Genomic DNA, 57,671 nt, shown 5'->3' with positions numbered 1-57,671 from the left:
CTTTAGGATACTCCGCAATAAGAGACTTGTTAGCTCTTGCTACTAAATCCTGTAACTGCCCATTACTTCCAAAAGTAGAATTGATATAGTTTCTTACATCATCAATTTTAGCTTTCAGATCTAATGCATTCTTTGATGGAGTATTTTCATCTCCTTCTTTGAAGAAATATTCAGTAGTTGCTTCGTTGTTGTTAAGTGCGGCAAAGTTTTCACTTACATCAATATCTTTTCCGTCCTTATCTTTATCGTGAAACTCAGATTGTTTTTTCAACAAATTTTTAACATCCTGAGCAGAGTTTACCAAGGCATCAATTTTGGTTTTCAATACTTTGTACTGAGCCCAAGGCTGTGCATAGGTATCCGGAACTTGCTGAGCCTTAGCTTCCAACGTCCTTTCAAAGATCTTCTCGTTCTTTTTTTCTGTTAAAGTTCTGGTTTCATTCAATGCTCTGGTAGAGTCATAATATGATCTGATGATTTCTGCATCAATATTTAGGGCCATCATCGCGATGAACACCAAATACATCAGGTTGATCATCTTCTGACGAGGGGTCTGTTTTCCTTGTGCCATTCTCTTTTCTTTGTTTTTTGATTAAGTAGTTAAATTTAGAAATGGTTAGGAATTAAGACTTCATAGCAGTTAACATACCACCATAAACTCTATTTAAGTTATTAAGATTAGAAGTTAAACCTTGTAGCTCTTGATTGAATTTCTCAGATTGCTCTGCAGATTTCTGCATATCTGCTACATATTTGTTAGCAAATTCTGATTGTTTTTTACCACTTTCAAGTTGCATTGCATAAAGAGCGTTCATGCTTTCCATATGCTGAGCAGCTTTATTTAATTGGTCATTATATTTATGAGTAGAAGCAGATACGTCAACCGTTTGATTGATCTGATCAACAGAGTTTGAAAATTTATCAATTCCTGTTCTCAGTCTTTCAAATAATTGAACATCTAATCTAGCATCTTCAAGCATTTTGTCCAATTTGTTAGAAAGAGAATTTTCTAATTCTGCAAATTGAGCTGCAGCATTGTTATTTCTGGAAGATACATTAGAGTGTAATGGATTTGGGTTAGCATGCTTATCTAATAATTCAGGATAAACATTTTCCCAGGCATAAGACTCTTCAGATTTTGGAGGGTCAAATGCAAAAATGATAAAGATAATCGCCTCAGTAATAAGTCCCACGGTAAGAGCGATGTTACCGTTAATTGGTCCCAAGGTAATGTGAGTAATTTTAAGCCAAGCTCCAAGAATTACAATTGCAGCACCGAATGAATAAAAGAAATTCATCCAAGCATCTTTAGTCTTAAACATATTGAGTTAGTTTTTTTAATGTTAAATAAAATTGTTATTGAAAAATTGTCTGATTAATTTCTGTTAACTCTTCTTGGCTTAACAGCTGCTTCAGGAATATCCTGTACAGTTCTAAATCCGATATAGCTTCTTGCGGAATCTTTTCTTTCCCAATCTCTAGCACCTGTCATTAGTGCATATCCTATATCTTTCCAAGATCCACCTCTTACAGATTTCTTCGTATCTTTTTTATCCTTAGTAGAAGGATTTAATGTAGAAGTGAATCCAGCTGATGAATTGTTAAACGAAGATAATGTCCACTCAGAAACGTTTCCAGCCATATCAAATAACCCAAACCCATTTTTCTTAAATTTCTTAACTGGAGCTGTATATGTATAAGTACCTTTTTTCTCATCTTCCATGTAGTTACCTCTCTTCGGTTTGAAGTTGGCAAGGTAACATCCTCTGTCATCCATTAAATATGGACCACCCCAAGGGTAAGTAGCATTCTGCATTCCTCCTCTGGCAGCATATTCCCATTCTGTCTCTGTTGGAAGACGGAATTCTAATGGTCTTTGTTTTTTTCTTTTTAAACTTTCGTTGTAATCTGTTTTCAATTTAGATCTGAAGTTACAATAAGCCCTTGCCTGATCCCAGGTTACCCCAACAACAGGATAGTCTTTGTAAGCCTTGTGCCAGAAATACTGTTCAAACAATGGCTCATTGTAAGCAAAGTGGAAATCTTTTACCCAAACTGTAGTATCAGGATAGATCGCGATACTTTCGCTTTTCAGGTAATTAGCTCCTCTTTCGTTATCTGCAACTGCAGCGTCCATATCTCCCCAACGGTAAGTATACTTAAGCTTGCTTACATCTAAAATTCTTTCGTTTCCAATTCTGGAAGAAGAAGGCAGATACATAGATTCTAAAACTTCTGCGTATTCTACATCCGGATATTTCGTTGTGCTCCAGTGCAAAGGGATTTTCCAATCTAATCTTTTGCTGGCATCATAACTTCCGTCTTCCCGGCCACCCTGGCCTTCCATATATTCTTGATAAGGTGTTAAATTTTCTTCTTTTTTAGCAAGATATGCATAATCCCCTATGCTAGCTCCTTTACGTCCGCCTTCATCACCACCTTCTCCGGCAGCTTCAGCAAGTAAAGTTCTCGCGATAGAGTCTCTTACATAGTTGATAAATACTCTGTACTCCGAGTTGGTAGTTTCTGCTTCATCCATGAAGAAAGAAGAAACAGTAACTGTCTTCAATGCTGCTTTTTCAGGAGTATTTGTTGGATCCTGGTCTGCTAAACCAGCAACAAATGAACCTGCAGGAATAGCGACCATTCCGTATGGTCTTTCCGCAACAAATGATTTAGTTTTTTCTCTTGGTATCAATTCTCCTTTTGTTCCTGGCTTCCCTACAGAAGAGCTGCCACCACCTGAACAAGATACCGATGCTACCGACGCAGACAATAATAAAAGAAATATCCTTTTCATGTTAATTTTTATAATTAAGCCGTAAATATATAATTTTTTTAAGAAACTTTTAAGATTTTTTTTGAAATAACGGAAGAAATCTAAATTTATTTTATTTACAACAACTTTTTATTCCACGGTAACAGATTTTGCAAGGTTTCTCGGTTGATCTACGTTTGCCCCTCTATATACTGCAATATAATAAGCAAGCAGTTGCAGAGGTACGGAAGCAACGATAGGTGAGAAACATTCTGAAGTTTCAGGGATTTCAATAACATAATCTGCCATTTCACTCACCTGACGGTCTCCTTTATTAACTACAGCGATAATTTTTCCTTTTCTCGCTTTAATTTCCTGAACATTACTTACAATTTTATCATAGTGACCTTTTTTAGGCGCTATAATTACAATTGGCATATTTTCATCGATCAGGGCAATTGGACCGTGCTTCATTTCTGCAGCCGGGTATCCTTCTGCATGGATGTAAGATATTTCTTTTAATTTTAACGCTCCCTCAAGGGCAGCCGGATAATTGTATCCTCTTCCTAAATAAAGGAAGTTTGTAGCTTTCACAAAGTCTTTTGCAATATTTTGAGTCAGCTCGTGGGTCGTACTCAGCACATCTTCAATTTTCTTAGGAATAGCATCAAGCTCAGCAATTAAGCTCATAAATTCAGCGTTTCCTAAGTTTCCGTTGTGTTTTCCTAATTTAAATGCAATTAAAGTAAGGATAGTAAGCTGTGCTGTAAATGCTTTTGTAGAAGCCACCCCGATTTCAGGACCAGCATGCGTGTATGAACCTGCATCTGTAATTCTTGCAATTGAAGAATCTACAACATTACATATACCATATATAAATGCACCTTTTTCTTTTGCCAGTTTCAAAGCAGCCATCGTATCAGCTGTTTCTCCGGACTGAGAAATGGCAATCACCACATCTTTATCTGTAATGATTGGATTTCTGTATCTGAATTCTGATGCATATTCTACTTCAACAGGAATTCTTGCATATTCTTCAATCAGATATTCTCCGATAAGACCCGCATGCCAGGAAGTTCCACAGGCAATAATGATGATTCTGTTGGCATTTTTAAACCTTTCAACATGATCCCAGATTCCTGCCATTTTGATCACTCCTTCGTCTACAAGAAGTCTCCCTCTCATTGTATCGTGTACAGACTTAGGCTGTTCAAAGATTTCTTTAAGCATGAAATGCTCGTATCCACCTTTTTCGATCTGCTCCAGGCTCATTTTAAGCTCCTGAATTTCCGGCTCAATTTTAGAGTTCTCATTGATGGTTCTGATATCTACTCCATTTTCAAGAGAGATTGTTGCCATATGCCCTTCTTCAAGATAGATGGCTTCTTTTGTAAATTCTACGAAAGGAGAAGCATCAGATGCAATAAAATATTCCTTTTCCCCGATACCTATTGCCAGAGGAGAACCTAATCTTCCTACTACCAGTACGCCCGGATAATCTTCATGAAGTACAGTGATAGCATACGCTCCATATACTTCATTTAATGCATATCTTACTGCTGTAGGGAAATCCGTTTCAGGATTAAGATCCATAAAGTATTGAACAAGGTTTACCAACACCTCAGTATCTGTTTCTGATTTGAAAGTAAAGCCTTTCTCAGTAAGCATTGTTTTAATGGTATCATAGTTTTCGATAATACCATTATGTACAATAGCTATTTTTCCGTTGTTTGACAAGTGCGGATGGGAATTTCTATCACTTGGAACTCCGTGGGTTGCCCAACGCGTGTGCCCCATTCCAATTTTATATTTCCCTTTTAATTCTTTCGAAATATTCACCAAATCCTCAACCTTGCCTTTTGTTTTTTCTACTTCAAGCTTATTGTTTGAACCTTCTAAAACAATTCCGGCACTGTCATACCCTCTATATTCTAATCTTCTAAGACCATTAATTACAATTTCGTAAGCGTCTTGAAAACCTGTATATCCTACTATTCCGCACATATTAAATTTTGTCTAGTGTATTTTGTATTTATTGTATTTATTTTTTCGTACCATAAGTCACCATCAGCTGGATTCTCTTTGGATTGGTATTCGTTTTATCTATACCTGTAAGAATAATTCTGTTCATATCAAATGCTCTGGTTGTATTACGAACTCCTAAAAGGGTTCCTGTAGCATTTGCAGCAAATGTTCCGGCACTGATTATTAGTGGTTTATTCTTAATGAAGTTCCCATCACTGTCTTTTACATCTTCAACAAGATCCTTGATTGTTTTTGTTACTACAATGTCATAATAATCTTTATCCTTGTTGTAATTATACAACCCAAGTCCTGTTGACAAGTCTGAAGTATAAGCTAATTTTGAGAAATCAATAGTACCATTACTATTTAATGTATTGGTTAGAATTGAAAATCTACGATCTTCCGTTGAGTTCGTATTCTTCCAGCTTAAAGGATCCACATATACTCTTATCTTTGCACTTAAAATACCTGCTTTCTTTTCAACATAAATCTTCTTAAGGTCTGCAATGGTCTCATCCTTAATTTTCATTACTACAGAAGGACCACCCATTCCCTGAACATAAAGCTTTTCATCACCTTCAGAAGTATTAATTGCAGCCAATGCTTTTTCAACAGATGAGTTAATTCTGCTGTATTCATATAATCCGATATGAGCATTAGAACCTCCTAAATTGAAGACAAGATTTGTCTGTGGTCTTGTTGTTGTTCCATTATCTGTTTTATCATATTTGTAATACATGATAAGCTGCAGATCATTAGGAGAGAACTGATAAAGATATTTATCCGTTTCATCCACAGAAATTTTTATTCCTTTAAAATATCTGATAAAGTTAGAAGCATCCTGAAGTTCAGGCTTTCCTTTTTTATCAAGAATATGAGTCTGGAAAAAGTTTGTATTGCTCAATTTCATTCTGAAACCAAGATTCCCTGTAAACACAACTGAATTATCAGATTTCTTAGTAATAGATATAGAATTAATGTTACCGTCAAACACTCCTGATCCTAACAATTCACCCGTGCTTATTGTCTTATTGGAACGTTTAAAAGTATCATCATTTGAATCTAAGAACGTAGTAACTTCATGTACATTGATTTTCATTGATTTTGAAGCACCCCCTATTTTACCGTATTTACGAACAGGATAAGTTTTCTTCTCAATTGAAACAGCTGTAGCCACTCCATCTACCGGAAAATCACTTTTCTCAAATGTATTTGTTTTTAATGAATCGCTTTCAAAGAAATAAGTACTTGCAGTAGTATTGGCTGGTGGTCTTACTACAAGAACAACGGAGTCTACTTTTGGATTCGCTCCGTTAAAATCATAATTATCTACCGGCATTCTCAGCTGAGTAACATAAGATGCTCTCTGCATTCCAAACTGACTTTCAGTAAAAGCTCCAAGAACACCAACATATGAGGCTGCACCGGATTCATTCACTCCGCTGATTAATCTGGCAGCATCACTTCTGATTGAATCGTTATTGTTGTAATTGTATGCGATAACTGGATATGCAATTTCATTACCTTGTGCTGCATCATCATTGAACAACTGTTCACCAAGAGAATCTGGATCCGGTTCACAGTTATAAAGGATTGCACTTCCGAAAATCGCCAATAAAAGCATGGCGAAGGTCCTTTTAAGATTATGAGTCATTAAAAATGTGTTTTTAATAAAGTTGATTTATAGAATCTATGTCAAGATATTCCGACTTCTCGGCAGTAGTTTCGTTGAAAGCCTTATCCAGGTCTTCATCCAGAAACTCGTCACCTTTCACAACAGCGTTTACATAGTTCATACTTTCGATAACAAAGCTTTTAATTGTTGGGTTATCTAACGCTTTTAATCCTGAAATATTATCAAACTGCAGTTTTTCGTCGATCTTTTTATCCAAATCAGCATCCTTCTCATTGTAAAGAGAAAGTACAATTTTTGCATCTTTGAAATAAGTATCTGATTCGTAGTAAGTTTTAAGATAAATTGGAACAAAAGAAGCCATCCATCCGTTTAAATGAATTACATCTGGTACCCAGTTTAGCTTTTTAATGGTTTCAATAACTCCTCTGGCAAAGAAAATGGCTCTTTCGTCATTGTCGTCGAAAGGATTTCCTTCATCATCAAAATAGTATTGCTTTCTTTTGAAGTATTCTTCGTTGTCAATAAAGTAAACCTGAAGTCTTTCCCCCGGAAGAGACGCTACTTTAATGATCAGAGGCTGGTCCAGGTCATTGATAATAATATTCATTCCTGAAAGACGGATTACCTCATGAAGCTGGAATTTTCTCTCACTTATTTGTCCAAATCTTGGCATAAAAACTCTTACATCATTGCCTTCTTGGTGCATCTTAAGTGCCATTTTGTTTACCACTGCAGCCATATTTGTATCTTCCTGATATGGATACATCTCTGTAGTAATGTACAGTATTTTTTGATTCGGCATAAACTTTCTATCTAATTTTTGTAAAAATGCTTTAATGTGCAAAATTACAAAAAAACATCCAACATTATTTTAATTAACATTTTTTTACGAAAATTCCCTTTTCCAAATTATTAAAAGTGCATATTATTATGCGATATTTTTAGTATTTTTGAAATAGCATTAAAATAAACTATGGAAGTTATAAAAAACAGGAAAGTCCTTCAGGATTTTATTGAAAGACAGAAAGAAATGGGGAAAAGAATTGGCTTCGCACCTACGATGGGCGCTTTACATAAGGGCCATCTTTCTCTGTATGAAGAGGCAAGAAAAGAAAATGACCTTGTTATTTCTTCAATTTTTGTAAATCCAACCCAGTTCAATAATTCTGAAGATCTTGAAAAATACCCAAGAGATGTTAACAGGGATATTCTTATCCTTCAAACTTCAGGCCTTGTAGATGCTGTTTACATCCCTGAGGTAGCAGATATCTACCCTGAAAAAACCGAAAGCCAGCACTATGATTTTGATGGATTGGAAAATGAGATGGAAGGAAAATCCAGACCCGGACATTTTGACGGTGTAGGGACTGTTGTAGAAGAGCTTTTCAGACAAATACAGCCTGACAATGCTTATTTTGGAGAAAAAGACTTTCAGCAGCTTGCTATTATTAAAAAGATGGTGGATAAAAAGCATCTTCCCGTTAAGATATCAGGAGTTCCCATCTACAGAGCAGACAACGGATTGGCATTAAGCTCAAGAAACCAGAGACTACATGAAGACCGAAAAGAAGCTTCCAAAGTCATTTATGAGACTTTAAAAAAAGTAAACGATTGGTTCAGAACCGTTAGCATACCAGAAATAAAGGAAAGAGTCACGGACATTTTTGACAATCAGCAGGGAATGAAGCTGGAGTACTTCCTGATAGCCGATGAAAATACCCTACAGGAAACTGACTTCTTCTATAAAGACAGAAAATTCAGAGCATTCATTGTAGTAGTGGTAGATGGTGTGAGATTAATTGACAATATGCATTTAGATTAAGACAATAAGAACACCTATTTTTATAAGATAAAACTCTGATGATGTCAGAGTTTTTTTTAATTTATTACAGTAGAATATAAAAAATCAAAGGCCTCCTGAAGGAAGCCTTTGAAACACCAAATCACAAAATATTAATATGAAAAAAATTTACTTTTCAGTAAACTTGTGACCCGGCTGGGATTCGAACCCAGGACCCATACATTAAAAGTGTATTGCTCTACCAGCTGAGCTACCGAGTCGGCCACAATTAAAATGAAATAAATTTCAATATTAATTATAAATTTTTCTTTGCAGTGCCTGCGACTGGACTCGAACCAGCACATCCTTAGGAAACCACCCCCTCAAGATGGCGTGTCTACCAATTTCACCACGCAGGCAATAAAATTACAAAATCCAGTAATTTTTATTGCTTGTGACCCGGCTGGGATTCGAACCCAGGACCCATACATTAAAAGTGTATTGCTCTACCAGCTGAGCTACCGAGTCGGTCACTTACTCATCAAGTTTTCATTTAAGTAATGTCCCTTGTTTTAAGTGGTGCAAAGATATGACTTTTTTCTTTATCTCAAAACTTTTTCGCAAATTTGTTTAAAAAAAATTCATGGTAATTTCATTGATCGGATACATGGGAAGTGGCAAATCTCACATTTCCAAAATATTAAGCGAAAAAATCGATTTTAAACTGATTGATCTCGATAAAGAGATTTCCAGAAGAAATAAATTAACCATCCCGGAAATTTTTGAAAAGAAGGGTGAGATTTACTTTAGAAAGCTGGAAAGAGAGGCCCTGGAAGAGATATTGGCTTCGGAAGAAAATGTAGTTTTAAGTCTTGGCGGAGGAACTCCTGTTTATTACAATAATATGGAGATCATCAATCATAATTCCAAAAGTGTTTTTTTAAGAAGTTCGGTAGGAACATTGGTTGAAAGGCTTTCAAAACAGAAAGAAAAAAGACCGCTGATTGCCAATATATCCGATGAAGACCTCCCGGAATTCATCGCTAAACATTTATTTGAAAGAAATCAGTTTTACAGTAAAGCACAATTCACTGTAGGTACAGATTCCAGAGAACCGGAAGATATTGTCAACGAAATAATAGAAAAGCTCTATCTCTAGAGCTTTTCTATTTTATATTAATCTTCGTTTTCTTCCCCATTATCTGTCTCTCCAAAGAAATCATCCCAGTCTGTAAAGTCAGAATCAATATCGTTACCTACATAATCGTCCATTTCTCTTCTGTCTTTCTTCGTAGGTCTTCCCTCTCCTTTGTTTCTGTAATAGTCTTGTGACATCTTACGAAGTTTCAACAGTTCATATTGTTCTTTATCTGTCACGTCCTGAATATGAAGAGGCACCAGCTTGGCTCCTATCCTGCTTTTAGGAATCTGAATTACTTTTATTTTATAATCAATCTGATTCTTACGGATTTTAATAGTATCTCCTTCTTTTACCTCTTTAGATGACTTTACGGCAGACATTCCTATAGAAACTCTATTCTTCTTAATCTCCTCTGCTGCAATATTTCTCGTCTTATAAAAACGAATGCTCCATAAAAATTTATCTATTCTCATATTTTTTTATACTTTTGCCGTTATATTATTTGTAAAGTAATTAAAGTTTTTTGAAATGAAAAAAATATTTTTATATATCCTTGCAGGATCTTTGTGTTTTTCCGCCTGTAAAAAAGATGATACGCCAGACGTTTATGTAGAGCCGGAAGACATTGCAACACAAAACACATATGATGATCAAGCCATTAAGAAATTGATGGATGAGAATTATCTGGATGCACAGGGTAATATAAAAGCTTTCAGTTCTACGGATACTGCGGATGATAACGAAAAGAAACTATCTGAATTGTCGCCTGTAACGCTTCCTTCAGGAACAATCTATATTGTCAGAAGCGGAGCCCAGCCTCCTGCTAACCCCACTCCTGCTTATGAATCTACAATCAAAGACGATGATATTATCAAAATCATGGGAAGAGCTTACTCTTATCTGGCTGTTAATTCTGACGGAAACACTTCATTTACGTCAAAAGCTGCTTTTTTAAATACCATTGACGGAACTGGTATTCCTGTTATTGACCCTATGTTTTATTATACAAAGAGATCAATACTGGAGGCTGGTACAACTGATGCTGCAAAAAAAGCAAAATATTACCAGATTCCTGGTTTCAGAGAAGCTTTACAGAAGTTCAAAGCATTCAATAATCCTTCTAGTGAGGCTCCTTATAACTTGCAGGGAGTGATTATTGTTCCTTCAAGAGCTGCTTTTGCCAGAAACCCTCATTATCCGTACTTGAATACTTCTTACAGAAATAAATCTTTTGTATTCAACTTTCAGATTTATGGAAGAGAGAGCAGACCAGATGGTGAAAAACAAACATCCGAACAACAACAATAAAAGTAATCACATAATAAAAAAACACCGTCTCAATAGCGGTGTTTTTTTATGTAATATATTACGATCATCTTGCCTTCTGCTTCACATTTCCTAAGATATCCGGGAAATAAAGATCTGCAAGGTGGTCAAATTCATCTCCTCTCATAAACATGGTAGCATCTACTTCTTCGTAAGAACTTCTTCCTGCTGCGGCAATCAGCTCATTGCAGGTATGAAGCGTGTTTTTATGGAAATGATATACTCTTTCTGCCTTATCCGTCACATCAAGTCCTTTAATAAGCATTTTATCCTGGGTAGCAACTCCTGTAGGACAGTTGTTTGTATTACATCTCAATGCCTGAATACATCCCAGAGAGAACATAAACCCTCTTGCATTGTTACACATATCAGCTCCCATCGAAATTGCTCTCAGAATATCCAGACTGGTAAGAACTTTTCCGCTGGCAATCACTCTTAGTTTGTGTCTTACATTATAGTTATTAAGCGTTCTGTTCACAAATATCAAGGCCGGTTCCAATGGCATCCCTACTCCATCTGAGAATTCCGGCGGTGCAGCTCCTGTTCCTCCTTCCGCTCCGTCTATGGTAATAAAGTCCGGATAAATTTTCAAAACATTCATTTGAACGCAGATGTCTTCAAATTCTTTGGTATCCCCTATACAAAGCTTAAAACCTACAGGTTTCCCGCCTGAAAGTTCTCTCAGCTGCTGTACAAACCTCAGCAATCCGGCTGCATCAGAGAATGAGGTATGTGATGGTGGTGAAATAACAGTCATTCCAGGCGTTACGTGACGGATCGCTGCAATTTCCGGAGTATTTTTTACACCGGGAAGAACTCCTCCATGTCCTGGTTTTGCTCCCTGTGATAGTTTGATCTCAATCATTTTCACATTAGGAAGTGTAGCATATTTTTCAAAAAGCTGCGGATTAAACTTTCCTTCTTCGTCACGGCATCCAAAGTATCCTGTTCCGATCTGCCAGCATAAATCACCTCCTTCCATATGGTGTGGCGAAATTCCTCCTTCTCCTGTATTGTGATAAAAATTTCCTTTTTTGGCCCCTCTGTTCAGGGAGATCTGAGCTCTGTCACTCAATGCTCCGAAACTCATGGCTGAGATATTAAATAATGAGGCGTGGTAAGGCTGTGTACACTGTTCTCCTCCTACCCATACTCTCGGAAGCTCTTCTGACGGTGATTTTGCATAAATAGAATGCTTGATCCCTTCATATTTTCTGTGATTAACTTCCAGCTGTGTACCGAAAGCTACGGTATCACTTAAATTTTTCGCACGTCTGTATACTGCAGAACGCTGATTTCTTGGAAACGGTTTCCCATCTGTCTCCCTTTCAATAAAATATTGCTGCATTTCAGGTGAAATACTCTCGAAAAAATACCTGAAGTATCCCAATACAGGAAAGTTCCTCAAAATAGCATGTTTCGATTGGTAAGCATTGTATACACCTAATGCATAAATTGCGGATAACAGTGTTGGTATCCAATAATGCGCTCTGATCAGTATTGCTATAATCCATGTAGCAATTACTAATACAATTCCCCAAGATAAAAACTTATCTCTCATGAATGTAGTATTTAAAAGTTTAAAAATAAATTTAGTAGAATTTTAGCAAAGAGCCTACGCTTTTGCTAAAAAGTTTTGATAAGAGGACTGCACAGAAACCGTGCCATCTGACAGGATTTTTTCTAAATTCAGAAATTCGATTTGGTTTACGGATGCAGCATCAAAGTCTTTCTGGACTCTCACATAGTTTTCTGTGAAGCCAAACATTTTCCCGTCTTTATTTTCATGCTCCCAAAGAACAGGAAGCGATTTTCCAAGTTGTGTCTGATAAAATGCCATTTTCTTCTTTTCAGATAGAATTCTAAGCATTTTATTACGTTTTTTTCTTTCAGCTACCGGAACAACACCTTCCATTGCAGCGGCTTCCGTATTTTCTCTTTCAGAATAGGTAAATACGTGAAGGTAAGTGATAGGAAGCTCATTAAGGAAATTATAGGTTTCCATAAATATCTCCTCTGTTTCTCCCGGAAATCCTACAATAACGTCTACACCAATAGCCGCATCAGGCATTACCTCGCGGATCTTGTTGACTCTGTCATTGTACAGTTTTGTCAGGTAACGGCGTTTCATCTTTTTCAGGAGATCATCGCTTCCGGACTGTAACGGGATATGAAAATGCGGAACAAAGCTTTTACTTTTAGAAACCAGTTCAATACTTTCATCTTTCAAAAGGTTCGGTTCAATAGAAGATATACGGATTCTTTCAATTCCTTCTACTTTATCAAGTTCCGAAATAAGATCAAGGAAAGTATGTTCGTGTCTTTTATTTCCGAATTCCCCTTTACCATAATCACCGATATTCACCCCTGTAAGCACAATTTCTTTGATGTCTTTTGCGGCAATTTCTGTAGCGTTTCTGAGAACATTTTCAATAGTATCGGAACGTGAAATTCCTCTTGCTAACGGGATCGTACAGTATGTACATTTATAGTCACAACCATCCTGTACTTTCAGGAAAGCTCTGGTTCTGTCACCAATAGAATAACTTCCGATAAAGAAGTCTGTTTCTTCAATTTCACATGAGTGCACTACTCCTTCATTCTCAGATTTCTCCAAATCATCCAGGTAGCTCAGAATATTGAATTTTTCTTTTGCTCCTAAAACAAGATCAACTCCTTCAATTTGGGAAATCTCTTCAGGTTTCAATTGTGCATAACATCCAACAATAACTACCAGTCCTTCCGGATTGGCTTTCATAGCTCTTTTCACGTGCAGTTTACACTCACGGTCAGCATTTTCTGTCACGGAACATGTATTGATAACATACACGTTTGCTTTTTCATCAAAACTTACCTTATCATAACCTGCATCTGTTAATTGACGGGCAATAGTAGATGTTTCCGCAAAATTTAATTTGCAGCCAAGTGTATGAAACGCGGCAGTTCTATGAAAAGTAGACATTTGTTACTCCTGAATTTTATGGGTGCAAAGATAGTAATTTTAATAAGAATCCAAGATTGATTGAATCTATTGTTTATATTCGTCCCTTATTTCAGGGCTGTTTTGAAAGCAGACGGGTGATGAATTGGTGCCTGGCTCACCATTTAAAAACTTGTTTTTCATTTCTGTATTAAATTCCTGAGAACGGTTTCTGGCAATAGACAGTGTATTCCAATCTTCATTTTTTATCATTTTAGCGATATAAACAATCTGACCGATATGATAAGGATAGTGAGCCAGCTGGCGGAGAACAGCATCAATAACAGGGTGAGCTTCCCCTCTGATATAAGTAGTTGAATAAAGGTTGTCATCATTGATTTTTTCAAGGGCATCAAAAAAACATTCCCAGCCTTTTTCCCAAAAATCCAGCACTTGTTCTTTAGTAGTAAATGTATTGACAAACTCTCCATCACGGTTACGCCATGACTTCTCTCCATCTTCAGTAAGAAAATTGGTCCATCTTGAAAGCATATTTCCTGCAATGTGCTTCACAATAACGGCAATAGAATTACTCTCCTCATTATACTGCCAGAACATCTGTTCATCAGTAAGCTGGCCAAATGTTTTATCTCCCAGAGATTTATAATATTCAAAACGTTTTACAAACAGGTCTTTCATTTTTTTTATTTTGATACCTAATTTAAAAACTTTAAAAATAAAAACCACTTCAAACGAAGTGGTTTTATCTATGTATTATATTTATTGTTATTCTCTGTTTTTTACCAATACCCAACCTGTAAATTTGATTGCTGTATTATTTTTATCATTTTCATTCCATGTGATAGAATACCAGTAAGTTCCGGTAGGTACTCTTCTTCCGCCCTGCGTACCATCCCATCTATAACCATTTGATCTGTCAGCCTGGAAGATTTTGTTTCCGTAACGGTCAAAAATATTCATGATCAAGTTTTGTTTATTGCCTAATGCTGAATAATCAATCACATCATTCACTCCATCCGCGTTCGGGGTAATCACGTTAACTAAATTAGGTACAACGACTCCTATTTCTATAGGATCGCAATCGTAAGCGTCTTTTACGTAAACTTTATGATCTCCTCTTGAAAGATTATTAAATACATTAGAATCCTGCCAGATAATATTGTCTATTGAATATTTATACGCCGGATTTCCTCCTGTTACTGAAACTGTAATTGTATTATTTGAGATATCAATTCCGGAAACAACCGGCTGTTCAGAAGGAAGTACCTTTACTGTTTGGGTTGTAATACATTCTCCGGTTTTAAGTTTTACCCAATACACTCCAATTCCTGCTTTGATTGTTTGGGTAGTAGCTCCTGTGCTCCATTCGTAACTTTTGAATCCCGGACCAGCATCCAGCGTGGTCTGATCTTCTGCACAAATGGTTACATCTTTAAGAGTAGTAGAATATACCGGAGCAATAACAACTAAAGTAATTCTGGCTATTGTATAACATCCCTGGGCATTGGAAACTCTTACATATACAAATCCATTAGGGGCAATATAATTATTAGCATTCAGAATCTCATTCGTCTGATTAACAGCATCCGTCAATGAAGGATAGTATTTCTTGGTCGGATTGGTCTGACCTGTTACTGAAGCATTTACAAGATTGAAAGAGGCAGTGGATGGATTCGCCTCAATGAAACATGATCTTAATGTCGCTTCATTCACAACGACAACCGGATAAAATTTCAAAGTGATCTGTGCCACTGCAGTACAGCCAAATTCTGAGATGACCTTTACATAAACAATCCCTTCCGCGGATACAAATGCCATAGGAGTAGTGATCTCATTGATACCGGCATTGAGATCCGCCATCGTGTGATAGTATTTTTTAGTGACATTCGGGTTTCCAATAACATCTGCTGTAGTTAAATCAAATAAAGCTGTACCTGCATTATTATTGTTACATTCGGTTAATGTTACATTCTTAACTGTAATAGAACCGTTTTTGAATTTAAATGTTCCAACCTGCTTACACTTATTAAGCGGATTGGTAGCATTGGTTGGATCGGTATAATTGATACTGTAATAATAAACAGTGGTTGTATTTACCGTGATTGGAGCCGTAATAGGATTATTCCCTGTTAAAGCATCATTCTGGCTCAAATGATAACTTACATTAAAGTTTTGATTTCCATTAAGAATTCCCGCAGACAATGTAGAAAAATCAAACTGAGCCGTACTTGAACATATTACCACTTCTCTCGGATCGGCAGGATTGGCTGCAGGAATTCCAGGAGGAGTAAATGGCTGTGTCTGGATATTAGGGTCTGTAAACGGTGAAGCCAGTGTGGCAGTTCCGCCCCACGTCAAAGAAAACGGAGCCGTTGTAGAACTGGTGCTGCTTACCCAGTTATCAATAAACAAATAATACGTCTGCCCCGGCAAAACATCCATATATTTACAATAAGGAGTCAAAGAACCTCCGGCTGCACTTAGAAGAGTACTTGTCATATTTAATCCTGTAGCCGGGCCTGGCCCGATAACGGTTGCAGCATTACAACGTATGGGTGATCCCAAGCTTCCACAAGTTACATTAGGACCAAAAATGGCCCAGTCATAATCGGCATCCGGATTATTCGGAACCAGATCAAAAGTAAGGGTACCTCCGGTAGCAATCGTAATTTTATACCAAATAGAATTGTGTTCTCCGGTAAAATCTATACAACTTCCCGAGTTCACCAGTTCTTTTATATTACCATATCCTGTAGGGCTGTAAGTGATATTTGAGTTTCCGCAGACGGATAATGCAGTCGCACAATCTGCCTGAGAATAATAAGTATGAGAGATGCACAGAAGTATAAAAAGTAAAAGTTTTCTCATAGATTACATGTTTTTATGGTTTATTAGTTATACATCATATTGATATTCAACGCACACCAAATATACCCATATTTTAATTACAAACAATAAAATCTAGATAATTTTAAACTATTTCAAATTAAAACACGAAATAATTTAAAATAGTTTACACAAACACAACTTAAAGCACGAAATAGCTAAATACAACAAAAATCAAAAACTTTATTTTATACTGGTAATATTCCCACACAGGTTTTCGAGGTGAAATATTTTATGGAAAGGACTTTTCACTTCTTTCAAATGTTCCTTATCCTGAATAAAGGTATATCTTGACGCAATAGAATTCATATCTGAAACAATCACCAGCCAGCATTCATCTACCGAGGTATCATAATAAGGAAATTTTTCATTTTTCTTTTCAATGAGTTCCAGAATTTTCTCCGAGCAGAGTTCATCAAAAAGGCTCATACTGTATTCATGAGTAATAAAGACATTTCTTCGGTGAAAAGATTTTCTGATACTTTTTACACAACCCATGGGTTTGTTTTTTTTGATGCTTTTATAGATACTAATGATATTTTCCTGCTGTGCTTCAAGATGATCAAATTTGGTTTCCGAATGGAATTCTAAAAAATAAACACCACGATATTTCGTAGTGTCTTCCTGTTCTAATAATATTTCTGCCCGACGGAACATTTTATTCAAAGTGCTTTCCACTTTCTTCATTTCCAGATGATTGATTACTTCAGTCAGTTCTATTCCAATTTTTTTGTCGTTTAACTTTGCGATAAAGTCCGGGCTCTCGCAGGTAAGGTTTTCAAATTTCACTTCGGGGAAGTGATGCATAAAAGAATTGAGAAGCAGAATCTCGGATTTCTTTCTGTACTTTTCACGGTCATGAAGCGGAGATTCGTCTATGGTACGGTGATACTTCTCTATGGGCTTTTTTTTCAAATGCCTGTTCAGGTAATATAAACTCAGATTCTTTATCAGATCTTCCTCAGAAAACGTCTTTTTCATGTGTGATTTTTTTATTTATTTAAGAACACATGCAGCCCTGGGCTTTCATCGTTAAAAGTTTTTGATAATCAAAATTTTACACACTTAAAGATAAGTAAAAAAACAATTCAACACTTAGTTTTAAAATTAATTTATCTGTTAATTAATGTAAAGTTTATTTTCATAATTAATACCTTTGTCTTTTTCTAACACAAACGCACATTTATGGATTTTAGGAACTTCAGAATACCTTACAATATCAATCCTCAATACTCCAAAAAAACCGCCTATTTCTCGATGGAATTTGCTCTTGAGCAGGTACTTAAAATATATTCGGGAGGACTTGGCTTTCTGGCAGGATCTCATATGAGAAGCGCTTACAATCTTAAGCAGGACCTTATAGGAGTCGGTATTCTATGGAAGTTTGGTTATTATGACCAGGCAAGAAATCATGATCAGACTTTACAGCCTGTATGGACAAGGAAAATGTACAGCTTTCTGGAAGACACCGGAATAAAATTTCAAATCGAAATCCACAGTGCTCCGGTTTGGGTAAAAGTATGGTACCTTGATCCTGAAACTTTCAATACGGCACCCATGTTTTTCCTTTCCACAGATGTCCCGGAAAACGATCACGTTTCCAAAACAATCTGTCACAAATTATATGATGCCAATGAATCTACCAAACTTGCCCAATATATTTTATTAGGAAAAGGAGGAGCCAAACTATTGGACGAATTGAATATTGAAAGAGATGTTTACCATCTTAATGAAGCTCACGGACTTCCGGCAGCTTTTTACCTGTTGAAAAAATATAACGGAGACCTCAATAAAGTTAAGGAAAAGCTGGTTTTCACAACGCATACGCCTGAAGAAGCAGGAAATGAAAAACATAGTTTCAGATTATGTTATGATATGTCTTATTTCTCCGGCTACAGCATGGAAGAAGTAAAAAAGATTGAAGGTTCCAATGATGACCGCTTCAATCATTCCCTTTGTGCATTGAGGATGGCCAGAATTGCCAACGGCGTTTCCCAGCTTCATGGTGTGGTTTCCAGAGCCATGTGGAATAAATATTCTGACATCTGTGAGATTACCTCTATCACTAATGCACAGGAATTTAAATATTGGTCTGATAAACCTTTGTACAATGCCAAAGACGAAAATGATGCAACTGTTTTCGACTACCGTAAAAAGTATTTGAAGAAAAAGCTTTTCAGTATTGTTGCAGATCAAACGGGAAATTTATTCAACCCTAATATTTTTACCATTGTCTGGGCAAGAAGATTTGCGGGCTACAAAAGAGCGGAACTTCTTCTGCATGATAAAGAAAGATTCTACAGGCTTCTGAACAACCCGAAATATCCGGTACAGATCATTTGGGCAGGAAAGCCTTATCCAATGGACTATTCCGCCATTTCCACATTTAATACTCTCGTCGAGGAAAGTAAAAATCATAAAAGTATGGCTGTTCTTACAGGATATGAACTTGCTTTAAGTAAATCTTTAAAACAAGGTTCGGATCTATGGCTTAACAACCCCAGGGTTCCAAGGGAAGCTTCAGGAACTTCCGGTATGACCGCCGCCATGAACGGTTCCGTAAATTTATCCACTGACGACGGCTGGATTCCGGAATTTGCCAAACATAGAGAAAACTCTTTCGTTGTTCCGAAAGCAGATTATATGAACATGAGCATCTATGAACAGGACAACTATGATTTAAACAAATTATATGAAATCCTTGAAAACGAAATTCTTCCAACCTATTATGATCATCCTGATGAATGGAGAAAAATCCAGCACAATGCAATGAATGATGTGAAAGATCACTTCAACAGCGACAGGATGGCAGATGAGTACTACAAAGTGCTTTATAATGAAACGAAATAGGATAAATACGAATTCATTACACTTCATAAAAAAGCCCGGAAAATTGCCGGGCTTTTCTCTATAAGTTTATTTACTTTTTTTCTTTGCAGGCGTTTTAAGTCCCTTTTCTCTAGCTTCAGAAATGCCGATAGCTACGGCTTGCTTTCTGCTTGTCACTTTCTTTCCGGAAGAAGATTTCAGTTTTCCTTCCTTGAATTCGTGCATCACTTTTCCTACTTTGTCCTGAGCTTTTTCTGAATATTTAGTCTTGCTCATGATTTGATTTTTTTTAAGATTTTGGCAGGGAAACCCCTATTTCATAAACACAGGCATGTTTCAAATACTTTGAACGCTCTCTTGATGTTACCGATTCAAAATGATCATTTTTGATCACAATGATCGGGTCTTCCGCATTTTCAATTTCAAAATTGGCAAAATATCTTTCATCGGGTGGAGATTGCTGTTGTCTCGCTTTAATTTTTTGCAACTCATCCGCATATTTTCTGAATCCGGGATCTGAGGAATGAATAAATTTGTATTCATCGCCTGCATCCACATGGTAATGAAGTTTTTTCTCTATCAAACCTGCTTCATCAGTAATTTCGGGATTATCATTCCCATCTCTAAACACTACTTCTACCAATGTTCCTCCTTTTTTATGGGCGCATTCTTCAGCGTCATTAAAACTGGAAAAACCTGTATAAACAATCTGGTCGTTTAATACATAACGGTTCAGTTTCTGGTTGTATGCATTCGTTTCCATAATTATCATTTGATTTGATTTATAGTTATTATATATTCAATTCTTTTGCCAAATTGCCTTTTTTCAAAAATTTCATTATTGAAATTATTATAACATAAAAAAGGATATCAAATCCTGATTTTGCATTTTATATGGTTATATAAGTAAGAATTATTAAATTTGGAATCATTAAAATTGAAAATGAAAAAACTCCTATTAACTCTTACCATTGCTGCTGTATTCCAAAATGTATCGGCACAGGAAATTACTTTAGATAAAATATATTCAGGATACTACCGTGGAAAAGGGATCGCAGGAATCACTTCCATGAAAAACGGTGAAAATTATCTTGTGATAGAACCCTCAGGAATTGCAAAATATTCTTATAAAACTTCACAGAAAGAGGGAAACCTTGTAGATGGAAAGTTTGAAAGCTATATTTTTTCTGATGATGAGTCTAAAATCCTTTTACAGACCGGCAGCCAGCCTATTTACAGACATTCTTTCCTTGGGAAATTCGATGTAAAAGATTTAAAATCCGGAAAAGTGATCAGTCTTAATGACGGTAAAACAGTTCAGGAGCCTACATTTTCACCGGATGCAACAAAAGTGGCATTCATTTCTGACAACAACTTGTTCTATCAGGACCTTGCTTCAGGAAAAATCACACAGATTACTACTGATGGTAAAAAGAATTCAATATTGAATGGTTTGGCAGATTGGGTTTATGAGGAAGAATTCGGACATGCGAGACAGTATGAGTGGACCAAAAATTCTGATGCGATTGTATTTGTAAAATCTGACGAAGGACAAGTACCGGAAATCTATATTCCTATCTACGGAAAAAGTCTTTACCCGGCCGAAATGCGTTATAAATACCCAAAAGCCGGAGAGAAAAACTCTGTTGTTTCTGCACAGCTTTACCGTCTGGATAACGGGAAAACAATACAGCTGAACTTAGGTTCTTTCAAGAATTATTACATCCCGAATGTATTCCAGACTGCAAAACCGGATGAAATTGTTTTAATTACTTCTGAGAGAATCCAGAATGCTTCAGATATTTTAAAAGTAAACACTAAAACAGGAGCTGTTCAGAAGTTGTTTACTGAGACGGATGATAAATGGATTGATACTGACAGTCCTACCCTGGAATTCCTTGAAGACGATTCATTCCTTTGGGCTTCTGAGAGAGACGGAAACCGCCATCTTTACTGGTATGATAAAGATGGTAAGCTTAAAAAGCAGATCACAAAAGGAAACTGGGAGGTAACAGATTATTATGGATTCAATCCAAAATCAAAAGAAATTTACGTTCAGACTACTGAAAAAGGAAGCATCAATAAAGTTGTTTCCAAAGTAAATATTGAAAACGGAAAATCTCAGCTGATCTCCAATGCAGAAGGAAACAACTCTGCCAATTTCAGCAAGAACTATAATTATTTCATTGAGACCTCTTCTACAGCTGCAAAACCTTACACTTATGTTTTAAAAGACGGGAACGGAAAAGCGGTAAAAGAGCTTCAGAATAACAATGATCAGTTACAGAAATTAAAAACGGATAATTTTGTTGAAAAAGAATTCATCACCATTCCGAATGCGGCAGGCGATCAGATGAATGCATGGATTATGAAGCCTAAAAACTTTGATCCGAATAAAAAATACCCTTTATTTATGTTCCAGTATTCCGGACCGGGCTCTCAGCAGGTTGCGAATTCATGGGATAATGGAAATGCAATGTGGTTCAACCATCTTGTACAAAAAGGATATATCGTAGCTTGTGTAGACGGTCGTGGAACGGGTTACAAAGGAGCAAAATACAAGAAAGTAACGTATATGAATTTAGGGAAATATGAGATTGAGGATCAGATCACTGCAGCAAAGTGGTTTGGAAGCCAATCTTATGTTGACAAAAGCAGAATCGGAATGTTCGGATGGAGCTTTGGTGGGTATATGACCAGTCTGGCAATGACTAAAGGTGCGGATGTTTTCAAAATGGGAATTGCCGTAGCACCGGTAACCAACTGGAGATATTATGACTCTGTATACACGGAAAGGTTTATGAGAACGCCTCAGGAAAACCCTGATGGATATGATAAAAACTCTCCTACGGAATATGCAAACTTATTGAAAGGTAAATTCCTCCTGATTCACGGAACGGCAGATGATAACGTTCACTTCCAGAATTCTATGGAATTCTCCGAGGCTTTAATTCAAAACAAAAAACAGTTTGATTTCATGGCTTATCCGGATAAAAACCACGGAATCTATGGTGGGCAGACAAGACCTCAGTTGTATCAGAAAATGACGGATTTTATCCTGAATAACTTATAAATATCATATTATATCTAAATAAAAACCTTTCAGAAGCTCTGAAAGGTTTTTTAGTATTTTAAAAATATTCTGAAAGAAGCTTTCATCAAGGATATCTTACTGCTTTATCCAGTTCAATAGGATTATTAAAGGATTTAAATTTTATTCTTTCATTTGCTTCTGCAGGTTTCAGTTCCTCTTTTGTAAGGATCGTCCCATCATCAAGCTGTAATTTCTTTCCTTCTGACAAGTTCAGTCTTCCATTCATTATATATTTGAAAGGGTTGTCATACAGTTCTAATCTTAACTTATTCAATTTTGTATAATCCACAGGAATTGCTCTGGAAATACAATTATCTAATGAAACCCGTTTATAATCCTCAGGAATTTTTTCACTTTTAATAATTTTGAAATAATAATTCCTTTTGGTATCATATAGTTCCATAATCAATCCGGGTAACCCATTAAACTTATAGGGACCATAAGGCATCGGAATATCTTTGGAAAACCATGCCACCCAGCTTCTTCCTCCAAACTCCGTTATAGCTTTTTGAACCTGATATCCTCCAAATGTTTTGGTACTATCTGAAATTTTCCAGTTCTGCTCTGCTTTTTCGCTAATTTTATAGAAGTTTACATCTCCTATGTATTCATAGTTTTGATATTCATTACTATTATTTTTTTTTATCAGAAATGAAGTCAGTTTATACCCTTTATATCCGTATTGATTTTTAGCTGCAAACAATGAATCATTAACATAGTATAATCTATTGTAATAAATTATATCATCGGGCGTAATATCAAGATTAAAATTTTCTTTCATCCTATTTTCAGAGGTAGAATCCTTCTTAGAAGTTACTTCATATATAAATCTGTTACTTTGTGAAAAACAAATAAATGTTCCCAGCAATATAAATAATAAGCTTTTCATAATAATTTAATTTTCTGATAATAATTCCGGGATAAAGAACTCCGGATCTGCTCTTTCATACTGAACCGGGTATTCCGTATCATTGATAAAGATATTGATTAAAAGGATAAGCCAGTGATTTTATTCGCTAAGGATACTTTACAGCTTTATCCAGCTCTATGGGATTACTTTCTTTAAGTTGTTTTTGAATATTTCCCGTAATTTCTTTGAAGCTTAAATTTACAGGATTTCCATTGACATCACCAACTTTTGTTTTAATATTTCTGGCTTTTACTTCAGCAAAGGGATCATTATAATAATCACTTTGCAATTTCTTATAAATATCCCAATTTATTTCTCTCCCTTTTCGCAAATAGAACATATTATTTTTATCAGATTTTTTTATTTTTATAAGGTCAAAATCAAAATCACCCTTATCATCAGAAAGCTTAACAATTAATCCCGGAAGTCCATAAAATATATAAGGTCCATCCTGTAGTGGGCTTGCACGATCAAACCAGGCAATCCATTTGCGTCCACCATACTCTGTTACCGCTTTCTGACATTCCACATCACCAATTTTCATTGTATCAGACAGAATCTGCCATTGTAGTCTATCATCAATGTTAATATAATATAAATCATACATTGACGGGTGTGTAATACTTTTATAAACTGTATTACTGATTAAGTTTTTGAATGAATACATATTCTCAAAAATAGGTTGACGCCTCTGCCAATACCCATTTTTTTGCATTAATGAGTCTGCTTCACGTGCTTTTTCTGATCTAAAAACAGATTGCTTACCCAGAACATCCAGATAATAATATTCTTGTTTTACATCTTTTTTTTCAGTTCTAAAGATAAGTTCATATATAAAAGTAATATTCTGTGCAGCCAAAATATTCGATATGAATAATAAGATAAAAAGTAATGCTTTCATGACAGTTTAAGTAGTATTCAGTATTAGAGAAAAAGAAAAAGAGATACTAATTGTATCTCTTTAAAAACCTGTTATTCAGGTTAACATCATTACATACAAGCATTATGAGACTCAACCACCTGGCCATTTTGTACCGTATACCAAAAGCCACATTCCAATCCATATTGTCCACATACATCACCAGCTCCCGGCTGACAAAAATCTTTTCTACCTCCTTGAACATTTTTTAAATTCTCTCTCGAAAGTTTCTTTAATTTTTTCATAATAAAATGTTTTTTTATCATTATATGTCACTATTGACATTACCGAAAATAGAAAACAAATATCACTTGAAAAGGAAATACATATGCATGTTTTATGCTTATTCATTTTCCTTTAATTTGTAAAATATGTACAAGTTTTTGGATAAAGAAAACTCGTATGCACATTGATATTTCTTATTTATTTCATTAATCATTTACGGCAGTTTTATTTATTTTATCAATTAAAATTAAAAACCTATTTTTGGGAAATTTGAAAATTGAATATATGAAGACTAAACATCCTAAAGGGCTGCCCTTCCTCTTTTTCACTGAGATGTGGGAGCGTTTCGGGTATTACCTGATTCTTGGAATCTTTGTTCTGTATGTTATTGAGCCTACGGGTATGAAAGGCGGACTTGGACTTCCGGATAAAACTGCTGATGACATTTTCGGAACTTATATTGCCTTAACTTATCTGACGCCCTTCATTGGTGGATTCCTGGCAGACAGAGTTTTAGGATATATTAAATCTATCTACCTGGGAGGTTTTTTAATGGCTGCCGGATATATAGGAATGGGAGTATTTAAAGATTTACCTCTGTTTTATGCTTCACTGGCATTAATTATCATAGGAAACGGTTTCTTTAAGCCGACGATCTCAACATTATTAGGAAACCTTTATTCTGAAGAACCTTATAAAGCGAATAAAGACTCCGGATATAATATTTTCTATATGGGAATCAATATCGGAGCATTTATCTGTAACATTATTGCAGCATTTATGCGTAATAAATTTGGCTGGGGTGAGGCTTTCATCACTGCCGGAGTGGGAATGCTTATCGGTATGGTGATTTTTACCATCGGAAGAAAGCATTATATCCATGCTGCACAGATGAAACCTGTACAGGAAGGAGATACCAAGCTTTCGGAAATTATGCTTAAAGTTTTTGTTCCTGCCATTATTGCTGGAGTAATAGGCTGGTTTGTTCCTAACAATATTTTTGGAAGTGACAGTACAGATGCCTTTATTTTTGCTTGTATACCTGTAATCTACTTTTACGCATCTCTTTACTTTAAAGCCAAACCTGACGAAAAAGCTTCTATCGGAGCATTACTTTCTGTATTCCTGATCAGTATGTTCTTCTGGGCTGTTTTCAAACAGAATGGTACAGCTTTAACGAGATGGGCAAATTATTATACGGACAGAAGTGTTCCTGCTTCTCTTGAAAAACCATTGGAAGGTATTTATATGGTGGAAGGTAAGAGCTATGAAAACAAAGAAGTACCCGTTTATGATAATCAGTTCCGATCTCAAAAAGATGACAAAGGAGAGACGAAGAAAGAAATGGGCAAAGATGTTTATTTTAAAAATATATCTCCTGAACAGCGTGCTACCCTTGAGAAAAACCCTGAAAATAAAGTTTATCTGTACAATACAGAATTATTCCAGTCTATCAATCCGTTCTGGGTTATTGCACTGACACCAGTGATTGTCGGGTTCTGGGCATTGTTGAGAAGAAAAGGAAAAGAACCTCTAACTCCTACCAAGATTGTTTTAGGGTTATTTATTTCCGGACTTTCCTGTCTGGTAATGGTTTTAGCAGTAATGGCCGGAGATAATGGAGCTGTAAAAGTATCTCCTTTATGGCTTGTTGCCAGCTACGGGGTAATTACCATCGGAGAATTATGTTTGTCTCCAATGGGACTTTCATTCGTTTCAAAACTTTCTCCTGCAAGGATTACCGCATTGATGATGGGAGGATTCTTCCTTGCCAACTCTGTGGGAAATAAGCTTTCCGGAATCCTGGCGAGTACGTGGTATAATTACGAAAACAAAACGAATTATTTCCTTGTTAACTTCGGTTTGTTAATATTTGCTACACTTTTAGGTCTTTCTATGTTAAAAAGACTGAATAAAATTATGAAGGAAAAAGGACATTAATCATTGATATTATAAAGATAAGTAGCTGTGGAATAGTTCCGCAGCTTTTTTATTTAAAAATAAAATTAAAACCTTGCCAAAAACCCAAAATAAACTATATTTGTCAGTCTTAACAAAAATTAACAATAGAAATGGATAATATTGAAGCACTGAGCCCGAAACCGGATGAATTTGTAGAGAATAAGAATTCCAGGCATCCTAAAGGATTATGGGTTCTTTTCGGAACAGAAATGTGGGAGCGTTTCAACTTTTATGGGATGAGAGCACTTTTGACGCTCTTCATGGTAAATTCCTTATTAATAAAAGAAGCTGATGCGGCGATCATCTATGGTGGATTTCTAGCGTTATGTTATTTAACACCTCTTTTGGGAGGATTTATTGCTGATAAGTATATTGGAAACAGATTCGCGATCATCATTGGTGGATCGTTAATGGCTATTGGCCAGTTCTTATTATTTATCAGTGCTTCAACTTTTTCAGCAGACATCGGAAGTGCTAAACTGATTATGTGGCTGGCATTATTCGTTATCATTTTCGGTAATGGATTCTTTAAACCGAATATTTCCTCAATGGTAGGGAGTCTTTATCCAAAACAGGAAAAATCTAAACTGGATTCAGCTTTTACCATTTTCTATATGGGGATCAACATCGGAGCATTCTTAGGTCAGTTTATCTGTCCATACGTAGGAGATGTAAAAGATGCTGCGACCGGAGTAAGAGATATCTTCGCTTTCAAATGGGGATTCTTAGCTGCTTCTATTGCGATGGTAATCGGAACAATAACATTCTTTATTCTTAAAAACAAATATGTAGTAACTCCGGAAGGAAGACCTATCGGAGGATTGCCAAAAAACAATACAAGTGCCGATTTCGAGGAAGGAGAAACACAGACTGCTAAATTCTCAGGGCAGGCTCTAGGAATCACAGGCGGAATATTTGTTATTTTATTCTTTGCTTTCAGATACCTTCTTGTAGGGGAGTTTGGATTCAACTCAGTAGAAATGGGACAGCTGATCAAAGGAATTATTTATCCTTTCATCTACGCGGCAGGGATTTCTCTTGCCTTCCTGATTATGTCTTCTGCAGAAAACAAAGTTGAGAGACAAAGAATCTGGGTAATCTATATCGTTTCATTCTTCATCATCTTTTTCTGGGCAGCTTTTGAACAGGCAGGATCTTCATTAACATTTATCGCGGATAACCAAACGGACAGAAACATTTTCGGATGGAATATGCCTCCTTCAATGGTTCAGATTTTCAATGGAATTTTCGTAGTTCTTTTGGCTGTTCCTTTCAGTTTGTGTTGGGATAAACTAAGAGCAAAAGGAAAAGAGCCGGTATCTCCATTCAAACAAGCTATGGGATTGGCATTAATTGCTCTTTCTTATTTCATCATTGCCCACAATGTAAAAGATCTTGGAAACTCAGGATTATTGGCAATCAAATGGTTAATGCTTTTATACTTCATCCAGACTTGTGGTGAGCTTTGTCTTTCTCCAATTGGTTTATCATTAGTAGGTAAACTGGCTCCAAAAAGATTCGCTTCATTATTATATGGTGTATTCTTCATTTCTAACGCTGCCGGTTATGCATTGGCAGGTTCATTAGGAGCGCTTATCCCTGCAACAGGTGATAAATTTAAGAAAGCTGAAGAACTGGGCGTTAATCTACAGGATGTATTAGATAAAAAAGTAACTTTAACTGCAGATCAGGTAGCTGCTTTTGATAAAGCTCAGCTTCCATTACATAACCCTACTTTTGTAGGATTTGAAATTCACAATCTATTTGAATTCTTCATGGTATTCGTAGTACTTTGTGGTATTGCTTCTGTAATCTTAGGTTTAATTTCACCTATCTTAAAGAAAATGATGCACGGTGTAAACTAAGTGTATTAACAAAATATGAATAAAACCTCTGCTAAGTCAGAGGTTTTTTTTATTTTCGTACGATGGAAATTTCCGAAGATTCTTTATTCCAATCCGTAAAGGAAATCATTAGACAGTCGCGCGAAAAGGTTTTTCGGATAGCGAATTCTACTTTATTGCTTACCTACTGGCAAATCGGAAAACTTATTGTGGAAGATGAGCAACAGGGAAAGGAACGTGCAGAATACGGAAAATATACACTGAAAAAACTTTCTCAGAAGCTTACCTTAGAATTTGGAAAAGGATTTGATTATACCAACTTATCCAATATGCGAAAGTTTTACAAAGTGTTTCCAATTGTTGACGCATTGCGTCAACAATTGAGCTGGACCCACTACAGACTCTTGATAAAGCTGGACAATAGTGATAAAATGAATTATTATATCAACGAATCTGTTCAAAATAACTGGAACTACAGGGATCTCAAAAGACAAATCAATTCGCTAGCAAATACCTGCTGTACCTCCCCAAAGAAGAAGAATTAAAACAAATTATTGACCAGGACAGAATCCGTTTTGAACTGGATCAGAAAGATAAAAACCCTTAATTAGAACTTAATCATATATCATTATGAGCTTAACTTTAGATGAAATACAAGATTTCAAAGGAAAATATCCCAGACAGATCTGGAGCCTTTTTTTCTCTGAAATGTGGGAACGTTTCTGTTTCTACGGAATGCGTGGAATGCTGGTCTTCTTTATGATCTCACAGCTTAATTTCCATGAAAAGGAAGCCAACCTTCAATATGGTGCCACCCAGGCTTTCGTATATGCCTTTACTTTTGTAGGTGGTCTTTTTGCCGATAAAATTTTAGGATTCAGAAAATCCCTGTTCTGGGGAGGTCTCCTGATGATTGTAGGAAGTTTAATTCTTGCTACAGATCCCCATAAATTCTTTTTCCTCGGAATAGCATTCACCGTAGTAGGGACAGGTTTCTTTAAACCTAATATTTCATCCATGGTGGGACAACTTTATAAACCTAATGATTCAAGAGCTGATGCAGGTTTTTCGCTTTTCTATGCGGGAATTAATCTTGGAGCATTGTTAGGTGGTTATTTGTGTATTGCTATTGGTAAAGGAGAATTCCTAAGTAATGTTATTGCAGAAGAAATGAGATGGCATATTGCTTTCGGATTAGCTGCAATAGTAATGGTGATCAGCTTGATTAACTTTGTATTTACGCAAAGAACATTAGGTACTATTGGTTTACAACCCGGACATCCTTTAGCAGAGACAAAGGCAGCTCCAATTCCAAAATGGAAAGAATATGGAGTATATGTCTTGTCATTGATTTTTGTACCTATCATTATGACAATGGTTGCTAAAACAGAATATACGGATTATTTCATGTGGACCATCGGGCCATTAACCTTAATCTATTTATTCTATGAAATGTCTAAAGTAACTGCTTCAGAACGCAAAAAGCTTTGGGCAGCTTTGGTTTTCATTATTTTCTCCATCATATTCTGGGGAATTTACGAACAAAGCGGAGGTTCTTTAAGCATTTTTGCCGCTAAAAACCTGAACAAAGATCTTTTTGGATTAGACCCGAATGGTGTGAATAATTCAGGAGGAGCTTTCTTCATTATTTTCCTTGCACCATTGATCGGGCTTCTTTGGATCTGGCTTAATAAGAGAAAAATTGAACCTAATACCATTATTAAATTCGGATTAGGATTTATTTTCCTGGGATTAGGATATTATGTTCTGTTTGCTACCCGGCTATTTGCAGACCTTCAGGGAATTACTTCATTGAACTTCTTTACCCTGGCATTATTAATCATTACCCTTGGGGAATTATGCCTCTCTCCTATCGGATTGTCTATTATGACAAAGCTTTCTACCAAGAATCTTCAGGGGATGATGATGGGAATGTGGTTCCTTGCTTCTGCTTATGGACAATATGTTGCAGGGATTATCGGAGCCAGTCTTGCTACGGCAAAAGAAGGTTCTACCAACTATGATGAATTGATCACTTATACTGATGGATATAAACAATTGGGATTATACGCGGTAATTGCCGGAGTGGTATTAATTTTGATATCTCCGTACGTGAAAAAATTAATGCAGGATGTAAAATAAAAAATAAGTAATTATGCTTATTTTTACCTAAATATCACAATATGAAGAAAATTTTAAGCATAGTTCTCTTACTTTTATTAAACTTTAGTTTTGCCCAGGTACAATGGATGACCATTGAGGAAGCTTTAAAAGCCCAAAAGGAAAATCCTAAAAAAATACTGATTGATTTTTATGCAGACTGGTGCGGCCCATGTAAAATAATGGACAAAAAAACGTACGGACATCCTGTAATTGCTCAGAATCTGAACGAGAATTATTATCCTGTAAAGTTTAATGCAGAAGAAAAAAAGAGTATTGATATCTTTGGAAGAACATTTTCAAATCCCAATACTGAACACAGAAAAGGAAAAAATTCATTGCATGAATTTACACAGTATATGAATGTAGGTGCTGTTCCGAGTACTGTATTTCTGGATGAACATGGAGATCCCATTACCATTCTTCAGGGAGAATTATCTGCCAAGGAACTGGAACCCTATCTTGAACTGATCTCAAAAGATTTGTTCAAAAAGATTAAAACCAGAGAACAATGGGAAGATTACCAGAAAAAGTTCAAATCTAAAATCAAAGATTAATTTAGAGATCCGATTTTAGGATTTAATGCTAAAAATTCACCATACAGACTTCCAATTTTTTGGAAGTCTTTTTAATTTTACCGAAATTCGAACCTTTATTTCTTTTGTCAAAAAATAAGGATCAAAAAAATCAAAAACCCGCATCCTGAAATCTGAAAATGAATCTCGAAACCTCCATAGAATACGTAAAAGGAATAGGTCCGGAAAGAGCCAAACTCATTAAAAGTGTATTGGGCCTAACCACTGTTGAAGATATGCTGAACTTCTACCCTATCCGCTATCTGGATAAAAGTAAAATTTATACCGTTTCTCAGCTTCAGGAAGAAAGCAGCCAGGAAATACAATTGAGGGGAAGAATCACTCATGTTCAGGAAATCCAGACCGGAAAGACTAAAAGATTATCTGCGAAATTCAATGATGAAACAGGCAGCATGGATCTGGTGTGGTTCCAGTATTCAAAATGGCTGAAAGAACAGCTTCCAATTAACAAAGAGGTTTATATTTTCGGGAAAATCAATGTTTTCAACCGTCAGTTTTCTATGCCGCATCCCGAAATAGAAGCTGAAGAAAATAAAGAAGGAGATACAAGACTTAAACCTATTTATCCGAGTTCAGAAAAACTGACTAAAAGAGGATTAAGTCAAAGGTTTTTTCAGAATGCACTGAGAAATATCTGCAAAGAAATTCCGAGTCTTATTGAAGAGAATTTCCCGGAATATCTGATGAAAACCTTTAAATTCATGTCAAGACAGCATGCTTTTCTGAATGTTCATTTTCCAAAAGATAAAGAGCATTTTGATAAGGCAGATTACAGATTAAAATTTGAAGAATCGTTCTTTTTTCAATTAGGATATGGATTGAAAAAACTTCACCATAAAACACAGGCTTATGGTAATCCTTTCCCAATTATTGGAGATCATTTTAATAACTTCTATGAAAAACACCTTCCTTTTGAGCTTACCAATGCACAGAAAAGAGTATTAAAGGAAATCCGGATTGATATGAAAAGGCCGATTCAGATGAACAGGCTTTTGCAGGGTGATGTAGGATCAGGGAAAACGATGGTGGCCTTGTTAACCATGCTTATTGCTATGGACAACGGTTTTCAGAGCTGTCTGATGGCTCCTACGGAAATTCTTGCCCAGCAGCATTATAATGGTATTAAAGAACTGTTAGAAAAAACAGGAATCAATATCCGCATTCTGACCGGATCCAGCAAAGCAGCAGAAAGGAGAATTATCCATGAAGAACTGGAAAATGGTACACTTTCAATTCTGGTAGGGACCCATGCTGTTTTAGAAGATAAGGTGAAGTTTAAAAATCTGGGACTCGCAATTATTGATGAGCAGCATAGATTCGGAGTTGCCCAGCGGGCTAAGCTTTGGGCCAAAAATAAAATACCGCCTCATATTCTGGTGATGACCGCTACTCCTATTCCAAGAACACTTGCCATGAGTTTTTATTCTGATCTGGATGTTTCCGTGATTGATGAAATGCCTGTGGGAAGAAAGCCCATCATTACTGCTCACAGACGTGAAAAAGACAGACTTTATGTTTATAACTTCTGTAAAGACGAAATTAAGAAAGGCCGGCAGGTTTACTTTGTATATCCGCTTATTGAGGAATCTGAAACCTTAGATTACAAAAATCTGGTGGAAGGTTTGGAACATGTCATGGATTATTTCTCAGAATACAATGTGACCATGCTTCATGGGAAAATGAAACCGGATGAGAAAGATGCGGCAATGGCTTATTTTGCTTCGGGGAAAGCTGAAATTATGGTGGCAACTACCGTGATTGAAGTCGGGGTGAATGTCCCTAACGCTTCTGTAATGGTTATTGAAAGCTCAGAAAGGTTTGGCCTTTCACAGCTCCATCAGCTGAGAGGACGTGTAGGAAGAGGTGCTGAACAGAGTTACTGTATCCTGATGACATCAGATAAATTATCGAAAGAAAGCAGAACGCGTATTAAGACAATGACTGAAACCAATGACGGCTTTAAAATTTCTGAAGTGGATATGCAGCTTCGGGGTCCTGGAGATATTCTGGGTACCCAGCAAAGTGGTGTGGTAGATTTTAAGAGATTAGACCTGATTAATGATTCGGCGATCATTAAAACGACAAAAAATACGGTAGAAAAAATTCTGGAAGCTGATCCAATGCTGTCCAGACCTGATAATCTGATCATTAAAAACTATTATATCAGATACTACAAAGGAAAAAACAAATGGAGTAAAATTTCATAAAAAAACCGCAGAAAAATACTTCCTGCGGCCCCCTTATAAAACTGTTATTTAGAAGAAATTACTTTTTGGATATCCAAAAAATTCATTTTAATAGTTAAGGCTTAATATTTTGTGATGTGGTGTGAAAATATCTATATAACAATATTATTTGATAAGCTAAAACCTTAACTATTAAAACAAATTATGAAAAACAAAATGAATTATTTTTTTCCAACTTGCTTATTATAAAAACTAACTGAGTTTCGGTGGAGATGAGGGAATGAAACGAATAAAAATATCTCCAACTACTTTTGAGTTTTCATGATTGTACCGTTTTGTTTAAAGATCTTCTGTGCTTTAAAATTGGAAAATCAGTATAATTCATTTTGTTAACTAACATCGTGATTTATATAATTTTTGTTTTTAGAAACAATTACTTCTCATTCATCTGTATCTTCTACTTTATAATGAAATTTGTGTCTCAGATTACTTTTACAAATGTCAGTATATTAATTCAGATCCTTTTTATATTATTTTAAGTATTAGTTATAAAATTTTCACTTATTTGTGAATAGTATGCATTAAATACGATTAATATTTTCTTAATATTAAATTAATAAAACCTTTATTCATCATACTTTCAGAATAAAATGATCTTTATTCAATCCTGAAGTATGATACTGCCAATTGATTGTAATAATTTCTGTAAGCACCTTTTTCAGCGCCTCAAAAGACTCGGGTTTTTTCATGAAAATATTAGCTCCTTTTACAAAAATATCTTCAATTTCATCTTCTGAAATCGATTCAGAAAAAATAGCAGTCACCATATTATTGAATTTTGAGTTTGCTTCAATTTCTTCCAGACATTCCATGCTGTCTTTTCCAGGAATGGTATATTTTATAAAAACAATTTCCGGAACTACGGCATCATTATTATTCAGATATAGCATCATATCTTTACCGTTAGAGAAGCATTGAACTTTTATAGAGATTTTCAACTCTTTCAAAATATTTTTAAAGAAAATCAAGGTGTTTTCATCGTTATCTGCTACTATTACGTTCAGAAATTCTTTATTCATACTGCATTTTAGGGTTTATTACCGTGCTTTGAGCTCTTCTTCTTTTTCCAATAATCTTTTGAAACTGGGAGGGAGTGATTCCTGTTGTATTTTTAAACTGGGTGCTCAAATGCGCTACACTGGAGTAATTCAGCTTATGGGCTATTTCTGTAAGGCTTTGTTTGTTTCTTATGATCAGTGCTTTCGCATGCTCTATCTTTTGCAGAATAATAAAATTCTCAATAGATGTATAAGCAACTTCCGAAAATAGATTGGAAAGATATCCATAGCTGTGGTTCAGTTTCTCAGAAATATATATGGATGCTTTTACCAGTATGATCTCGTCAGAAAAGACCAGTTCTACGATAGCATCTTTTATTTTCTGTACCAGCGCAGTCTTCTGGCTTTCTATGATTTCTATGCCATAATCTTCAAGATTTTGCTTAAAAAGACTGTGCTGTTCTTTTGTGAGGGGCTCATAAAATTCCACTTCACCGAAGTTCAGCAGCCTGTACTTCAGCCCGTGTTCTTTAAGTTTTTCGTCCAATACCTTTTTGCAAAGGGCATTGAAATCAAATTTAACATACATTTTCATCCTAGTATATATAAGCCTGTTTTATTTAGTAAATATAATAATTTATTTCATTTAAAAGTGAAATAGGTGTAAATTTTTTATTTTTACCATATAGACGCAAAAACTCCTGTATTTAAGAATACAGGAATTTAAACACTAAGGATGAAAAAAATATACTGATAAAAAGCTGTGTCAGCTCAAAACCAAGCATATGAATGTATTGTTATAAGTGATTTGGTTCTGAAGCAAAGATCATTTAAAAAAAGAAATCACTTGTTATAGAATTACAGGATAAAGTTACAAAATTTTAAGTCAATAATGAGTGAATTAGAAATTCCATCATATAATCATCCATCACAAACCCGTTCCCGATATCGAAAACACCCTCTCCATAAACCCTGTATCCCTGGGACTCATAGAAGCTTCTGGCAGAATTATTTTTGTTCACATTCAAAATAATTCTTTCATTTCCATTCTCAGAAACTTTCTCATGCAGAAACTGAAGTGCCTTTTTGCCGAATCCTTTTCCTTTACTCTCCGGAACCAGATAAATACGGTGCAGCTTAGTTGTTTTTTCTTCATAATGGTGTTCGTATCCGATAAAACCTTCGTAAGAATCATTATTTTCATCCTGAATAAGATAATAATGGTAATGAGGATTCTGAAGGTGATTCAGAATTTCTGTTTCAGAATACATTTCGGAAAGCATAAATTCCATCTGTTCTGTCGAAAGAATGTCTGCATAGGCATTTTCCCATGATCTTCGTGCCAGATCCTGAATTAAAGGAATATCTGCAACTGTTGCCTGTCTTAATTTCATGATTTATTGTATTATTATGATTAAAAAAAGTGAAAAGCCTAAACTTTCCACCCTTTATATTTTTCAATATGAACTGCTGAATTTTAAAGTAATATAAAATTCAATTCATTATTAAATTAAATGTTTGCCATTTCAGCTTTAATTTTTGCATGAAGACCTTCTGAAGCAGCAACCAAAGGAAGTCTTAAGAAGTTTTTAATAATCCCTTTTTCAGCCAGTATTACTTTAATACCGCAAGGGTTTCCTTCTGCAAAAATCAAACGGGTAATATCAACCAGCCTATTGTGAATTGCGTAAGCTTCTTTCACTTTTCCTTCAAAAGCCAACTGTACCATGGTAGAGAATTCTTTAGGATATGCCTGTCCTATTACTGAAATTACACCATCTCCTCCTGCCAGTGTTACCGGTAATGTATATTCATCATCCCCGGAAACCAATGAAAATCCTTCAGGTTTCTTTCTCAGAATGTCAAAATACTGTAAAATATTGGGTGAAGCCTCCTTAATCAGGAATAAATTAGGGAATTCTTTGGCAAGACGAAGGGTTGTATCTGCTTCTACATTCTGTCCGGTTCTTGAAGGAACATTATAGATAATAATATTTTTCCCTGTGGAAGCTAACATTTTATAGTGCTGATAAAGACCTTCCTGGTTCGGTTTATTGTAATAAGGAGATACTGAAAGTACTGCTTCAAATGCAGAAAGATCTGCTTCTTCAATCTGTTTCTTGACGTCAAGAGTATCGTTGCCGCCAATTCCCAAAACTAAAGGAAGACGTTTATTATTCACCTTAATGATATGCTCAATTACCTGTTTCTTCTCTTCTGCAGAAAGCGTTGCGGCTTCTGCCGTAGTACCCAATACTACCAAATAATTGGTTCCGTTTTCGATATTGTACTCCACTAGTTTTGTTAAACTATCGAAGTCAACGGATAAATCTTCATTAAAGGGTGTTACCAATGCAACACCTACTCCTTTTAAAATGCTCATCTGTTAGAATTATTTTTGTCAAATTTAATAATTTACAGTAAGAATTTGTAATAAATAATAATGTTTTATTATACATATAGTTATATTTGCATATACTAAAAGATATTATGAAAAATAAATTCTTGTTAATAGGAATTGCCCTGGCAACCCTTACAGCATGCAAAACAGCTTCTACGCTGCAAATTGCGGATGTAAAGACCCAGAAAAATATCTCTATTAATAATGAGCTGAAAAATGATGAGGAGATTGCAAAATTTATTGAACCTTATAAGCAAAAACTGGATAAAGAAATGAACCAGAAGATCTCTCATACCAATGTAGATCTTACCAAGCAGGGCGATAACAGCAATCTGGGTAATCTTTTAGCTGACTATACGTTTGAAGGAGGAAATGAATGGATAAAAACTCATCTTAAGCAAAATGTAGATGCAGCATTGATCAATATCGGGGGAATCCGTACCACTATCGGAAAAGGAGATATTTTACTCAAAAATGTATTTGAAGTAATGCCTTTTGAAAATGAGGTGGTAATTGTAAAAATGAAGGGAGCAGATTTACAGGGACTTTTTGAGTATTATGCAAAAACGCAGGTCAACAATCCTGTTTCTCACTTATATATTGAGACCAATAACGGACAGGTAATCAAATCCTTGATCAACGGGAAAACAGTAGATCCGGCTAAAGATTATTATATTGCCACTTCAGACTATCTTGCACTGGGAGGAGACAATATGAAATTCTTTGCAAAAGGAGAATCCATCTCAACAGGAATTAAAATGAGAGATCTGTTTATTGATTATTTTAAGAAAACTCCTGAAGTGGTAGTAAATTCAGATGTTCGTTTAAATTTTATCGGGAAGAAGTAATGGATAGAAAAAGTTTTTTAAGAGCAATAGGAGGCGGATCTTTGGCAATGGCTTTAGCTCCCAATATGATGATGGCGGAAGAGTTGAAAATTCTTGATTTTAAATCCGCAAATAAACTGACTATCCTTCATACCAATGACCAGCATAGCAGAATAGAACCTTTCGATGCAAGCTATACAAAAAATCCTAACCAGGGAGGTTTTGCAAGAAGGGCGAGCTTAATTCAGCAGATCAGAAATCAGGAAAGCAATGTACTGCTTCTTGATTCAGGAGATATTTTCCAGGGAACTCCTTATTTCAATTTCTTCGGGGGAGAACTGGAGTTTAAATTAATGTCCATGATGAAATATGATGCCTCTACCATGGGAAATCATGATTTTGATAATGGACTTGATGGATTTTTAAAAGTACTTCCCAATGCGAAGTTTCCTTTTATCTGTTCCAATTATGATTTTAAAAATACGGTTCTCGACGGGAAAACTTCCCCGTATAAGATCTTCAACAAGAATGGAATCAAAGTAGGAATTTTCGGAGTGGGAATTCAGCTGGATGGCCTTGTAGGTAAAAAACAGTATGGAGAAACCGTTTATTCCGATCCGGTAGATGTAGCACAGCATTATTCCAATTATCTTAAAAAAGATCAGAAATGTGATCTTGTGATTTGTCTTTCACACATCGGTTATGATTATAAAGATGAACCGAATAAAATAAGCGATAAAATTTTAGCGGCCAGTACAGAAAATATTGATATTATCCTGGGAGGCCATACGCATACTTTTTTACCGGAACCTCAATCTTATACCAACAGACAGGGCAAAAACGTTCTTGTCAATCAGGTAGGATGGGCAGGTCTCCTTTTGGGTAGAATAGATTTTTATTTTGATACAAACAAAAACGTACAGCATATTTCCTGGAACAATCAGGCAATAGACAGCAGCATAGCATAACCGCATAATATGAAAAAACTCTCTATAATTTCTCTTGGTATTTTAGCATCCCTGCAGTTTACAAAAGCGCAGGTCATTTCTTCAAAAAAATGGGCAGATCTATTTTCCTACAACAAAGTCTTAGCTATGAAAGAAGACAATGGGAAAATTATTGCAGCTACAGAAAATGGAATATTCTATTATACAATATCAACAGGAGAAATTACGAAGTTGTCCAAAGCCAATGGTCTGCATAATATCGGAATCACAGCCTTCGATTACAACCCACAGACTAAAACAGGACTTATCGGGTATGAAAACGGCTCCATGGACGTTATCACCCCGCAGGAAATCAAATATATTGTTGATATTCCTATTGCTGCCGGATATAACGGAAATAAAAAAATCAATCATATTTCTATAACCGGAAACCAGGCTGTCATTTCTGTAGGCTATGGACTTTCCATATTTAACCTGAACAATAAAGAGTTCGGAGATTCTACATTTTTCCTGAGCGGCGGGGTTTATGAAGCGAGTAATGAAGCAACCATATTTGGGAATAAGGTATATTCTGTAACCAATACAGGATTGAAGAGCCATCAGATGAATACTACCTTCCCGGTATATTCTACATGGACTACAGAAGCTCCAGGCGCATTCAAACATATAGACTCAGAATCTGAGCTGGTATATTCATCCGCTACAGCAGCTTATTTTTATAACAACGGTACTCCTACACAACTTCCTACAAGTTTCGAAAATATCCGTGACCTCGTTATTACATCGAATAATATTATTGTTACTGACAATCGGGTATATACCTACGGAACAAACGGAGTATCACAAAATGCGATAAGCCTTGGAGAAGAATGCAACACTGCCATAACGGCTGGTGGAAAAATCTTTGGAGGCACTGTATTATCAGGGATCAAGGATGAAAGTAACAATACTTTTAAACCATCGGGTCCTTACTTCAATTTTGCGTATAATATTAACCTTTTTGATAATAATCAGCTTCTGGTTTCTTCTGGTGCCAGAGCAAATAACTATAACCATCCGTTTATTCAGCCACAGGAACCTGGTTTTTATTATTTCAACGGTACGGATTGGATTTATCCTTCTTTTTTCAATAAAAGTAATCCCAATCGTCCAACCTTCATCAACGTATTGGATGCTATTATAAGCCCTTATAACAGTAATGAAGTTCTCTTTACCAATTATACCATGTTGGATAACGGGGTCTATAAAATGAAATATAATGCAACAAGCAAAGATTTTGAACTGGTAAAATATTATAATTTAGGGGCACAACCCTATTACAGACGTCCTGTAGGATTTGCGACAGATACCCAGAACAACCTTTTTGTTTCTTTTGGATTTAATGACGGAAACCCTTCCATAGGAATCTATGATAAAGCCTCTGACGACTTTCTTATAAAGAAAATAGTTCTTGCCAGTGATGGTATACAAAAGACGGTTTACCATGAAAATATGTTATGGACTCCACTGCCGAGATCTAATAACTTTTGGGTATATGACTATAAAAATGCAACCAACCTTTCCGATGATACAGATTATATCCTGGGCAGTTCTAATGGATTTAACAGTTCAGGAGGAATCTTATCTGTAGCATTTGATAAGTCCGGAGATGCATGGATTGGTACAGACTCAGGTTTAAGAGTTATGTCTAACGCTGCGTCTGAAATAAAAACCCCACAGCCTGAAGTAGAACCTATAGTAATAGAACAAAACGGACTGGGTGAAGAGCTTTTCAGAGAATCAACTATTCTTCAGATTGCAGTAGACGAAGGAAATTACAAGTGGGTTTCTGTTGATGGTGGTGGTGTATATTACCTTTCTGCTGACGGCCAGAAAACAATAAAACATTTTACTAAAGAAAATTCACCTCTTCCTACCAATAGTGTTACAGATATAAAAGTTGATAAGAAAACCGGAAAAGTATATTTTGTAACGTATAATGGTATTGTAACCTATCAGGGTGATGTTGCTGATGTAACTTCCAATTTCGGTGATGTTGTGGTATATCCTAACCCTGTTGTGTATTCTAATTTTAAGGGGAAAGTTACGCTTAAAGGCCTTGCAGAAAAAACCAATATAAGAATTGTAGATGCGGCAGGAAATGTGGTACACTCTGCAGTAGCAAGAGGAGGTTATTATGAATGGGACCTTAATAATCAGAAAGGGGTAAGAGTAGCATCAGGAATGTATTTTGTTCTGATGACCAATGAGGATGGATCTGATAAAGCTACAGCCAAAATAGGTGTGGTTAATTAATAATGAATTCACAAAACGGTTTTTTACTTTCGTTTATAAAATACGGAGAAAATGATGCGGTATTGCATTGTTTTACTGAAGAAGAGGGTTTTCAAAGCTATTTTCTAAAAGGAATTTATTCTAAAAAGAATAAAAAGAAAGCCCTGCTGCAGCCATTGAGCCAGCTGAATTTTTCAATACATCCGCTCCGTGGCAATGGTATTCCGACTGTTTCAAAATTTGAACTGGTAAAAAATAATGACATTTATACGGATATAAAAGTAAATACCGTTATTTTCTTTATTTCAGATTTCCTGAGCCACATCCTTAGATATGAGGATAAAAATATTCCTATCTATGCCGGTATTGATCATTTTATCAATGAACTGACAAACAGAAATTACCAGGCACACCTGCTTTTTTTACTGGCTGTTTTAAAGATTCAAGGGGTTGCTCCATTGTTGGGTGACGGTAAGTTTTTAGATCCGGAAACCGGAACTTTTTCCCTTGTGATCTGCCATCAGCAATTCAACGAAGAAATTTCTGCATTGTGGAAAGAAGCACTCTGTGCCGAAAATCTTTATGCCATCAAAATCCATTCTTCATTAAGAAAAGATTTCCTGGACAGCCTTTTGGTGTACTATCATTATCATATCACAGACTTCAAGACGCCTGCTTCTTTGGAAATTATCCAGCAGATATTTGAATAGGCCGATCCTCATTGGTAGAATTCTTTTATGGTTCTTTTGTCTTTTCAATATCTTCAGGCATTTCAGTTTCAGATTCCGCAATTTCTTTTTTGGAAAATCTTGGCTGCAGGATTTTGGCAATAAGTCCCGTCCAGCCCGTTTGGTGGGAAGCTCCTACTCCACGGCCGTTATCCCCATGAAAATATTCGTAGAACAGGATATAATCTTTAAAGTCCGGATCGGTCTGAAATCTTTCATATTGCCCATGAACCGGTCTTTTTCCATTTTCATCCTTTAAGAAAATCTTTGCAAGCCTTTTGTTTAAAGCATCTGCTATCTGATCCAGATTTGAATAGTTTCCACTTCCTGTAGGATATTCCACTAAAAAATCAGGGCTGTAGTAAAAGAAAAAACGCTGAAGACTATCGATTATCAAAAAATTAATCGGAAACCACACCGGGCCGCGCCAGTTGCTGTTCCCACCAAATAGTCCACTGTCACTTTCTGCCGGAGTATATTTCACCCTATAATCCGTTTCATTCAAAGTTAAAGTATAAGGATTGTTTTCATATTCTTTTGATAGTGCCCTTACCCCATAATCACTCAAAAATTCCTCCGGATTCAGCATTCTGTTTAACAATCTTTTCAAACGGTGTCCGCGAAGCAAGGACAAAAGGTGTTTGGAATCCTGACCTTTGACTTCCCATCTTGAAACCAGAGAAGCCAGTTCCGGTTTATTATCCAGTACCCATTTCATTCTTTTCTTAAAATTAGGCAGGTTTTCAATCATCTCATCATCTATCACCTCAACAGCAAACATCGGGATCAGCCCTACGATGGTTCTTAATCTTAAATACATATGCGTTCCGTCATTAGAAGCTATGGCATCATAGAAAAACTCATCCTGTTCATCCCACAAACTGAATTCTTCATCCCCCATATTATCCAGTGAATTGGCAATTGACAGGAAGTGTTCAAAAAACTTCATCGCCATCTCTTCATACACATTATTATAAAGTGCCAGCTCCAGGGCAATCCTCATCATATTCAGGGCAAACATAGCCATCCAGCTTGTACCGTCTGACTGTTCCAGCTGTTCTCCGTTGGGTAAAACAGCATTCCGGTCAAAAACGCCAATATTATCAAGACCTAAGAAACCTCCTTCAAATATGTTATTGCCATTGGTATCTTTTTTATTCACCCACCAGGTAAAGTTCATCAATAGTTTCTGGAAAGCGCTTTCCAAAAATTCCAGGTCGGGTTTATCTTTTAAATATTCATCAATTTTAAATACTCTGAAAACTGCCCAGGCATGTACCGGAGGATTCACGTCACTGAGATTCCATTCGTAGGCGGGAAGCTGTCCATTGGGATGCATATACCATTCAAACAGGAAAAGTTTCAGCTGATGCTTTGCAAAGTCCGGATCAATCAGGGAGAAGCTGATGGTGTGAAACGCCAGATCCCAGGTGGCATACCACGGATATTCCCATTTATCCGGCATGGAAATAATATGTTCGTTATTAAGATGCTTCCACTCATAATTTCTTATTTTTCCCCGCGATTTTGGAGGAGGCATTTCAGCCGGATCACCTTTCAGCCATTTTTCAACATTGTAGTGGTAAAACATTTTATTCCACAACATTCCTGCAAAAGCCTGTCTTTGTACCAGTTTTTCATCTTCCGAAGTGATTCCTTTCTGGATTTCGGCATAAAATTCATCGGCTTCTTTCTGTCTTTGATCAAAAAGAGTGTCAAAATCACCGAACGGCTCTCGTAAATCCTTATCTGATAATCTGAATTCAAATGTTCTGGATTCCCCGGCTTTAAAATCTTCATCAATAAAAAAAGAGGCTTTTGTTCCTACATTTTTGGGATTTACAGACTGAGAGTTACCCGTCATTACAAAATTATTGATCCCGTCTTTGCAGAATTTTGATTCATTTTGTGACTGGTAAAGTCTTTCATTATTGGTTTCATTGTTACAAAACAGGGTTTTTAAAGATTGTTTTGCATACAAATTTTTGATGTCAATATCCTGATGATTTACTTTAATCCGGTCTGCATCTTCAGCATATAATTTTGGCTGATAGTCGTCATATCCCCAATTCCAGGTATTCCTGAACCAAACCGTAGGCAATATGACGAGAGAAGCCTCTTTTTCAGATTTGTTGACAATGGTAAGTCTGACCAGAATATCATTCTGACTTTCTTTTGCATATTCAATAAAGATGTCAAAGTATTCATTGTTATCAAAAATTCCGGTATCAATCAGTTCATATTCCGTTTCATCCTTACTTCTCGAAGCATTTGTTTTTACAAGATCTTCATAGGGAAAAGTATTTTGCGGATATTTATACAGCATTTTCATGTAAGAATGCGTAGGTGTAGAATCCAGGTAGTAAAAATATTCCTTCACGTCTTCACCGTGATTTCCCTGTCCGTTGGTCAACCCAAAGAACCGTTCTTTTACCATTTTATCCTTTTTATTCCAGAATCCGACAGAGAATACCAGCTTCTGAAGGTCATCACAGATTCCGCATATGCCTTCCTCACCCCAACGGTATGTTTTGGCTTCTGCAGTATCATGGCTGGTATAATTCCAGGCATCGCCGTTTTCACTGTAATCTTCACGAACAAGGCCCCATTCCCGGTTACTTACATACGGGCCCCATTTTTTCCATGAAACATCTGAAATTCTCTGTTTTTCTGACATAAGCAATAATTATAAGTAATGAATAATGAGCAATGAGTAATATTTGACCACATTGAAAGCTATGAGACCAACCTCAAAACTTTAAACTTTAAACTTTTTAACCTCCTGTGGAAAAGCTCTCAAACGTAGTCATTCCACCATCCACGAAGATGCTGGTTCCTGTGATATAATCAGCAAGATCACTGGCAAGAAAAGCAGCTAAGTTCCCGATATCCTTCGGCTGTCCGATTCTGTTATAAGGAATAAGGGTAAGAAGAGAATTGAGTGCTTCAGGCGTATTCCAAGCATTCTGATTAATGGGAGTCTGAATGGCTCCCGGACAAATAGAATTGACCCTGATTTTGGCTGCTCCATATTCCTGAGCAAGGGTTTGCATCAACATTCTGATAGCTCCTTTGCTTGATGCGTAGTTGGCATGTCCGGCCCATGGAATAATTTCATGCACAGAACTGATATGAATAATCTTTCCACAGGCAACAGAACGTGAAGGATCTATTCCTCTTCGTAAAAATTCTTTGATAGCTTCCCTGGCACATAGAAACTGTCCCGTCAGATTGACACCAATGACGGCATTCCATTGGTCTATTGTCATTTCAGTGAACTTTGCATCCTTTTGAATACCTGCGTTATTCACAAGAATATCTACAGTTTGAAATTCAGAAACAACATCCTGAAACATTTTGATTACCTGATCTTCTTTAGAGACGTCACAGGCGTAGGTGATCCCTTTTCCTCCGGCATCGGTAATTTCTTTCAGAACAGCTTTAGCTTCTTCTGAGGATCTTTCCGAAGAATGGTTGACAATGACTGTTGCTCCTGCTTCCGCTAATGATTTTGCGATTCCTGAACCTATTCCGCTGGAGGCACCTGTAACCACAGCTACCTGATTTCGAAGTGATATTTCCATGTTTTGTAATTTGATGTTACTCAAAGTTATGGAAAGATATCAGCAGATAAAAAATTATGATTTTAAAATTTTATTAAAGTTTTTTGTACATCAGGTATTGAGGGCCACTTCTTCCAATTCTTGTTTTACCATCAAAAATATATCCTGACTGAAGATAAATATGATAAGCAGAATCATTTTTCTGATTGACGGCCAGTACAATTTCATTGCAATCCCCGAAGTGAGTTTTTACAAAATTCCCTACTTCCAGCATAGCCATTTTCCCTATTCCTTTTCCCTGCATCCGGGGATTTACAGATAAAGAACGTAGTAAAACAGATGTTTCATCATCGGTAAGTTCAAATTTATCTTTCCCGAAATCAAGCACAAAAAAACCAACAGGCAGTTCATTCTCAAATATCGTCACCGGAAATGCGTCGTCATCATCCCGTTCACTGATACTTTGCAAAGCCTGTTGAGCAGTGGCAGTAAAACGCATCTGATTTTCATCCAAAGCATAACTGACTCCGGAAAGATCCTCCGGTTTATAGAATTCTAAATGTATCATAGTTTTAGTGATGGTAAATATCTTCATACATTACTCCTGCACGAATTTCCACGGGAAGTTTATTCTCCTCAGGAACAACAGGACAATTGTAATCATAAGCGTTATACGCACAAAAAGGATGATAAGATTGATTAAAATCAAGCACAATAGTGTTCCCTTTCGGAATCTTCAGATCCATATATTTCCCTCCTCCATAGGTTTCTTTTTCATTGGTGGCATCGCGGAACGGAAGAAAAAGATAGTCTTTGTATTTATCCTGTTTAATTAAAGCCAGACTTTGGTATAAAGTGACCGTATAGGGTTTATTATCCAGCATAAATGTGGCTTTTCCATACTCCTGATACGTCTTTGTTTTTCCTGAAGAAGTAGGCAGTTCAAAGGGTTTTGTATCTTTTGATTTAACAAATTTTGCGGTTACCCTGTATTTGGCATCAAAAGGGAAGAAAGGATGCCCTTTAAAGTTTTTAAAATTATCTCCTCTTAACGGAGTCTCTTTTGGGTTGAGATATTCAGCATTGAGCTCTTTCTGAAATTTCTGAACATCTTTCTCTTCCTTTGAAACCGTTTTCTGAGAAAAAGCCCATAATGGAAGGAGTAAAAAGAGTATTATATATTTTTTCATGAATATAAAATTATAAGTAAAACTATGAATTTCCGGAACAACAAAAGTTAAAATTCTGATAAAAAAAACACAATCTGTTTTAAATACAATAAGCACCAGCTGATCTAGCATACTTTTTGAAAAATAAAGCTCATGGACAGAAAAAATTTCATCAGGACCAGTGCATTGGCAATATCAGGTTTCTATTTTCTTCAATCCGAATTATTCCGGGCCGCGGAAAGAAAAAACAGCCAGATAACAGAAAATACTGATGTTCCGATTATAATCATTGGCAGCGGTTATGGAGGAGCTGTATCTGCATTACGCCTTTGTGAAGCCGGAAAAAAAGTAGTGATGCTTGAAATGGGTCTTAACTGGGAGAAAGCAGGAATTCCGTTCTCGAATCTTTTGAAACCCGGGAAAAGTTCTGCATGGCTGAAAAAGAAAAGCATTGCCCCTTTCATGAATATTTTTTCTCTGACTCCTTTTACCGGAATATTAGACCGTCTGGATTTTGAACATATCAATATCTGGGTAGGAAGAGGTGTTGGCGGAGGTTCTCTTGTGAACGGAGGTATGGCTGTTACGCCCAAAGAAAGTTATTTCAGGGAAGTTTTTCCGGATCTTGATGCTGAAAAATTCTACAGTCATTACTTTCCTCTGGTACGGGAAGAACTCAAGGTAAATGTAATTGATGAACAGTTTCTCAAAGACTGTCCTTATTATAAATTCACAAGAGTAGGTGAAGAAGAGGCTCATAAAGCTGGTTTTAAAACCATGAGAGTTCCAAATGTGTATGATTTTAAGTATATGGAAAAAGAATTCCGCAATGAAGTTCCCCGTTCTGCTCTTAATACTGAAGTGATCTATGGCAACAATTATGGAAAAAACAGCCTGGATAAAACCTATCTCAGAAAAGCGCTTGAAACTGGAAATTTAGAAATTCTTGATCTTCATCGTGTCCAAACGATACAACTTAATGATGATAAAAGCTATACATTAAATGTTCAGCAGATTGATACGTCGGGAATTCTGATTGCCGACAAAGTTTTCAACTGTAAAAAGCTGATTCTTTCCGCAGGAACAATGGGAACTTTACAGCTTCTGCTGCAATCTCATGCAGAAAACAACTTCCCTGTTCATGAAAAGATCGGAAAAAAATGGGGAAATAACGGGAATTTTATGACCGGAAGAAACTGGGTAAAACCTTTGTCTGGCGGTACAGGAGCCAAGCAATCTACTATTCCGGTAGGCGGCATTGACAACTGGGACGATCCAGAGCATCCGTTTTTCACAGAGATTGCTCCTTTACCAATGGGAATGGATGTCGCTACGGCCTTATATCTGCTGATTAACAGGGTTGATAAAAAGGGAGAAGTTGCATATAACAAAGCCAGCCAATCCCTGACTTTGAACTGGGACGAAAGCAATACTGCTAAAATGAAGGAAAATGCCCAATATTTTATCCGCAAAATGAATAAAGCCAATGGCGGTACGAGAAGCCATCTGCTTTTCAATAATGGTTTCGGGGCTGACATCTGTTATCATCCGCTTGGAGGATGTGTTCTGGGTGAAGCTACCAATGAATATGGAAAGCTAAAAGATCATGAAAACCTGTATGTCCTGGACGGATCATTAATTCCCGGAACCATTGGCGTCAATCCGTTTGTTACGATTACTGCGATTGCAGAATACTGTATTGAAAACCTCATCAAACAGAATGAATTTGCCTGAAATCAGGGCAATAATTGTATTTCTGTAAGATAGTTGCGGATATCGTCTTCCAGTTTCACCGGATAGATATAGTGAAGTTTTTGGGCCAAAGAAGTTCCCAGTTCATGTACCAGATCGGCACACGCAAGCAGTGCTTTCCAGTTTTCTTCAATATCATTTCCTGAGAAAGTAGCTTCCACTTTATTCCATAAGTCCGAAGATAAATATTGTTTGAAAAGTCTTCCGTGTTTATTGGTGGTAATAGTATTCCAGTCATGATTTCCGGCAATATACCATTCAATCAAAGGAACAAGATAATCTGTACGCAGAACATTTTCAGACATAAATTTGGCATAAAAAATATCCCCGCGTTTAAGACACTTTGCCACATAGGTTGTATCCCACCAGAAATCATTGAACAGCTGTTGAAATTCTTTTTCCGTAGGCTGATGTATCATGATCGACTGATAGGTTGGCGGTTTCATATTTCTTGTCAGACCATCTTTATCTATTAAAACCTGATACCCTACATCCCAATCCTCGGGAAGAGTTTCTTCATTGATTTCTTCAATAAATTCAGATACCTGGTAGAGCTTAAAGTCAACTTTCACATGGTCTTTATACAAAACCATTTTCATGGCATGCTTTCCCTCAAAAACACTGTCATCTTCTTCAATCATGGAAATAGGGTCACCAAAAAGCCTGGTCCATTCATTTCCGGATTCATAAGATGTTCTGTTTTCAAAAACAAGCTCTACATCAAGATCACTTAAATCATCTACAGGAGCATAAGGGTTTACCAGTGAACTGGTCAGAAGAACAGCACGGATATCGGGATTGTTTTCAGCCCAATGAATAATCTGTTTCAGTTTTTCTTCCCTTACTTTCATTGTTATTAAGATTCTGAGATTTTTACCCGATACACATCGGAAGAATTTCTTTTGATTGATTCTACAAAAAAGCCGCCTTCTTCAGGAATTACTTCTTTTAAATCAAAACTTTTGCAGTCTTTCGGGAGCCCGGAAAATATCAGCGTAAACCAAAAGTCTTTCATAAAAGGAACCGCTGTCCAGTAAGGAGAAATTGAAATATTTTCTGCATGAATCAATTTACTCCTATGCTCAGACTGGTTATCAAAAAGATAGGTCGAATGCCAGATCCTGATCAGGTTTCCTAAAAACGGTGACGCCGGAAAGCAACAGTGTACTATTACCTGCTTCTCCTCTTCCGTTTTCGCCTGAAGAGATTCCAGGATTTCCTTGGCAATAACAGGTTTTACAATTACTTCTTCCACCTTTTAATAAATAATAAGTAATGAGCAATGAGTAATAGATGCTGCTACTCCTTGCTCATTATTGGTATTAATATTCTAATTCTAATTTTTCTTTTGTATAATTTCTCACTTCATTGGTCAGTTCAGGATTTTCAGCCAGCTTTTGTCCGTAAGAAGGAACCATTTCAAGCAATTTCCCTTTCCATTCGCCATGAAGTTTTTCCGGGAAGCATTTTTCCAGCACATTCAGCATAGCATATACTGCTGTAGATGCGCCTGGAGAAGCTCCCAGCAAAGAAGCGATGGTTCCGCTCTTGTTCACTACTACCTCAGTCCCGAACTCCAGCTTACCTCCTTCTTTTTCATCTTTTTTGATGACCTGAACTCTCTGGCCTGCTACTTTCAATTCCCAGTCTTCTTCTTTGGCATCTTTGACAAATTCTCTCAAATGCTGCATTCTCTGAGATTTCGTCATGGCAACCTGCTGGATCAGGTATTTCGTCAGAGGAATATTATGCCACCATGCTCCGAAAAGCGATTTCAGGTTTTTGGTGTTTACACTTTCAGGAAGATCAAGATAGCTTCCTTCTCTCAGAAATTTAGTGGAGAATCCTGCAAAAGGTCCGAAAAGGAGAGCTTTCTTACCATCGATAATTCTAAGGTCAAGGTGTGGTACAGACATTGGAGGTGCGTCTACCGTAGCCTGTGTATATACTTTAGCCTGGTGTTTTTCTACCAGTTCCTGGTTATGGCTTACCAGCCATTGTCCGGAAACCGGGAAACCTCCGTAGCCTTCACTTTCTTTAATATCTGAACTGTCCAATAACGGAAGCGCATATCCTCCTGCTCCGATGAATACAAAATCTGCCACCACTTCCTGCTTGTGACTATGAATTCTGTCTTTTACCTTCATTCCCCATTTCCCGTCTTCTCTTGGATCTATGTCTTTCACTTCGTGATATAGGAAAACCTCAACATTGGAATCTTCCAGAAGATGTCTCCCCATTTTTCTTGTCAGTGTTCCGAAGTTCACATCCGTCCCCATATCCATCTTCGTTGCCGCCATTACTTCGGACTGATTTCTTTTGCTCATTACCAAAGGAATCCATTCTCTCAGTTTCTCGTGATCTGTAGAAAATTCCATTCCTGAGAACAGAACAGATTCTGCCATTTTATCATGGCGTTTTTTAAGGTATTCAGCATCTTTTTCACCGAATACCAGGCTCATGTGCGGACATGAATTGATAAATTCTTTTGGCTCATGAATATAGCCTTTGGTGAGCAGATATGCCCAGAATTGTTTTGAAATTTCAAACTGTTCTGCAATACTTTCTGCTTTGGTGATATCAATAGATCCGTCTGATTTTTCCGGGGTATAATTTAGCTCACAAAATGCGGAGTGCCCTGTTCCGGCGTTGTTCCATGCTGCTGTACTTTCTTTGGCAAACCTTCCAAGTCTTTCGAAGATTGCGATTTCAAGATTTGGATCAAATTCATGAAGCAGCGTTGCTAAAGTGGCGCTCATGATTCCGCCGCCTATCAGTACAACGTCATATTTAGGTTTCGGTGTTCTGCTTGTAAGCGATTGTGACATAATTTTAAATTTTACTTCAAATTTCGGGAAAAGTTTTAAAAACAGGAACGATTTTAACACGTTATTTTTTCGTTCAAAACACTTATTGAGTACACAACAAAAAACCATGGAAAATTTCAATAAAGCACCATTGAAATGATTGATAATCTAAAAGTTTTATTGATTAAAATGTTAAATTTTTATTTTTTTATTTCACTGAACGGTAAGTAATTAATTTTTTTTTCAACGATAAAATTTTATAAAAACTTAAGTTTATTTAAGTCCGCCATATTAAAGACTGTAATCATAACTATTTACGCTATTATAGTTTATCAACAACAAGTGATAAAAATTACACTATAAACACATAATATCACTTTTTATTGATAAATATATAATTTTATAGATTTAATTCTATACATAACACATTTAACAATTGTTTTTTTTACGTACCTTTCAATTGATTTAATACTTATTCCACAAGGATTTAATTAAAATTATTTCATAAACATTCTACAGATGAAAATTATTAATTTCGTGAGTACACTATTCGCGGTAGTGGCATTTGCCCAAAGCGGAAGTGTAGGAATCAACACGTCCACACCGGACCCCAGTGCTATTCTGCACATTGAGAACTTCAGTGGAACACCGGCCACAGCTACTGCTGCCATTTCTGGAGGAGCTGTTACCGGAATTACCATCAACAACGGAGGAAGTGGCTATACTTCCCTGCCAACAATTAATTTTTATGGAGGAGGATCTGTCGTGAACGGAGGTTCAAAAGCCCGTGCTACAGCAGTAATTTCCAACGGTCAGGTTACAGGTATAACGATTAACAACGGAGGAAGTGGCTACACTACTGCTCCTACAGTAATTGTTTCCGGAGGTAATAAAGGATTATTATTTCCCAACCTGAATATTGCTAACCTAACGAGCACAACAAGCCCTGTTGCTTCGCCTGCCAACGGACTTATTGGGTTCAATGGAGGAACTAACAGCAACAACAAAGCGCTTCATTTTTTCAATAGCACAACCAATTCATGGCAAAGTACTATTGATGCTCAGAACACTCCCAAAGTCGCCTATCTTGATTTTACCGGATCCTTATCTGCCCTTGACAATGCTGTAGCGGGTGCCAGTACTCAGCTTATGGCTAATAATCCGGCAGTTTCAGGAGTTTCAAACATCAGTGGATTTAAAGTTCTTCCAAACAGTTCCGGAGGATATTCCCTGATTCTTCCGCAGGGAAATTATCTGGTAGAGGTTAATCTGAATTTAAATTCACCTCAGGAAAGCCCATCGGGCCAGGGAGGAACAGCTCCGCTTTCAGGAAGTACCTATTACCTGATGGGGTATTTTATAGATTTCATCAGCGATACCTATAATAATACGACGAATACCTTTACAGCAGGGAGTGCCACAAGGAAAGAAGTTCCTATTGTTTCTAAAGTCAATACCAACCATCTCGCTACCTGGTCTTATTATTATACTGTTCCTGCTAATGCGAATACTAATATTATAGGAGGATTAAGATTAAATCTCGGCAGGATGCAGAACAGTACATTCTATGATCTTGTGAATGTAATCCCTACCGGTTCTTATATTAAAATATCTCAGCTATAAAAAAACAATCAACATATGAAAAAAAGTTATATCCTGCTATTATTAATGATAGCCCAGATCATATATGCACAGGTTGCTATTGGGAAAAGCTCCGTAAACAGCTCGTCGGTTCTGGAGGTCTCACAGGCAACCAATAAAGGAGTACTTCTTCCAAGAGTGGATATTGTGGATGTTTTGAGTAACACTTCTCCGGTCAATAATCCGGCAGAAGGACTGGTGGTATACAATAAAGGCAATTCTATCAGCCCCGGTCTTTATATATGGAAAAACAACAGATGGACCCAGTTGTCTGACACCTATAATCTGGTAAGTTATATGATGCTTCAGCGCACTTCTGACTATACAATACTTGGAGGTCTCACCAACGGCACATACAAGAATTTCAACGATGCTGCATTTACTGTTGTATCGAATGATATCGGAGCTTTATACAACACTTCTACAGGAGTCATTACTCTTCCCGGAAACAGCGGCTACCTGGTGAATGTATGTCTGAACATCAGAACAGCGCTTGAAAGCACTACTGCCGGAATCGGAGGAACGCCTGTTCACCTGCATCAGTATCTGGTAAAACTTATTGATCCGTCTACCGGAAATCAGTATGGAAAAACAATCAGCATCAATGCACAGTCGATAGCCAGCAATAAAACCCATACCCTCAATATGAGCTTCTCTTTTGTGACTACTTCAGCAACCCCTATCCTTTTAGTACCCGCCATTGCTCACGATGCAGGAGGGACTTACCAGAACGGATCCGGAGGAACAGCTCCTAATAACGGAGAAATCATTATTACCAATGCTAAAGTTGATATTCAAAGATCAGCACTTAATCAATAATCAATTGAACAATGAAAACATCTATTTATATCATTTGTATGATGCTGTTAAGCATTTTCTCAAATGCACAAGTTGGCATTAATACAAACTCACCTAATACAAGTAGTGTCCTGGATATTAATTCTTCCAGTAAAGGGGTTCTTTTTCCGCAGTATGATCTGTTGGTTTTGAACAGTACCTCAGCTCCTGTCGCAAATCCTGCAGAGGGACTTATAATCTATAATAGCGGAGGAGCATCTACCTTTCCTAAAGGATATTATGTCTGGGAAAGAAATCAATGGCAGCGTATTATCGTTTCCGGTTCTGAGCCCCAGATAATGTCACTGCTTATCAACCCCGGAATATTAATTCCTACCGGAAGTACAAATAACACGCTGAGTAGCTTTACTGTTACATCCAATAAAATTACAGGAGCTTCACTGGGTGCAGATACCTCTACGATCACATTACCGGCTGGAACTTACATTGTGCGTTATTCTGTAGATTCCAGCAATGCGAATAATAACAACGGAACAGCTAATACTCGGTATCTTTCTCAAAATTTCACTTGTACCCGTTCTTATCTGATTAACTCCGCTACCAGTGCAACCATTACGGAAACCAACAGAATGTGCCAGCTGTCAAGCTCTTTTACATTCTTCCAGGGCAGTTATTTTTTAACATTGACGGCTCCAACAACTATCCGTCAGAAATTTGAATTTGATTCAGGAAACGGCTTTACAGCAAGCAATCTGAATGTAAGATCATCATTATCACTTGTCATTACTAAGATGAGTCTATAAAAAAACTTAAGCACTTGTTGTACTTAAGTTTCATTATTTATGTTTAACAGGACTTATTCCAAGTCCTGTTTTTTAATTCAATTTTGCGATCAGTTTTTTAAACTGTTTTTCAGCATTTTTACCTTCATAAAGAATGGCATATACGGTATCGATAATTGGAAGTTTAAGATTTTTCTGCTTTGCTGTTTTATAAATAGAATTGGCAGCATAATATCCTTCAGCCACCATATTCATAGACTGAATGGCAGATTTCACGGTATATCCTTTTCCGATAAGGTTTCCAAGGTTTCTGTTTCTTGAGAAAAGTGAATAAGCAGTTACCAGAAGGTCACCCAGATAAGCACTTTCATTCACATCTCGCGGTGCTTCATAGATGGCTTCCAGGAAAGCTTCCATTTCACGGATTGCATTGGAAACAAAAACAGCCGTAAAGTTATCGCCATACCCTAATCCACTTGCTATTCCCGCTCCTATCGCAAAAATATTTTTAAGAATGGCACTGTATTCATTTCCTAAAATATCTTTACTGGTATGTACTTTAATAAAGTCTGAACTGAAGATTCCTTCAAGTTTTTCAGCCGTTTCATCTTCTACTGCTGCAATGGTAAGGTAAGAAAGTCTTTCCATTGCTACCTCCTCTGCATGACAAGGTCCTGCAATAACCGCCTGATTTCTGAACCCGATTTTAAATTCATCACGCAGATAATGGGCTACCACATCATTTACTTTAGGAATAATCCCTTTAATTGCGGAGATAAAGATCTTATCGGAATAATCACAGGTCATCTTATCCAGTGTATCAGACAGGTAGATAGACGGAGTTGCCAGAACAATAACGTCACAGGCAGAAACCAGTTCATTGATATCCGTCGTTAATTTTAAGCTTTTCAGATTGAAATGAGCAGCTGTAAGATAAGTCGGGTTGTGTCCGCGAAGCTCAATGGCTCCTTTTACAAACTCACTTCTTACGCACCAGTGTACAACTTTGCAGTTTTCAACAAGCATTTTTACGATAGCGGTTGCAAAACTTCCGCTCCCTACAACTCCTACAGAAATATCCTTTTTATTCTTTTTTGGATTCGAAGATTCTGAAATAATTTTCTTTTTAGCCATAATTGGAATGTGAACTGCAAAGATATTAAAACAAAGACGTAACGAAGGCTTTGAAACTATGATAAACGCCATTTTCTGAAAAAATTAACACTTCAACACAATTAAACAGCTAATTAACCGTTAAATACAGAAAAAACTGAATTTTAATTAAAAATAACCTACAAAGTTTATTTTTAATTAAATTTGCAGCTTCAAAACCGTTTTAAATTTACTAAGAAAAGAAATATGAAAAAATTTCTAAGCAGCAAGAAGAACGTAAACATTCTCCTGGGAGGACTTTTGCTAGTAGTTTTTGCACAAGGTGTCTTCATTGCGAAGCTCTTTTCTGAAAGAGACGATAAAACCTACGAAGTCAATCTTGTAAAAATAAACACTGAAAAAGACAGTGTAGATTATCTAAAAATGAAAACTGATCTTACCCTCGTAGATCAGACAGTGGGTCAACTTAACTCCTTCCTGAAGTCCAAAGACATTACCAACGAAAAACTGATGATGCTCAACCAGGACAGTATTTCAAATTCTATTTATCTTTCAAAACAGGCCAACCGATACAGCCAGTATCTGATGGATCTTCAGAAAAAACTGATGCAAGTTCCGTTAGGTATGCCTACAGACGGATATATTTCTTCTAACTTTGGGGTGAGAAAAAACCCGATTCCATTCAAAACTGTTTTTGCTTCGGTAAAAACAAGTGCAGCAGCAGAAGTAAAACCGGCAGTGGCTGCAGCTCCAAAGCCTGAAGTAAAAGCTGAGCCTGTTGAGAAAATCATTGAACTTACAGACAGCTATGGAAATAAAAGGGAAGTGAAAGTAATGGTTACTCCAAAGGCTGCTCCTGTGGCTGCAGCATCAGCACCTTCTACAACAAAAGCTGTAGCTGGGACTACAACTACTACTAAAACTACAGCTGCTGAAAAAAACAATCCACCTGCTGAAGCTGATCAGATGCAATTCCACAAAGGGCTGGACATTGCTGTTGCCTATGGCTCTGATGTAAGAGCTGCGGCTGCCGGAACAATTATTTTTTCCGGACAGAAAGGAGGCTATGGAAACTGCGTGATTGTTTCTCACGGAAACGGCCTGGCTACACTGTACGGACACTTATCTCAACTTATATCTAAGGTAAATGATAAAGTAAAAGTAGGTCAGGTGATTGCTAAATCCGGAAATTCCGGACGTTCTACAGGTCCTCATCTTCATTATGAAGTACACAAAAACAATACTCCGATTAACCCGAAATTGTTTATGAATCTATAATAAAATGGCTGCCCATTTGGCAGCCATTTTTATACTTAGTTGTTTAAGAATATGAAGATGAGCATTTCTTTAAACTGTAGTTACTTAGAATTATCTGAATTTCTTAATATAACAATTCTCTATTCCAAATATCGCTTTATAGAATTATTAAGAATTTTTTTTACGTCAGTTGTTAGATTCTGGTAGCTATAAAAGCCATAAACCGCATCAAAATTGAGTTCATTTAAACGGTCTTTAATCCTTAAAATTTCAGATTTCGGAAGAGGCATTCTGTTAGGATAACTGTACATAATGGCAAAATGCTTCATACTGGGTGAAAGATACATGGTGTCTCCACATAATAAAGTTCCTTCTTTTGATAGATTTCTGACAAGTAGCACACTGCTGCCGTCGAAATGTCCACCAATATTTTCGATAGTGATATTATCCCATAGCTGAAGAGATTTATCTGACCATAATTGAATATGCTCTCCATGATCTGAGATATAATCCTTATCGCGATTGTGAATGTAAATAGGACAGTCAAACTGCTGCGCCCAATCATTCATATTACTGTAATAATGCGGATGTGAGATTGCAATGGCTTTAATCCCTCCTTTTTTATTAATAAAATCAATGATGTTTTGATCTAGTAACGGAATACAATCCCAGAGGATGTTACCTTCTTTTGAAAGCACTAAAAAAGCTCTTTGCCCGATAGCAAATTTCGGCGTGATAATTATTTCATAAAGATCTTCATTAATCTTAATGATTTGGGTTTTATAGGCTTTCAATAAATTTTCATGTGTTGTCCAGGACTGACCGGTAGCCGGAACATACTGTCTTTCTTCTGTACAGATAGCACATAATTCTTTTTGATAACTTTCCGGAAACTGTGTTCCACAAGCGGTACATAATTTTTTCATCTTAATTTCTTTTGGTAAATGCTGGTCTGCAAATGACATTATCGGAAGGGATAAAGCTGCCAGTGCCGAGTTTCTTAAAAATATTTTTCTGTCCATAATAATTTTTATAGTACAAAATTGAACAGATACTAGCTTAAAAAAAATGGACAAATGCCCAAAAGAAATGGATTTTTAAGAATTAGATTTTTTGAACGCTTTAGGACTTAATTTAATATTTGTAGTAAAAAAACGTGTAAAATAGGCAGAATCTTCAAAGCCAAGATGAAAAGCAATCTCTTTAATAGAGAGGTTTGTATAAATCAGCATTCTTTTAGCCTCCAATAATAATCTGTCTTTTACAATTTTTTGCGAAGTTTTATGACTAATACTTTTACATATCTCATTAAGCGTTTTGGTTGATATTTTTAATA

General features: G+C 36.5%; 51 protein-coding genes and 3 tRNA genes (2 of these 54 cut by a window edge). 20 read left to right on the top strand and 34 right to left on the bottom strand.

The genetic code is table 11. The annotated features are described in order from the left end of the window. The 6 genes from porM to FN817_RS20525 form a co-directional block, all read right to left on the bottom strand. A protein-coding gene (gene porM / locus FN817_RS20550) for a type IX secretion system motor protein PorM/GldM (RefSeq protein WP_142719561.1) crosses the window boundary here: on the bottom strand, nucleotides 1-571 show its beginning. 1,019 nt of this gene lie to the left of the window's left edge; only the first 571 of its 1,590 coding nucleotides appear in the window; the start codon lies at nucleotides 569-571; its stop codon lies off the left edge, out of view. A 52-nt stretch (nucleotides 572-623) separates the two neighbouring features. Beyond that, the gene (porL, locus tag FN817_RS20545) at nucleotides 624-1,322 is read right to left on the bottom strand and encodes a type IX secretion system motor protein PorL/GldL (protein ID WP_142719560.1); all 699 of its coding nucleotides are present in this window, start codon (nucleotides 1,320-1,322) and stop codon (nucleotides 624-626) included. A gap of 53 nt (nucleotides 1,323-1,375) precedes the next feature. Further along, entirely contained in the window at nucleotides 1,376-2,800 is a 1,425-nt protein-coding gene (gene porK / locus FN817_RS20540; RefSeq protein ID WP_047424201.1) for a T9SS ring complex lipoprotein PorK/GldK, read from the bottom strand. A 108-nt stretch (nucleotides 2,801-2,908) separates the two neighbouring features. Then, entirely contained in the window at nucleotides 2,909-4,762 is a 1,854-nt protein-coding gene (gene glmS / locus FN817_RS20535) for a glutamine--fructose-6-phosphate transaminase (isomerizing) (RefSeq protein ID WP_142719559.1), read from the bottom strand. A 37-nt stretch (nucleotides 4,763-4,799) separates the two neighbouring features. Then, on the bottom strand, nucleotides 4,800-6,437 hold the full coding sequence (locus tag FN817_RS20530; protein WP_142719558.1) for a DUF4270 family protein: 1,638 nt from the start codon (nucleotides 6,435-6,437) through the stop codon (nucleotides 4,800-4,802). Between the two features lie 13 nt (nucleotides 6,438-6,450). After that, nucleotides 6,451-7,221, bottom strand: coding sequence for a glycogen/starch synthase (locus tag FN817_RS20525; protein ID WP_142719557.1), 771 nt, complete (start codon nucleotides 7,219-7,221; stop codon nucleotides 6,451-6,453). A gap of 171 nt (nucleotides 7,222-7,392) precedes the next feature. On the opposite strand from FN817_RS20525, the gene panC reads away from it, so the two are divergent. Then, on the top strand, nucleotides 7,393-8,241 hold the full coding sequence (gene panC / locus FN817_RS20520; RefSeq protein WP_142719556.1) for a pantoate--beta-alanine ligase: 849 nt from the start codon (nucleotides 7,393-7,395) through the stop codon (nucleotides 8,239-8,241). A gap of 166 nt (nucleotides 8,242-8,407) precedes the next feature. Here panC and FN817_RS20515 read toward each other — a convergent pair. From FN817_RS20515 to FN817_RS20505, 3 genes are all read right to left on the bottom strand, one after another. Next, nucleotides 8,408-8,480: transfer RNA gene (locus FN817_RS20515), tRNA-Lys, on the bottom strand. 55 nt (nucleotides 8,481-8,535) lie between these two features. Then, a tRNA-Leu gene (locus FN817_RS20510) sits at nucleotides 8,536-8,618 on the bottom strand. 36 nt (nucleotides 8,619-8,654) lie between these two features. Further along, nucleotides 8,655-8,727, bottom strand: a tRNA-Lys gene (locus tag FN817_RS20505). Nucleotides 8,728-8,842: 115 nt separating this feature from the next. Here FN817_RS20505 and FN817_RS20500 point away from each other — a divergent pair. Continuing rightward, complete coding sequence (locus tag FN817_RS20500; RefSeq protein WP_047377852.1) at nucleotides 8,843-9,358, top strand: shikimate kinase; 516 nt, start codon at nucleotides 8,843-8,845, stop codon at nucleotides 9,356-9,358. Nucleotides 9,359-9,375: 17 nt separating this feature from the next. Here the strand turns inward: FN817_RS20500 and FN817_RS20495 are convergent, their stop codons facing one another. Next, entirely contained in the window at nucleotides 9,376-9,813 is a 438-nt protein-coding gene (locus tag FN817_RS20495; RefSeq protein WP_142719555.1) for an RNA-binding S4 domain-containing protein, read from the bottom strand. A gap of 55 nt (nucleotides 9,814-9,868) precedes the next feature. On the opposite strand from FN817_RS20495, the gene FN817_RS20490 reads away from it, so the two are divergent. Then, the gene (locus tag FN817_RS20490) at nucleotides 9,869-10,648 is read left to right on the top strand and encodes a hypothetical protein (protein ID WP_142719554.1); all 780 of its coding nucleotides are present in this window, start codon (nucleotides 9,869-9,871) and stop codon (nucleotides 10,646-10,648) included. Between the two features lie 64 nt (nucleotides 10,649-10,712). On the opposite strand, the gene FN817_RS20485 is transcribed toward FN817_RS20490, so the two are convergent. The 5 genes from FN817_RS20485 to FN817_RS20465 form a co-directional block, all read right to left on the bottom strand. Next, on the bottom strand, nucleotides 10,713-12,227 hold the full coding sequence (locus FN817_RS20485) for an FMN-binding glutamate synthase family protein (RefSeq protein WP_142719553.1): 1,515 nt from the start codon (nucleotides 12,225-12,227) through the stop codon (nucleotides 10,713-10,715). Between the two features lie 54 nt (nucleotides 12,228-12,281). Next, nucleotides 12,282-13,628 carry a tRNA (N(6)-L-threonylcarbamoyladenosine(37)-C(2))-methylthiotransferase MtaB gene (mtaB, locus tag FN817_RS20480; protein WP_142719552.1) on the bottom strand — a complete coding sequence of 449 codons (1,347 nt, stop codon included), beginning with the start codon at nucleotides 13,626-13,628 and terminating at the stop codon, nucleotides 12,282-12,284. 66 nt (nucleotides 13,629-13,694) lie between these two features. Beyond that, the gene (locus FN817_RS20475) at nucleotides 13,695-14,285 is read right to left on the bottom strand and encodes a DUF1572 family protein (protein ID WP_142719551.1); all 591 of its coding nucleotides are present in this window, start codon (nucleotides 14,283-14,285) and stop codon (nucleotides 13,695-13,697) included. Between the two features lie 87 nt (nucleotides 14,286-14,372). Then, a complete protein-coding gene (locus FN817_RS20470; protein ID WP_142719550.1) occupies nucleotides 14,373-16,475 on the bottom strand; it encodes a T9SS type B sorting domain-containing protein in 2,103 nt (700 codons plus the stop codon). A gap of 201 nt (nucleotides 16,476-16,676) precedes the next feature. Next, nucleotides 16,677-17,474 carry a hypothetical protein gene (locus FN817_RS20465; RefSeq protein ID WP_142719549.1) on the bottom strand — a complete coding sequence of 266 codons (798 nt, stop codon included), beginning with the start codon at nucleotides 17,472-17,474 and terminating at the stop codon, nucleotides 16,677-16,679. Between the two features lie 204 nt (nucleotides 17,475-17,678). Between FN817_RS20465 and glgP the strand changes: the two genes are divergently transcribed. Continuing rightward, nucleotides 17,679-19,343 carry an alpha-glucan family phosphorylase gene (gene glgP, locus FN817_RS20460; RefSeq protein ID WP_142719548.1) on the top strand — a complete coding sequence of 555 codons (1,665 nt, stop codon included), beginning with the start codon at nucleotides 17,679-17,681 and terminating at the stop codon, nucleotides 19,341-19,343. Between the two features lie 66 nt (nucleotides 19,344-19,409). On the opposite strand, the gene FN817_RS20455 is transcribed toward glgP, so the two are convergent. After that, nucleotides 19,410-19,598: a DUF6496 domain-containing protein gene (locus tag FN817_RS20455; protein WP_047424176.1), complete on the bottom strand. Its 189-nt coding sequence runs from the start codon at nucleotides 19,596-19,598 to the stop codon at nucleotides 19,410-19,412. A 13-nt stretch (nucleotides 19,599-19,611) separates the two neighbouring features. Then, the gene (locus tag FN817_RS20450; protein ID WP_047424502.1) at nucleotides 19,612-20,085 is read right to left on the bottom strand and encodes a hypothetical protein; all 474 of its coding nucleotides are present in this window, start codon (nucleotides 20,083-20,085) and stop codon (nucleotides 19,612-19,614) included. Nucleotides 20,086-20,265: 180 nt separating this feature from the next. Here FN817_RS20450 and FN817_RS20445 point away from each other — a divergent pair, with 180 nt between their 5' ends. Continuing rightward, entirely contained in the window at nucleotides 20,266-22,395 is a 2,130-nt protein-coding gene (locus FN817_RS20445) for a S9 family peptidase (protein WP_142719547.1), read from the top strand. Between the two features lie 85 nt (nucleotides 22,396-22,480). On the opposite strand, the gene FN817_RS20440 is transcribed toward FN817_RS20445, so the two are convergent. From FN817_RS20440 to FN817_RS23270, 3 genes are all read right to left on the bottom strand, one after another. Beyond that, nucleotides 22,481-23,305 carry a GLPGLI family protein gene (locus FN817_RS20440; RefSeq protein ID WP_142719546.1) on the bottom strand — a complete coding sequence of 275 codons (825 nt, stop codon included), beginning with the start codon at nucleotides 23,303-23,305 and terminating at the stop codon, nucleotides 22,481-22,483. Between the two features lie 127 nt (nucleotides 23,306-23,432). Then, nucleotides 23,433-24,227 (bottom strand): GLPGLI family protein, encoded by a 795-nt coding sequence (locus tag FN817_RS20435; RefSeq protein WP_142719545.1) that lies wholly within the window; start codon nucleotides 24,225-24,227, stop codon nucleotides 23,433-23,435. An 89-nt stretch (nucleotides 24,228-24,316) separates the two neighbouring features. Beyond that, nucleotides 24,317-24,490 (bottom strand): bacteriocin-like protein, encoded by a 174-nt coding sequence (locus tag FN817_RS23270; RefSeq protein ID WP_167498907.1) that lies wholly within the window; start codon nucleotides 24,488-24,490, stop codon nucleotides 24,317-24,319. A gap of 265 nt (nucleotides 24,491-24,755) precedes the next feature. On the opposite strand from FN817_RS23270, the gene FN817_RS20430 reads away from it, so the two are divergent. The 6 genes from FN817_RS20430 (at nucleotide 24,756) to recG (ending at nucleotide 33,239) form a co-directional block, all read left to right on the top strand. Continuing rightward, entirely contained in the window at nucleotides 24,756-26,411 is a 1,656-nt protein-coding gene (locus tag FN817_RS20430; protein ID WP_142719544.1) for a peptide MFS transporter, read from the top strand. 131 nt (nucleotides 26,412-26,542) lie between these two features. Beyond that, nucleotides 26,543-28,297, top strand: coding sequence for a peptide MFS transporter (locus tag FN817_RS20425; RefSeq protein WP_047424168.1), 1,755 nt, complete (start codon nucleotides 26,543-26,545; stop codon nucleotides 28,295-28,297). 62 nt (nucleotides 28,298-28,359) lie between these two features. Beyond that, entirely contained in the window at nucleotides 28,360-28,821 is a 462-nt protein-coding gene (locus FN817_RS20420) for a DUF1016 N-terminal domain-containing protein (protein WP_142719543.1), read from the top strand. 85 nt (nucleotides 28,822-28,906) lie between these two features. Beyond that, nucleotides 28,907-30,418, top strand: a complete 1,512-nt coding sequence (locus FN817_RS20415; protein ID WP_142719542.1) for a peptide MFS transporter — start codon at nucleotides 28,907-28,909, stop codon at nucleotides 30,416-30,418. Nucleotides 30,419-30,459: 41 nt separating this feature from the next. Next, entirely contained in the window at nucleotides 30,460-30,993 is a 534-nt protein-coding gene (locus FN817_RS20410) for a thioredoxin family protein (RefSeq protein ID WP_142719541.1), read from the top strand. Nucleotides 30,994-31,151: 158 nt separating this feature from the next. Next, nucleotides 31,152-33,239: an ATP-dependent DNA helicase RecG gene (recG, locus tag FN817_RS20405; RefSeq protein WP_142719540.1), complete on the top strand. Its 2,088-nt coding sequence runs from the start codon at nucleotides 31,152-31,154 to the stop codon at nucleotides 33,237-33,239. 611 nt (nucleotides 33,240-33,850) lie between these two features. Here the strand turns inward: recG and FN817_RS20400 are convergent. The 4 genes from FN817_RS20400 to dapA form a co-directional block, all read right to left on the bottom strand. Then, complete coding sequence (locus FN817_RS20400) at nucleotides 33,851-34,297, bottom strand: response regulator (protein ID WP_142719539.1); 447 nt, start codon at nucleotides 34,295-34,297, stop codon at nucleotides 33,851-33,853. Continuing rightward, nucleotides 34,290-34,871: a helix-turn-helix domain-containing protein gene (locus FN817_RS20395; RefSeq protein WP_142719538.1), complete on the bottom strand. Its 582-nt coding sequence runs from the start codon at nucleotides 34,869-34,871 to the stop codon at nucleotides 34,290-34,292. The genes FN817_RS20400 and FN817_RS20395 overlap by 8 nt, the downstream gene beginning before the upstream one ends. 286 nt (nucleotides 34,872-35,157) lie before the next feature. Next, the gene (locus FN817_RS20390) at nucleotides 35,158-35,670 is read right to left on the bottom strand and encodes a GNAT family N-acetyltransferase (RefSeq protein ID WP_142719537.1); all 513 of its coding nucleotides are present in this window, start codon (nucleotides 35,668-35,670) and stop codon (nucleotides 35,158-35,160) included. Nucleotides 35,671-35,786: 116 nt separating this feature from the next. Further along, entirely contained in the window at nucleotides 35,787-36,659 is an 873-nt protein-coding gene (gene dapA / locus FN817_RS20385) for a 4-hydroxy-tetrahydrodipicolinate synthase (protein WP_142719536.1), read from the bottom strand. Nucleotides 36,660-36,766: 107 nt separating this feature from the next. Here dapA and FN817_RS20380 point away from each other — a divergent pair, with 107 nt between their 5' ends. From FN817_RS20380 to recO, 4 genes are read left to right on the top strand one after another with little or no spacing between them, the layout of a single operon-like run. Next, the gene (locus FN817_RS20380; protein WP_185149928.1) at nucleotides 36,767-37,525 is read left to right on the top strand and encodes a 5'-nucleotidase C-terminal domain-containing protein; all 759 of its coding nucleotides are present in this window, start codon (nucleotides 36,767-36,769) and stop codon (nucleotides 37,523-37,525) included. After that, the gene (locus FN817_RS20375; RefSeq protein ID WP_142719534.1) at nucleotides 37,525-38,472 is read left to right on the top strand and encodes a bifunctional metallophosphatase/5'-nucleotidase; all 948 of its coding nucleotides are present in this window, start codon (nucleotides 37,525-37,527) and stop codon (nucleotides 38,470-38,472) included. Before FN817_RS20380 ends, FN817_RS20375 begins: the two co-directional genes overlap by 1 nt. Nucleotides 38,473-38,481: 9 nt before the next feature. Continuing rightward, nucleotides 38,482-40,746, top strand: coding sequence for a type IX secretion system anionic LPS delivery protein PorZ (gene porZ, locus FN817_RS20370; RefSeq protein ID WP_142719533.1), 2,265 nt, complete (start codon nucleotides 38,482-38,484; stop codon nucleotides 40,744-40,746). Between the two features lie 2 nt (nucleotides 40,747-40,748). Next, the gene (gene recO, locus FN817_RS20365) at nucleotides 40,749-41,435 is read left to right on the top strand and encodes a DNA repair protein RecO (protein WP_142719532.1); all 687 of its coding nucleotides are present in this window, start codon (nucleotides 40,749-40,751) and stop codon (nucleotides 41,433-41,435) included. A 25-nt stretch (nucleotides 41,436-41,460) separates the two neighbouring features. Here the strand turns inward: recO and FN817_RS20360 are convergent, their stop codons facing one another. The 4 genes from FN817_RS20360 to FN817_RS20345 form a co-directional block, all read right to left on the bottom strand. Then, complete coding sequence (locus FN817_RS20360) at nucleotides 41,461-44,130, bottom strand: MGH1-like glycoside hydrolase domain-containing protein (protein WP_142719531.1); 2,670 nt, start codon at nucleotides 44,128-44,130, stop codon at nucleotides 41,461-41,463. 97 nt (nucleotides 44,131-44,227) lie between these two features. Beyond that, entirely contained in the window at nucleotides 44,228-45,037 is an 810-nt protein-coding gene (locus tag FN817_RS20355; RefSeq protein WP_142719530.1) for a glucose 1-dehydrogenase, read from the bottom strand. 73 nt (nucleotides 45,038-45,110) lie between these two features. Further along, entirely contained in the window at nucleotides 45,111-45,584 is a 474-nt protein-coding gene (locus tag FN817_RS20350) for a GNAT family N-acetyltransferase (protein WP_047424143.1), read from the bottom strand. Nucleotides 45,585-45,588: 4 nt separating this feature from the next. Then, nucleotides 45,589-46,206, bottom strand: coding sequence for a DUF1684 domain-containing protein (locus FN817_RS20345; RefSeq protein ID WP_142719529.1), 618 nt, complete (start codon nucleotides 46,204-46,206; stop codon nucleotides 45,589-45,591). A 132-nt stretch (nucleotides 46,207-46,338) separates the two neighbouring features. Between FN817_RS20345 and FN817_RS20340 the strand changes: the two genes are divergently transcribed. Continuing rightward, the gene (locus FN817_RS20340) at nucleotides 46,339-47,919 is read left to right on the top strand and encodes a GMC family oxidoreductase N-terminal domain-containing protein (RefSeq protein ID WP_142719528.1); all 1,581 of its coding nucleotides are present in this window, start codon (nucleotides 46,339-46,341) and stop codon (nucleotides 47,917-47,919) included. Nucleotides 47,920-47,921: 2 nt separating this feature from the next. Here the strand turns inward: FN817_RS20340 and FN817_RS20335 are convergent, their stop codons facing one another. From FN817_RS20335 to mqo, 3 genes are all read right to left on the bottom strand, one after another. Continuing rightward, nucleotides 47,922-48,788, bottom strand: coding sequence for an AadS family aminoglycoside 6-adenylyltransferase (locus FN817_RS20335; RefSeq protein WP_142719527.1), 867 nt, complete (start codon nucleotides 48,786-48,788; stop codon nucleotides 47,922-47,924). A 5-nt stretch (nucleotides 48,789-48,793) separates the two neighbouring features. After that, on the bottom strand, nucleotides 48,794-49,192 hold the full coding sequence (locus FN817_RS20330; RefSeq protein WP_142719526.1) for a hypothetical protein: 399 nt from the start codon (nucleotides 49,190-49,192) through the stop codon (nucleotides 48,794-48,796). A gap of 67 nt (nucleotides 49,193-49,259) precedes the next feature. Beyond that, nucleotides 49,260-50,765, bottom strand: coding sequence for a malate dehydrogenase (quinone) (gene mqo / locus FN817_RS20325; RefSeq protein ID WP_142719525.1), 1,506 nt, complete (start codon nucleotides 50,763-50,765; stop codon nucleotides 49,260-49,262). Nucleotides 50,766-51,263: 498 nt separating this feature from the next. Between mqo and FN817_RS20320 the strand changes: the two genes are divergently transcribed. The 3 genes from FN817_RS20320 to FN817_RS20310 are packed head-to-tail and all read left to right on the top strand — an operon-like array spanning nucleotide 51,264 to nucleotide 53,986. Then, nucleotides 51,264-52,367, top strand: a complete 1,104-nt coding sequence (locus FN817_RS20320) for a hypothetical protein (RefSeq protein ID WP_142719524.1) — start codon at nucleotides 51,264-51,266, stop codon at nucleotides 52,365-52,367. Nucleotides 52,368-52,382: 15 nt separating this feature from the next. After that, nucleotides 52,383-53,204, top strand: coding sequence for a hypothetical protein (locus tag FN817_RS20315; protein WP_142719523.1), 822 nt, complete (start codon nucleotides 52,383-52,385; stop codon nucleotides 53,202-53,204). 11 nt (nucleotides 53,205-53,215) lie between these two features. Next, nucleotides 53,216-53,986, top strand: a complete 771-nt coding sequence (locus FN817_RS20310) for a hypothetical protein (RefSeq protein ID WP_142719522.1) — start codon at nucleotides 53,216-53,218, stop codon at nucleotides 53,984-53,986. Between the two features lie 72 nt (nucleotides 53,987-54,058). Here FN817_RS20310 and FN817_RS20305 read toward each other — a convergent pair whose 3' ends face one another. After that, nucleotides 54,059-55,099 carry an NAD(P)H-dependent glycerol-3-phosphate dehydrogenase gene (locus tag FN817_RS20305; RefSeq protein WP_142719521.1) on the bottom strand — a complete coding sequence of 347 codons (1,041 nt, stop codon included), beginning with the start codon at nucleotides 55,097-55,099 and terminating at the stop codon, nucleotides 54,059-54,061. Between the two features lie 225 nt (nucleotides 55,100-55,324). Here FN817_RS20305 and FN817_RS20300 point away from each other — a divergent pair, with 225 nt between their 5' ends. Continuing rightward, complete coding sequence (locus tag FN817_RS20300; RefSeq protein ID WP_142719520.1) at nucleotides 55,325-56,356, top strand: M23 family metallopeptidase; 1,032 nt, start codon at nucleotides 55,325-55,327, stop codon at nucleotides 56,354-56,356. A 119-nt stretch (nucleotides 56,357-56,475) separates the two neighbouring features. Here FN817_RS20300 and FN817_RS20295 read toward each other — a convergent pair whose 3' ends face one another. After that, entirely contained in the window at nucleotides 56,476-57,357 is an 882-nt protein-coding gene (locus FN817_RS20295; protein ID WP_142719519.1) for an MBL fold metallo-hydrolase, read from the bottom strand. A gap of 75 nt (nucleotides 57,358-57,432) precedes the next feature. Continuing rightward, nucleotides 57,433-57,671, bottom strand: partial view of a helix-turn-helix domain-containing protein gene (locus FN817_RS20290; RefSeq protein ID WP_167498906.1) — the 3' portion only. Its footprint extends 640 nt past the window's final position; the window shows 239 of its 879 coding nt (coding positions 641-879); its start codon lies beyond the right edge, outside the window — the gene reads right to left on this strand; the stop codon is at nucleotides 57,433-57,435.

The sequence above is a fragment of the Chryseobacterium rhizoplanae genome, from assembly GCF_900182655.1.
Taxonomy (GTDB): domain Bacteria; phylum Bacteroidota; class Bacteroidia; order Flavobacteriales; family Weeksellaceae; genus Chryseobacterium; species Chryseobacterium rhizoplanae.
This window is presented reverse-complemented; position numbering and strand designations above follow the sequence as displayed.

Coding starts and splice junctions, on each gene's coding strand:
- FN817_RS20300 (WP_142719520.1), top strand. CDS start 55,325: ATGAAAAAATTTCTAAGCAGCAAGAAGAACGTAAACATTCTCCTGGGA.
- FN817_RS23270 (WP_167498907.1), bottom strand. CDS start 24,490: ATGAAAAAATTAAAGAAACTTTCGAGAGAGAATTTAAAAAATGTTCAA.
- porZ (WP_142719533.1), top strand. CDS start 38,482: ATGAAAAAACTCTCTATAATTTCTCTTGGTATTTTAGCATCCCTGCAG.
- dapA (WP_142719536.1), bottom strand. CDS start 36,659: ATGAGCATTTTAAAAGGAGTAGGTGTTGCATTGGTAACACCCTTTAAT.
- FN817_RS20530 (WP_142719558.1), bottom strand. CDS start 6,437: ATGACTCATAATCTTAAAAGGACCTTCGCCATGCTTTTATTGGCGATT.
- FN817_RS20335 (WP_142719527.1), bottom strand. CDS start 48,788: ATGAAAGTAAGGGAAGAAAAACTGAAACAGATTATTCATTGGGCTGAA.
- FN817_RS20345 (WP_142719529.1), bottom strand. CDS start 46,206: ATGAAAAAATATATAATACTCTTTTTACTCCTTCCATTATGGGCTTTT.
- FN817_RS20430 (WP_142719544.1), top strand. CDS start 24,756: ATGAAGACTAAACATCCTAAAGGGCTGCCCTTCCTCTTTTTCACTGAG.
- FN817_RS20340 (WP_142719528.1), top strand. CDS start 46,339: ATGGACAGAAAAAATTTCATCAGGACCAGTGCATTGGCAATATCAGGT.
- FN817_RS20320 (WP_142719524.1), top strand. CDS start 51,264: ATGAAAATTATTAATTTCGTGAGTACACTATTCGCGGTAGTGGCATTT.
- mtaB (WP_142719552.1), bottom strand. CDS start 13,628: ATGTCTACTTTTCATAGAACTGCCGCGTTTCATACACTTGGCTGCAAA.
- FN817_RS20410 (WP_142719541.1), top strand. CDS start 30,460: ATGAAGAAAATTTTAAGCATAGTTCTCTTACTTTTATTAAACTTTAGT.
- recG (WP_142719540.1), top strand. CDS start 31,152: ATGAATCTCGAAACCTCCATAGAATACGTAAAAGGAATAGGTCCGGAA.
- FN817_RS20315 (WP_142719523.1), top strand. CDS start 52,383: ATGAAAAAAAGTTATATCCTGCTATTATTAATGATAGCCCAGATCATA.
- FN817_RS20310 (WP_142719522.1), top strand. CDS start 53,216: ATGAAAACATCTATTTATATCATTTGTATGATGCTGTTAAGCATTTTC.
- FN817_RS20295 (WP_142719519.1), bottom strand. CDS start 57,357: ATGGACAGAAAAATATTTTTAAGAAACTCGGCACTGGCAGCTTTATCC.
- FN817_RS20380 (WP_185149928.1), top strand. CDS start 36,767: ATGAAAAATAAATTCTTGTTAATAGGAATTGCCCTGGCAACCCTTACA.
- FN817_RS20375 (WP_142719534.1), top strand. CDS start 37,525: ATGGATAGAAAAAGTTTTTTAAGAGCAATAGGAGGCGGATCTTTGGCA.
- FN817_RS20440 (WP_142719546.1), bottom strand. CDS start 23,305: ATGAAAAGCTTATTATTTATATTGCTGGGAACATTTATTTGTTTTTCA.
- FN817_RS20400 (WP_142719539.1), bottom strand. CDS start 34,297: ATGAATAAAGAATTTCTGAACGTAATAGTAGCAGATAACGATGAAAAC.
- FN817_RS20450 (WP_047424502.1), bottom strand. CDS start 20,085: ATGGAAACGAATGCATACAACCAGAAACTGAACCGTTATGTATTAAAC.
- FN817_RS20435 (WP_142719545.1), bottom strand. CDS start 24,227: ATGAAAGCATTACTTTTTATCTTATTATTCATATCGAATATTTTGGCT.
- FN817_RS20425 (WP_047424168.1), top strand. CDS start 26,543: ATGGATAATATTGAAGCACTGAGCCCGAAACCGGATGAATTTGTAGAG.
- FN817_RS20455 (WP_047424176.1), bottom strand. CDS start 19,598: ATGAGCAAGACTAAATATTCAGAAAAAGCTCAGGACAAAGTAGGAAAA.
- glmS (WP_142719559.1), bottom strand. CDS start 4,762: ATGTGCGGAATAGTAGGATATACAGGTTTTCAAGACGCTTACGAAATT.
- FN817_RS20415 (WP_142719542.1), top strand. CDS start 28,907: ATGAGCTTAACTTTAGATGAAATACAAGATTTCAAAGGAAAATATCCC.
- FN817_RS20470 (WP_142719550.1), bottom strand. CDS start 16,475: ATGAGAAAACTTTTACTTTTTATACTTCTGTGCATCTCTCATACTTAT.
- FN817_RS20350 (WP_047424143.1), bottom strand. CDS start 45,584: ATGATACATTTAGAATTCTATAAACCGGAGGATCTTTCCGGAGTCAGT.
- mqo (WP_142719525.1), bottom strand. CDS start 50,765: ATGTCACAATCGCTTACAAGCAGAACACCGAAACCTAAATATGACGTT.
- recO (WP_142719532.1), top strand. CDS start 40,749: ATGAATTCACAAAACGGTTTTTTACTTTCGTTTATAAAATACGGAGAA.
- FN817_RS20485 (WP_142719553.1), bottom strand. CDS start 12,227: ATGAGAGATAAGTTTTTATCTTGGGGAATTGTATTAGTAATTGCTACA.
- FN817_RS20525 (WP_142719557.1), bottom strand. CDS start 7,221: ATGCCGAATCAAAAAATACTGTACATTACTACAGAGATGTATCCATAT.
- glgP (WP_142719548.1), top strand. CDS start 17,679: ATGGATTTTAGGAACTTCAGAATACCTTACAATATCAATCCTCAATAC.
- FN817_RS20495 (WP_142719555.1), bottom strand. CDS start 9,813: ATGAGAATAGATAAATTTTTATGGAGCATTCGTTTTTATAAGACGAGA.
- FN817_RS20420 (WP_142719543.1), top strand. CDS start 28,360: ATGGAAATTTCCGAAGATTCTTTATTCCAATCCGTAAAGGAAATCATT.
- FN817_RS20355 (WP_142719530.1), bottom strand. CDS start 45,037: ATGGAAATATCACTTCGAAATCAGGTAGCTGTGGTTACAGGTGCCTCC.
- panC (WP_142719556.1), top strand. CDS start 7,393: ATGGAAGTTATAAAAAACAGGAAAGTCCTTCAGGATTTTATTGAAAGA.
- porL (WP_142719560.1), bottom strand. CDS start 1,322: ATGTTTAAGACTAAAGATGCTTGGATGAATTTCTTTTATTCATTCGGT.
- porK (WP_047424201.1), bottom strand. CDS start 2,800: ATGAAAAGGATATTTCTTTTATTATTGTCTGCGTCGGTAGCATCGGTA.
- FN817_RS20395 (WP_142719538.1), bottom strand. CDS start 34,871: ATGAAAATGTATGTTAAATTTGATTTCAATGCCCTTTGCAAAAAGGTA.
- FN817_RS20475 (WP_142719551.1), bottom strand. CDS start 14,285: ATGAAAGACCTGTTTGTAAAACGTTTTGAATATTATAAATCTCTGGGA.
- FN817_RS20445 (WP_142719547.1), top strand. CDS start 20,266: ATGAAAAAACTCCTATTAACTCTTACCATTGCTGCTGTATTCCAAAAT.
- FN817_RS20305 (WP_142719521.1), bottom strand. CDS start 55,099: ATGGCTAAAAAGAAAATTATTTCAGAATCTTCGAATCCAAAAAAGAAT.
- FN817_RS20390 (WP_142719537.1), bottom strand. CDS start 35,670: ATGAAATTAAGACAGGCAACAGTTGCAGATATTCCTTTAATTCAGGAT.
- FN817_RS20360 (WP_142719531.1), bottom strand. CDS start 44,130: ATGTCAGAAAAACAGAGAATTTCAGATGTTTCATGGAAAAAATGGGGC.
- FN817_RS20490 (WP_142719554.1), top strand. CDS start 9,869: ATGAAAAAAATATTTTTATATATCCTTGCAGGATCTTTGTGTTTTTCC.
- FN817_RS20500 (WP_047377852.1), top strand. CDS start 8,843: ATGGTAATTTCATTGATCGGATACATGGGAAGTGGCAAATCTCACATT.
- FN817_RS20465 (WP_142719549.1), bottom strand. CDS start 17,474: ATGAAAAAGACGTTTTCTGAGGAAGATCTGATAAAGAATCTGAGTTTA.